The following is a 57,671-nucleotide window of genomic DNA, read 5'->3' as shown; positions in this document are numbered from 1 at the left end:
TTTCTTATCCCTAAGATACATATATCTCCTCTCATAAAAATGCCGGCAACCAATCATAAGCGCCGGCATTTTAATACACTATCATCTGCTTTACTGCCTAATGAATAAGAAAAAGCTACAAATTCACAATAGACTTTTCAGGTAATTTCCAATCATATTTTTGAGCAGCAATAACACCACTTCGTTGTAATAATCTTGGAATAGCATAGTAGTAACCTTCAGCATGTGCCCCCATGCTAATACTCATACCAAATACTAAATCACCATAGAGGTTAATTTCTCGGAAATTGGTATAAACAGCGTTTACTAAAGCCGCGCACTCAGGATCTTTCGCCAGTAAACCTTCCGCTTCAACTTTCAACTGCATTAATATCTCATCAATATCATCCTGACGATGAGAACGATCTAATATAAATTGTGTACTAGCAATATAACCTGCCGTTAAATTCATCGGTTTTCGTGCGGCAAACTCTTCTGTCCCATATTCAAAAAGTGTTCCATAACTATCTAGATAGACTGTTTCTGGCGTTTGGCGAACAATTTTTGCATAAATTGAATCGATTAGTACCGTATCACCGGCAATGGTCGGATAATACGCCTCATCATGCGGAACATCTCTTGAGACCATATTTTCTAAGCAATCGATCGTTAAACGAATACGACCATTATCTAAAAGTGGATTCAATAGAAAAACAGAATAAAGATTAATATGCTCAATCTCCCAAGGAATCCCTTGATAGATAACTCTCTCTCCCTCTCTTGCTAGCCCCATATTTAAAAAGGTGCGTAAACGTTTAAAATAAGCTGGAATAGAGTTTCTTAAGCCTATCGCCATTGCCAAAATCAATAAAATGGCAAAACCAAAGAGCACCATATCGCCAGATGAATGAAGAATTACTAAGAGCGAGGCAAAAGCAATCGCATAAGAGAAAAGCTCATAGACTAATAAAATAACTCGCCAAATAAGCGTCGTCTTTTTCACATTAGGGTGAGTTTTCACCTTCTTTTCATGATTTGCTACAATACGGCGCAATACCCATGAAAAAATATAGAGCAACCCAAAAAATGTCCCTAAACTAATTAACAACACCTTTCCTTCATTGGTAATGAAGCTCCAAATACCATGAATAACACGCTCAGTTAAAGTCCCCTCCCTCTCAATCTCACGATATTGCAAATTAACTAATTCCAGCTGATTTTCATAATAAGCACGTTTAATCTCCCAACTACTATGAATTTTATTAAGCTGCTTTAAAGATGCCTGACTCAATTGCGAGCGGTCAATCTCATCAAGATGCGCTAAAGCATCATCAATAGCTAATACGTTTTGCTCTAACTCCGCACGCGTTGTACGGATAAAATCACGCTTTCGCTGAGATTCTGTTAAATTTTGCAATGAGCTAAAAACAGGCTGAACAATCTTAATCAGCTCCTTTTGCCAATCATATTGCTCAATCTCTTCCTCTTCATTCCCGGCAACGTTATACAACTCAACCTCTAACCCCCCAAGCGCTGTTTTTTCAAACATTTTTTCAAAATTACGCTTTTGCTGATTAAGCTGCGCTAAAGTGATCTCTAAACTTTCACGATGATCAGGATCTTCAGTAACTTCTAATTCTTGCAAAACCTTCGCTCTACGAGCATTAACACTATCAAGATTACCTCGTATCTGATTTAAAGATAATGTACTCTCTAAGGCCATATTTTTGGGCTCTTGAGCTATTCCAACACTCAAAGATATAGAACTCACCAGTAAAACTAAAATTAAGGGTAATAAATAATATCTAATACTTCTTTTAATCAAAATTCCTCTACTTTGCATCTTTTTGCGATTTATAAGTCGTCTACCGACCACTAAAATGTAAATATTCTTCAAATATCATTTTACAGGTCTCTCTTATAAATACAATTTTGCCCCAAATCACTATCTATTGAGCACTTAGAAAGTGGATTTGTTATACAAAACACATATTAAATTCACAAATACAGACAATTAAAATCTAAAAAGTAATTCCTATATTCACCTTTATGCTTTATATTTAAAACAATAACCCATTGATTTTAAACGCAAGGAGATATGATGATGAATACTTATGATTATATTATTGTTGGCGGCGGGTCTGCAGGATGCGTCATCACCCATAAACTCATTAAAGAAACAGATGCTACCGTATTATTATTGGAAATAGGCCCTGATGATAAAGACCCTTTTATCCATATGCCGGCAGGTATTCCCTTTGCTCTTAAAAAAAATACTTTCCAATATGAAACAGAACCCGAGCCAGGCTTAAATAATCGCAAAGCCCTAGTACCTCAAGGTCGCGTTATAGGCGGAGGAAGTAGCGTTAATGCGATGTTACACGTCAGAGGCAACCCTCAAGATTATGATGATTGGGAAAATCTATACAACTGTCCTGGCTGGAGCTATAAAGATGTCCTGCCATACTTTATTCGCGCTGAAAACAACGAAAGCTTATCTAGCCCATATCATGGTACTCATGGGCATATTTATGCGAGTGAGGCTCGATTAAGACATCCTATTAGCTTAGCTTACATTAAAGCTGCCCAAGAGATGGGATTTAAATATGTTAATGACTTTAACGGCCCCTCACAAGAAGGAATAGGATTTTATCAAACCACTACCCATAAAGGTCGCCGTGCTAGCGCCGCATATGGCTACTTAAACGAAGTAAGAGATAATGAACGCCTATCCATTATTACTGGTGCGGATGTTCGAAAAATCATCTTTGAGAATACAAAAGCCGTTGGCGTTGAATACCTTCACAAAGGGAAATCAATAACCTGCAAAACAAACAAAGAGATCATTGTCACGTCAGGATCCATTGGTAGCGCTAAACTACTCTTACTTTCTGGAGTAGGTCCGCAAGAACACCTCAAAGAGATGGGAATTGATCTAATCGCCAATAACCCTCAGGTCGGAAAAAATTTACATGACCATCTATTTGCACCTGTTTGCGCTAAAACCCCCTCTCTTACCCCAAGCCTCATTAAATACATGAAAGGCATCAAAATGCTAGAAGTAGGCTTAGAGTGGATAGAAAATAAAGATGGTATTGTTGCATCAAATATCGTTGAAGCCGGTGGATTCTTAGATTTAGATAAAGATGGGCGTCCTGAAACCCAAATCCATGTTAACCCTATTCTCGCGACCAGCCTATTAAATAAAAAAGCCGCAACAAGTGATGAAGAGTCTCACGGTATTACTTTAGAAATGGCCAATGTAAGACCTAAATCTCGTGGTGAAGTATTATTAAGAAGCGCCAATCCAGAAGATCAAGCAAAAATTACTTTCAACTACCTAAAAGAACAGGAAGATGTTGATGGATTATTAGCAGCTGTTAAATTTGGTTTATCGCTATTAAAAGCCCCTTCTTTAAAAGAAGTCGTTACAGAAGTCGTCACCCCATCCCCTGAATTAACTACAGATGAGGAATTAATTGATTATATCCGTAATACTGTCTCTACTATTTATCATCCTGTAGGAACTTGCAGAATGGGAGATGATCCCAATAATTCAGCTGTAGATATGAACTTAAAAGTAAGAGGTACAGAAGGTCTACGAGTAGCAGACGGCTCAGTTATCCCACAAATTCCAAGCGGAAATACTAATATCCCCATAATTATGATTGCCGAACGCGCTTCAGATATGATTATCAAGGATTATAAAAAATAGTAGATACAAACTTACTTTATAGTGAAAAAGCAAAAAGCCCCTGAAACAGGGGCTTTTGACACTTTAAATGGAGGAGGAGGAGGAGGCTATCGGACACCTATTACTATCTTAGTGTGATGCTTTCTCCTGTTCGTTCAATTGTGCTATCTTAGCCTCATTGCTAGATTATTATAGCGCTCTGTATTCTATTAACTTCCGACATTAATGAGTACTTATCCTCAATTCGCCAATCTCCCAAGGGGGTTCTATCACCCGGATCAAATACTTCTAACATCCTAGAATTATTTAGGAAATATTATCGTGAGTAGTGTTCTTCAACTTAACTACGCCCTTATCTGATCCTGACCTCCTTTTTAAAATACTTGGTGCCCCAGAAAAAATAAAAGATATCGCATCCAGCATTGTAGTCTTCCCAACTCCATTTTCCCCACAAATGATATTCATGTGAGGATCTAAGTTTTCTAATTTGAGATATCGGATTCCACCAATATCAGCAATTTCAATTTCTTGTATTTTCATAGGGCTACCATCGAGGTTATTTTTATCTACCTGATAGCATAGTAAGTTTACTTGCCCCTTTCCAATATTTTTATAAATATTAATCATAAATCGCCTTTATTTAATTAATAAAAAAACCTCACTTAAGAGGCCTTGTCTATTGCGCCCTAATGTCGCATCGCTTTTCATTAAGCAACAAAAGTAGCCCTTAAATCAGGGCTATCCATACTATTTACTGTTAATACTTAAATCAGACTTTTAATATCCAATAGTATTTTAGATGCTTCGTTACTCTTTGGATACTTTAGCTTTCTGCTCTTCTACCCAAGCAAGTGTTGGGTATTTCATAAAATCTGGCAGGATAAACCATGTAGGGTGATCATGCGAAGTAGGGTTTCCTAATGGCATACCTTCAAAGCCATTCCATCTCATACCTAATCCTTCATTCCCATCCCAGGTGCATTTGATAACAGAAGTTCCGCCTGCTCCTCCATCCCATAATACTTCTACAATCTCTAAACGCCCTTTAGGAGCTGTTACTGTTTTAGGCTTTCTATAAATTGAATCTGTCATAAGCACCTCTTAAGTTTATGTTTACAATAGTAATTATACCCTTTCTAATCTAGAGATACGAAAAAAGCCCTTTATTGTGCTTTCAATCAAGACTATCTGTTTTTTATACCCAACAGAACCATTTCATCAACCTCTCCTAAGCATTGACCAAGTTGCGGTAGTTCAGCGCCAAATGCATTCTTAGCAGTAAAAGATACTTCGACATAAGGACCCTCAACAATATGCCCAGCAACCTCTGATTTGAATTTATAAGTGGAAGGAAAGTTTAGCTGTTCTTTTATAAGTGTTTCACATGCTTGATATCTTTTCTTATTTAAAAGATAGGCCTTTTTTTGCTCTTCTTTATAAGCAAGTTCAGCATCGCTTGGCTGCAAGTACTCATATATAAATATCCCACCACCCACAATAACTACAAAAAATATCACGCCCAAGTAAGTAAATAGTTTTTTGATAAACTTCTTATCCTTTTCTGAGTCTTCTCTTCTTCTCTCCTGCTCTTCAACCTGCTCAATAATACTTTTACGCCTCATCACTATCTCCTAAATTCATCATCCATCAATTCTACCCCAGATAAATTTAGGGAACAAAAAAGCCCACTAGGGGCTTATCCTTGCTTACTCTTTTTTGAGTAACTATCACTAATAACTATTTCTTTCTCTAACGATTTTACTGATCTCTACCATTTCCTTAGTTCTATACGAAATTCCAAATCTAAATGTTTTCTCATCACTTACTGAAGAGCTAGGACCTCGATAAGGGGAGCGGTAACTAAGTAATGATTCAGCAACTGGCACTCTGCCTTTAAATGTCATGTTCGTTACATCTTCATCTATCGTTTGAACATCAATCGGCTCTCCGAACTCTTCAATATGTCCATTTATAACTTGATTTAACTGATCCTCACTTATATCTATGTAATTAATCAAATCAACCATATGAACAACATCGTTGAGCGTTCCAATATAGATAAACTGGAATATTTCTCCCTCTACTTCTTTTTGGTAAATAATGAGATTTTCTTCAAAATCACTATATTGGTATTCTTCTGGGATCGTATACTCATTAAGATTAGCGACATCACTCACAGAGCAACCTATTTTAATACCCGCAACCTCCTCATAAGGCCGATCACAAGCAAAAGATAGTCCAAACATCAACACTGGCAATAAAATCAATCTTTTCATATCAACCCTTTAATATATTAATTAAAGCATTATTACCCATCGGCATAACTTTTCAAGCTTGGTTTGTTGGGGCGTTAAAAAAGCTCGCCAGAGCGAGCTTCTTATTACAAAAAATACTGATCATTGGTTAATCATTGATCCCAATCGATTCCACGATTGCAATCACAGGGCAAATTACCGCCTTCACAGTGGACAGGACAATTATCAACTCTGTCCCCCTCACAATGATCACAGGTAAAGTCTTCCCCCTTATCTACACAATAAGAGCAGGCAACATGCCCTTTTCCCTCGCATGTTTCGCACACCGTATAACCCATATCTAGGCACTTCTCACAATCTATACGCTGTTCCTCAATATCTCTAACCATTACAAAACCCTTTAAATAATTTATTAAAAAATAACTTGATCACAAGTCAGACCAAGCATTAGTATGCACTCTAAATTCGCACCTGCAACTGCAGTCGATTAACGACTAATAAATTAATAAAGGTTCGTCATCGCTATTTTCACCGATATTACATCGGTAGCGACCACTGAATATTTTTTTGTTAAGAATAGCATCAAGCAATATTCTTTTTTGAGATATGTAAGCACGATAATTTTGTAGTTTCTTGCTGTCGCTAGCAATAAAACTACCCAGAAAACGAAGCGCACGATCTCTCAGCCAACAAATACCGCAAAGTAGAGGTCTAAACAATCTTCTTACGATTGCTACTCTTTTCGCCTCAAACATGGCAAATGGGCGCATTTTAATTTTATTTAAATCAATCATTTACACCTCCTATGTTGAGTAATTTTGTAAGAAGTGAACTGTAACCATACATTGCATTTATTCAATTTTTGCAAATGATTGTTTTATAATCAAAAAAACCTCCATTTAGGAGGCTTTATGCTTATGTGCTTTGAGTGATTATTTAACTATAGTTAATGTAGGCTTCTTATGACTACTCTTAACTACTGTTCCTTTATTGTGAACAACACTTAACTCATAATCTTTCATGAAATCTATATCAAATAGAAATGAGGAAATATCGTTAACAGATGTTGCTCCGATTTCCTTAGTTATCATTTTAAGTGAAATCTTATCTTCTTTTAAGATTTCTGCTATTTGAGTTAATACAGTAGAAGTTTCCATTGGAATGCCTTCTGGCTCTTCAGTTCTATATCCTCTCTTAGACATTTCGGGGGATAGCACCCTTGAATATACCCACTCTGAAACAAGCCCTAAACTTTGCATTCGATATGCAAGAGCTGCAACAGAAACTTTCCAATTTTTTTTCAAAGTAATCAAATCATCTACAGTAATAAACTCTGGTGTTCTTTGTTGCACTGTATCTTTTGGCATTAAGAATGCTGAAGCAAATTCATTCATTGCTTTTTCAGTTTCACGGTGTGTTTTGCCTTTTGCAAAACCATTGACATCCATGACTAAATGTCCTAGTTCGTGAGCAGCATCAAATCGAACTCTTTCAGCACTCTTCCCCAAGTTTAAGAAAACAAAAGGAGTATCATTACGCCAAGTACAACAAGCATCTAAAGCTAAGTCAGGAATATTTAAAGAAAATACTCTAATACCGTGCTTTTCAAGCAAGGCAATCATATCCCCAATCGGCCTATTTGATAATCCCCACTGTTCACGCAACTCTATTGCTGCAGCTTGAGGCTCATAAAGTGAAAGGTCTGGTAAGTCTGCTTTAATTAGATCAAACTTACTCTCAAGCCAATCATTAAATTCAATTGCTGTCTCTAAATTCCTATTAACTTGCCGCTCTACCCTCTGAGTCATTTTAGATAGAGCTCTAAAGCTTACTTTTTGTGAAGATATTTCTTCAAATGAGTTTCCATAAAAAAACTCTTTTTCAATACTTAACGTTTCAGATAATTTTTCAATATCTGGTATGTATTCACCGTTTTCATAATGGTGAATAGTTCTTGAGGATACCTCTAATTTATCTGCTAACTGTTTTTGAGAATATCCTCGTAGTTCTCTCGCAAAAACTAACTTATCTGGATTAAAACGCATTTTAGTGTCCTATATTCTACAGTTAAAAAATCAGTATATTCTATAGCTTTTTGTAATTTTAGCTATAAAAACAGAGGAGATTTAAACTACCTCCTCTGCATTCATTGTCTAATACTTCGCAGTATTATATCTTTCTTTTTACTTCAATCTCTTCTACAATAGGCTCTTGTTCTCCAATAGTAGAGCGTTCGTTCTTCGTGATTCGTCCGCCGAGATCAATAGTGTAACACTCCCTGTTACTTAATGATTTTATGGTCTCACCATCTAACTCATTAATCGTTGAGATTTCTATACGCATCTCATCTTTATCACAACGGTACAGCAGAATTTGCAGCTCAGTCCCACCTGTTAAAGCAAGTTCTGACTGTCCGTCGTGAATGGCTCGAGCCGTTTTGGAGATCTTTCTATTATTAGTACTAACCTGGTCAGCCGAAGCATTAGGGTTCCCTGTATACTTGTTGCCAGATCTAATAATTAAAGCCTTCTCCTTTTCAGGACTAATGCTAATTGATGCTCCACGAGAATTCTTACTCGTCCAGCCGTGCTCTTCAGAGAGTTTATGCCTCACTTCTGTTATTAAATTTACTGAGCGCAACACTCCCGATGCATTAGGCGGAGAATGCTCTTCCTTAACAGCATAGCGAATCCCCTCCTCAATTAATCTTGCAACCTCTTCTACCGCCTGCTTAATAACATTTGCATCACCATGCTTAACGCCAACAGCTTTTGCTGTTTTATTTTTTTTCATACACACCTCAGGTATTAAATTTATAATTAATGTGCGTAACTTTACGCATCAACCTTCTGGATTATCAACCTCAGTATGAGGTGTCAAAACCAGAAGTTGAATTATAACACAGAATAAATATATGAGCGTTAATTCAGAAATGCAAAACTAAACCACCCCCTTAATCTCCGCCAATACCAGCGAAGCCTCATGGGATTTTTAGGCTCTATATTTTTTTACTCCCCACTTTCCTTTGTCATCTTGGGGAGGAATCAACTTACTATTTCGTTTTGCCTTTATAGGGGTCAGTAACATATCGCCTCGCAGGGTCGGCCCTTTACTAGATCTTTTTCTGATTACAGTCTCCCCATGATTTGTATAAGCTATTATTTTGGAAATATATTTCTCATGATTATAGAGGTACCGAATATCTAAAAAATGATTTTCCTCGTTCACAGCCCCCGTACAGCAATATACTTGCGCCAAATTCAATTCATACTCTTTTTTACTATAGGGGCTTATCTTTAACCCTTTATCTGCATCTTTTTGTGCTTGCATTAATGAAACTCTTATATCCAGATTTCCCGCTTCAAGCAATAACTCATAAATAGTTACCTCTCTGTCTTTTAAGTTAAAAAAAGAAACATTTAGGTGGTCAGTAGTTTTGCTATTTATTTCATACTCAAGACTAACACCTGACTTTCTCTTATAGTTTAAAAATGCAATAACAAATCCATACAACGCAACAAACCAAACCAAGATCCCCATTATTCCAGTAACAATCTCAAAGTTACCCTCTTTTTGAATCAAATCATCCCAAACTAAAACCATTAATAGAGAGAAAATCATAATTAACGCAAAACCAACAACTCTCTCTATTCTCCACTCAATCCCTTTGGGGATATCGGCAATAAGTTGATACACAGAAAATATAGAGCACATTACAGCAGCTGTAATTAATGCTAATTTAACGCTACCTAGCTTTACCACATCAACAAAAAGAGACAAAGTGCAATAAACCACTAAAACATAAACTATAGTTCCAATAAAAACTAACCACTGTTGACACTTTGATAGCGTTTTACTTCTACTCATACCCACCTCTCACATAATCAATGAAAAGCATTATTACCCATCGGCATAACTTTTCAAGTTTAGGTTTGCTGGGGCGTTAAAAAAGCCCGTTAAGGGCTTCATATACAATCCTGTTATATTCTAATTATTGCCCAAAATTATGGTAATTAGGATGAGCTTTGTACGCTCTCCTACACATCTCAAAATCCTCCATTTGGCCATTTGTGATCTTTCCTGATTTACATATTGCTGTCATTTCTTCTCTTAGCTCTGGATTCTCTTTATAGTCATCCACAGTTAGCTTTCTAAATTTTGAGTACTCATCACCACAGGCAGTTAGCACTAGAGCTAAAGCTGATAAAAAAACTATTTTTTTCATATATATATAACCAATTATTCAACACAAAAAGTAACTCCAAAGAATACTTATAACCTTTAATATTATCAATATAATAATATTCAAATAGTTTATATCTTGATTGGCATCATGAAATAATAAGTCCTATTAGATCTGGAGAATCTTTATAAGTTAAAAGTGTGTATAAAAACACACAGAAACTTTGACTATACCAATTTAATGTGTAATAATACACACAAGATAAACAGAAAGAGGAGATCATGAATAGCAAAGATTTAATAAAGATGATTGAAAAAGATGGATGGTATCTAGTAGCAACAAGAGGTTCACATCATCAATTCAAACATCCGACCAAATCGGGAAGAGTCACAATCCCTCACCCCAAGAAAGACCTACCGAAAGGAACAGTCAAAAACATAATGAAGCAAGCGGGCATCTAGCCCGCCCTTCAACTGCTAGACATGATCTTAAAAAGGAGAAAACTATGTTATTTCACTTAGTGATTCATAAAGATGAAGATAGTACCTATGGAGTAACTATCCCATCCTTAGAGGGGGCTTTTTCTCATGGTGACACATTAGAAGAAGCTGTATTAAACTCAAAAGAAGCAATCCAATTCCATCTTGAAGGAATTCTTGAAGATGGGATCGAGCCTGATTTTAAACATCTCACATTAGATGAGATCAAGACTAATCCTGACTATCAAGGAGCTGATCTGATCTCCGTTGATATTGATACATCTGCTTATACACTTAAACCTGAACGATTTAATGTTAGCTGGCCAAGGTATCTCATCAAAGAAGTAGACCAATATACAACTCAGCATCCTGATACTCGCTCAAGCTTTCTTGCTAAAGCAGCTAAAAAATATATTGAGCAGAATCCTTAATAGAGAGCCCCGTCAGACGATGAGTATATGTGGGTCTTGGATTATGCTGGAGGTGGGCCTACGCAATGCTTTTATCGCAAAATCCACATCCCAACAGGCAACACCGTGGGAGGAACCGCAATGTACGCTCCCGATGGTAAAAACTGTCCAGACCTTAATTAACTAATTACGCCCCTTGCTTTTAGCAGGGGGTAACTTTCCAAATAAAAACCTATTTTAGCTCACTCATGCTCTTTCCTCTTCTGCACCGTATCAACAATCCCTTTGGTAATCGTTGTACCTGCCCCTGTTGGAATACTTGAAGCAGAAGAGAAGGCCGCCATTTCACCGATCTTAAGGATAGGAGATCTTGCAGGAAAGAGCGAAAGATTGAAATCAAAATCAGAAGCTCAAAAGAAAGCTGATTACGTTTACAAGAACGCATTAAAGATCATTAGTAATAAATTGGGATTAAAGGAGGTAGCATGAGCAGAATATCAGTCATGCAGGAACTTTTAAAAGCTGAACAGCTAAAACGAGAAGAGGATTTATTAAACACAGGGAATATTGTTCAGCTTATTAAAAACTTAGAATTAAAGCTTGATCAGAAGTTTGATGAAATTAACCCTAAAAGCCAGTATAGACTCTTAAATATTCATGATGTGATGGATTTAGTAGATCAAGGGGATAAATGGATCACAGAGCATATAGCGGCTGGAACATTCCCACCGGCAAAAGTATTTGGAGGTAAAAGAAAATGGTATCAAAAAGATATTGAGAGATGGATTAGAGATATGATGGAATCTACTGAGCATTAAGTGATCAAAATCATCTTACACTAAAACATTAATGAGTACACTAATGAGTACCGCTCTAACTCACATAAGCAAAAATCCCCTTAAACAGGGGCTTTTGACACTTTAGATGGCGGAAAAGGAGGGATTCGAACCCTCGATACGCTATTAACGTATACACCCTTAGCAGGGGTGCGCCTTCAGCCGCTCGGCCACTTTTCCTAATCTTTTATTCTGCTACCTCAGTAGTGAATAGACGTACTATTATAGTAATTCTTTCCAAGATGTAAAGCCTAAAATTAACTCAATATGCACTTATTATTTAAAAGAGTAATAACTATACATAAAAGACTCGCAAATCCTCTCAAAATAATCCTTTTGAGCTCTAAAATAATTAAAGCTTTTCTACATGCCTCTTAAGTAACTTACTCCCAATAATGCCCTTTAATCATATATTTAAAGCTAATTCTCAAATGCTAAAGCTCTTTTTTCCATCAGTTTTGCAATGACAATCAAAATAGCATTGATTACTAAATAAATAACGCCTGCCATCGCATAATAAGTGATCGAATCATAAGTTTGCCCTGAAAGTTCTCTTGCTCTTCCCATAATATCTAAAAGCGTAATTCCTTGCACAAGGGATGTACTTTTAAAAATTAATACTATCTCATTAGAATAACTTGGTAAGGCTCTTCTTAATGCTAAAGGGATCAAGATCTTCATCGCTTCAAAACGGCTCATTCCTAATGCTAAACAAGCTTCCCATTGATTTTTGGAGATATTCTTTACCGCACCATAAAAGAGCTGTGCTGTATAGGCTGCTGAGTTTAATGACAACGCTAATACCGCACAAAACCATGCTTGAGAAAATAGACTCCATAAAAAGCTGTTTTTAATAAACTCAAACTGCCCAGGGCCTGTATAAAAGAGGAAGATTTGAACTAAAAGTGGCGTTCCTGTGAAGAAGATAATAAATCCTCGCATAAACTTCGCCGGCAGTTTTCCTTCCCAGAGCGTTAAAACACCAGTATAAAGAATCGCTAAGATAAACCCAAAAAAGAGTGCCGCAATCGTTAAAGCTAAACTGAGCGGTACACCTTCTAAAATAAAAATAAACTGATCTAACATTGTACGCTCCTATTTCGCTGGCTCTTGATCGTATTTAGTAATACGGTTGTAGAGTAAATCTTGTAATTTTTGACTCACAAGCGAAATAACAAGATAAATCAGCGCTGCCATAGCGTACCAAGTAAAGCCATCAGCGGTTGCACTATAGATATAATCTGTCTCTTTCATTAATTCATGAACTCCTATTAATGAAACAAGCGCAGTATCTTTAAGTAATACCAACCATTGATTACTTAATCCTGGAAAAGCGTGGCGCCACATTTGCGGCATGACAATATAGAAAAATGTCGCAGGTTTTGATAACCCTAAAACAGCTCCTGAATTCCACTGATCTCTAGGGACAGCAAGAAGCGCTCCACGAATTGTTTGTGATGCGTAAGATGCATAGATCAAAGAGAGCGCGAAAGCCCCCAAACCAAAGAAAAGAAACTCACCATAGGTATCTAGCAGATTAAAGTAGGCATCAACAACACTTTCCGGCAAAACATCTTCAAACTCTAAAAAGAGATATGGTAAACCAAGGCCAATTAAAAAAATCACAATCAGCTCAGGAAGCGAGCGAATAATAGAGACAAAGAATGTGACAGGCCACCTAATAATACGCCATCGGCTTAACTCCAATAACGCTAAGATATTTGCCCATAAAAAACCTAAAACCAATGCAACAATCGCCAATGAAATGGTCGTCTTTGCTGCTACGAGCATTGCCTGAAAATAGCTACTCGTAAAAATATCAAAAAAACTGGTTATACCACTCACACTACTTCCTCTATCTACAAACAAAAAGCGATGAGTTTGCCATCGCTTTTTGTTCAATCACCACTTAAATATAATTATTGATCAAACCATTTTTTGTAGATTTCATCATATTTACCATTTTCTTTAATGGTTTTAAGTGCGCCATTAATCTCTTCTACAAGCGCTTTATTACGAAGACCAACACCAATTCCTAAGCCTTGACCAAAATATTTAGGATCCGTAACTTTCTCGCCAACAACAACTAACTTGTCATTCTCTTTAATATAATCACGAACCACTTCACCATCCCCAAACACCACATCAACACGGCCTAATGCTAAATCGCTCATTGCTGATGGATATTGAGGATAAACAGAAACCTTAGCATCTTTATAAGTATCTCTAATATATTGCTGATGCGTTGAACCTGAAAGAACACCAATCTTCATCTCTTCAACATTCTTAATAGAATCTGCTTTATCAGCAGTAGAGACATAAATTGAGTAGTTAAGGTAGTATGGTTCACTAAATGCTAACTGTTTTGCACGCTCTTCTGTGATATCCATTCCTGAAATGACCGCATCATAACGGCGAAGACGAAGGTTTGGAATCAGTGCATCAAATTCTTGCTCTGAGTATACACACTCTTTTTGTAATACATTACAAACTTCATTCATTAAGTCGATATCAAAACCTAACAACTCATTATTCTCCCCTTTATATTCAAAAGGAGGATATGCAGGGTTTGTACCAATTGTTAATTTTTCTTGTGCCAGTGAAACAGTGCCACTTAAAAGTCCTGCGGCAACAAGCAACAATCCTAATTTTTTTTTCATAACTCTACTCCATCTAATTTTATTTTTTAATCTCTTTACATGCTTAGATAAAACTTATCAACACACATTGAGCAGTATAGCTCGAATTAATGGGAAAGATACTGTTTAAATTCAACCGTCTTAGGCTCTGTAAACATCGAGGCATCCCCCTCTTCAACCACTTTGCCATTTTCCATATAGACGACATATGTGGCAATTCGTTTAGCAAAATCAACATCGTGTGTTACGACGATTTGTGTAATCCCTGTTTTAGCAAGCTCTTCAATAATTGTCGCTACTTGAGAGGTTATTTCAGGATCAAGCGCTGCCGTTGGTTCATCAAAGAGTAAAACATCAGGATCCATCATCAAGGCTCGTGCAATTGCAACACGTTGTTGCTGACCACCTGAGAGTTTAAGAGGAAATCTAGTTTCTAATCCTTCAAGCTTTAAAGAGCTTAGCGCTTCAAGTCCGCGCTTATTTGCTTCTGCTTGATTCATCTTCCCTAATTTTACTGGCGCATACGTTAAATTTTGTAATACGGTTCGATGCGGCCATAAATGGTATTGCTGAAAGATCATCCCCACTTTCTGACGCAGATCTCGTATTGTTTTCTCTGAGATACTTTGTGTGAAATCAAAATTAAAACCCGCAATTTCTAAAGAGCCCTCTTTAGGACGTTCTAGAATATTTAAAATTCGTAATAAAGAGCTTTTACCAGCGCCACTTGGGCCCAATAATACAACGATCTCGCCCTCTTTTGCCTTAATCGATACATCAAAAAGGACTTGTGTATCACCATAAAAATAGTTTAAGTGCTTCAGCTCAATCATCTTTTTTCCATCTCTATCTTGCAAGACCTGCATCTTTCACTCAATTTTGAAAGATACTATCCACGCTAATTCTTTACAAAACGCATTATAAAATCATTTTTTAAACCTGCCTATTCTACGGTATTTTTTTCACTTTTGCTGAACCTTTTCTGGAAAAGTATTAAAAGTACGTAAAATCCTTAAAAGGTAAAATTCTCCTTAATCCCAGGTTTAACTAATAAGGCTTTAATTGCCAACAGTTATAAGATACTACTATCAACTTCAATAATCTTTGGTAAGATGAATCGCTAGTGATTTTTAGCAATAAAATTGACTTACTTCCTTTCACTTTGACGAATGACGACTTATGAAAAAAGCTCTTGTTGAAAAATTTCTCGATACTCCAAACAAAAAGATCTCTCTAATGGGAATGAGCGGTGTTGGCAAAACCCATCTATCTAAAAAACTTCCTAAAACAGATTGGTTTCATTACTCTGTTGATTATCGCATTGGGGATCGTCATTTAAGTGAAGAGATACATGATTTTTTAACACTAGAAGCGATGCAGCAACCCGTTTTAGCAAAATTAATCAGAGAAGGTGCGATCTCCGTTCAATCTCAACTAACCGTTGATAATCTAGCCCCTTTGTCTGCCTATCTTGGTATGATGGGATCGGAAAGCAAAGGTGGCGTTAGTCTTGAGCTTTTTTTAGAACGATTAGAAAAACACCGTCTTGCTGAAATTAATGCTGTTAAAGATATTCCCTACTTTATGGAAAAAGCGGAGAAGATCTTGGGTTTTTCCAATTTCATTATCGATACAAGTGGAAGCTTTTGTGAAATTCAAGATGAAGCTAGCTGGGAACTTATAGGGACAAATTCGCTCTTGGTTTATATCAAAGCCTCAGAAGCTGCAAAAAACTATGTGATAGAACGCGCACAAACACATCCAAAACCGCTCTATTATCAGAAAGATTTCTTACTACCACAAATTGAACTTTATCTTGAAGAAACAGGATTAACATCTAGTCATGAAATTACGCCATCGGACTTTACAAGATGGATATTCCCAAGACTCATTGAACATCGTTTAGGTCTCTATGAGATGATTGCCGATAAATATGGGATAACCATTGATGCGGAAAGGCTCTATCATGTTAAAAACCAAGAGGAATTCTTTGAATTAATTAAGGAGGTTGCTCATGCATAAAAACCCACCGCCAGGCTCTGGCTCAACGATCCAACGGGAAACAACAGATAATTTACATATCAAAAGTTATGCTCCCCACTATTTTAGACTCAATGATGAAACAGAGTGGGAAAATACAGCCATTTTATTACAAAATAAAGAGGTCATTACCGATCCACAAATTATCCCTAGCACCTTTGAAGAGCTAACAGAAGCCCACTTTGAAGCTTGGGCCGAGCGTAAGCCAACTGTAATTTTAATTGGTACCGGCAATCAAATGCAGTTTCTTGAACCCAAATGGCGTGCTTACTTTTACCAAAGAGGGATTGGGATTGAAACCATGGCAACCGAATCTTTATGCAGAACCTTTGCAATCTTAGCAACCGAGGATCGTAATGCTCTAGGGATCTTCTTCCCCATAAAAGCTTAACTATAGTTGATCCGGTTTAAGAAATATTATTTTAAAAGTAAAACCCTATAGTGTATGGATCAAACTAACTTGCACGATGCCAGATAAAACCTATTTCACTATAAAATCTTTTCAACAGCAAAATCTTCATAAAAAAACCGCCTAGCTTTAAAACTAGGCGGTTTCCTCTTATCATCCATGATAAAAATTCATCCTTGATTTAACCAATCCTGGTTAAACATCTTCTCATTCTGATTCCATCCTCCCTTCATCCTTGAAGGGTAAACTTCCATAAACTGTTATCCCTAACAGGTATTTCTGAATGTTTCATCCTGAAAGCGAAGCCGAATCCATTCTTTTCATCCTTGAAATAACGTCTTCCTTGACGTTATAGAGACATCATACCCGTTATCGATAACTAAATCTAATTTAAATTTTCAATAACTTACAAATAAAACCATATAAATATATTTTAAAACATTTTGAGCGGTTGGAATATCCTATCTTCATAAAAAACCGCCTAGTCAATAGACTAAGCGGTTCCTCTTATCATCCTTTATAAAGGCTCATCCCTGATCTAATCTTCCTGATTAAACATCTTCTCATCCCAGTTGCATCTCTTCATCCGTAAAGAGATCTCCATCAATGATTATCCCTAACTATTAACCGTGAATGTTTCATCTTGAAAACGAAGCAAATCCTCTGTTCATCCTTGAAATAACATCTTCCTTTACGTTATGAGGTTATTTAAGCCTTTCAAAACAATTAAATCTAATTTAAATTTTCAATAACTTACAATTAAAACCATAAATATACACTAAACACCTTCTTTAAAAAAAACCACTTAGTCCGAAAACTAAATGGTTTTTTGATGCCGCTAATATTTTAGATTTTTACAATTCTCGCTGGAATCCCCTGCCTTACAGCAGCTCCTGTTACCCAATCAAGCCAAGGTGCAGGAATAGGCCTTGAAGGATCTGAGATTGCTAAATCATTTAGGTTCAATCCGCTACCAACATGCGCACTAAACTCCATCTCTTTACCATCAATGATATGAGCTCTTGCACCTACATCTCTTCGACCATAACCATGCTCGATGGCTAATACTCCTGGTTTTACCCCATCTAACACCATAATTTGTGCTTCTTGAGCCCCATTTGGAGATTCAATACGAACCATGTCTCCATTTTCAATATTAAACTTCTTGGCATCAACGTCACTAATTGCCACAAAGTTTGTTGGTTTAATCATTCGTAATCTTAAGGTTGAACCTGAAGTACTACTGACAATATTTGATTTAAATGATGTTAATGATAATGGCCACTCCTCTTTCGGGAATCGCTCAAATACGGAGCTGCCATCTGCAAATCTTGGGGGATGATATGTAGGAGTTCCGCTATAGCGCTCCCCATTTGCAAAGTGACGATGAACGCCGACATTTTCATTCCAAAGCTGTAATGTTGGTGCCCATTTACGAACCATCTCATCACCATCCCAGCCTGTGTCATAATCTGCAAAGCGCCCACCACGAGCAAAGATATAAGCAACACGCATCTGCTCTTCTGGCTTTAATACAGACTCAAGTGCGCCCTTAATACGTTTTACACCCGTTAACTCCAACTCTTCACGAGTAGATTCAGGAACAGGAGCGCCATCAAATGCCATATTTGCAGCAGCTTTAAGATAGAAATCTTCAGCTTTGTGAATAGGGAAGTTTTTACCCTCAAAGTCCTTAATCGCATTATCACCAAATCCAGGAAGCCCCATTTTTTTAGACACTGCAATAAAGAAACTCTCCATTGAGATCGGCTGACCTTGTGCATCTTTATCAACTCTTGGTTCTACAATCGGCCATCTTGCAGTAGATGTTTTAAAAGGAACCCCTGCCCAAGCACCGCCAAACCCCCAGCTCTCAAAGTTATGCGTATCTGGCACAATATAATCAGCCATCGCCGTTGTTTCATTAATAAAGGCATCAATCGCCACAAAAAGCGGTAATACTTTTGGATCAGCAAGCTTATCTAACAATAATTGCCTAAACCCTGTAATCCCATAGACCGGGTTTGTCATATTACTAATCCACGCTTTAAGCGGATAAGGATCGGCATTTAATGCTGAAATCAACATCTCTGTAGCCTGACCACCGGCAAATGGATACCAAGGGCGGCTCGCAGGATAAGGATTTTCACCGCGTGCTTTCTTCTCTTTATACTCAGTAGAGGATTCATAAGGGCGTTTTGCACGGCCAATCATGATCCCTTTAGGCTGAACCATACCATCAAATTTTGTAAAATCATAACGAGGTCCTGGCCCAAATTCTGCATATTTTCCACCATTAACATGCATTCCGCCAGTATAGTTCATATTGCCGATTAAGACGTTTAAGGCAAGTAATGACCATGTATTGTAAAAACCATTTCCACTCATCATGCCGCCATGCGTAATAATTGCCGCCTTATGACCATGACTTGTAAACTTACGTGCAAGCCCTTCAATAGTCTCAACTGGAACACCACAAACTTTACTATACTCTTCGATCGAATAACGATCTGCTGAGCGTTTAAGCATGGTGAAACTTGTCGCTACTCCAACGCTTGAACCATCTGCTAAAGTTACTCTTCCTTCATGCAATAACTCACCACGAAGTGCCGTATCCACGTCAGAAAGTTCTCCTGTTGCCGCATTTAGCGTAAGAATAGGACTCTCAGCACGCTCACCACCTTCAATATCTGCTAAACGAAGAAATTGTCCATAAAGTGGGCTCTCTTCTTCAATAATTACAAGATGCGTTGCATTAGAATGACTCACCGCTTTTGCCGCCGCCATTCCCGCTTTTCCCGGTACCGTTAAATAATTATCGTTATAGCGTTTATTGTCAATAATATAGCGAATCATCGCCATCGACATGGCGGAGTCTGTTCCTGGAAGAATGGAGATCCATGTATTATTTTGTGTCGCTAAAGTGTTGGTCATCGGTAAATTTGGCGCCACAACAGCATAACTAAAGTCTGCCGCATCTTTTGTTCTTGCTTTTGCCAGTAATCGGCCTTGACGCTTAAATGGGTTACCAGATTGTGCCGGTGATGTTCCCATAAAGACGGCAAACTCAATATTCTCTAGATCAGGTTTTGCATGTGCGTTACTGTTCATATCGTTCATCACAGCACCTGATCCTAAACGATACGCAAGCCCGCAATAAGCACCATGTGCTGTAAAGTTACGCGAACCAAAGGCATTATTAGTAAATCGACGAACAAGTGGTTCACGTCCTTCATTACCGGCATTTGAAACAAGAAGCTGATTTGCTTTTACCCCAAATTCTGGATTTTTAGGATCAATTAAGGTATCGAGATCACGAATATCTTTTAACCCATCAACATGACCTTCACCAAAAAGGTTCCCACCATTAACAACTTCCTCAATGAGTTGCTCAAAGCTAATGCGCTTCCATTTTCCTTCTCCACGTTTACCAACACGCTTTAAAGGAGAGAGAACACGATAAGGGCTCGCAACCGACTCCCCCATTTGAGAGCCTCGGGCACAAGCCGTTGAGCGATCATAAAGTCCACCATCGCCCCCTAATTTAGTCCAAGCTTCAGAAATTGGCATATCATAACGATACTGCTCTTCACTTGAAAGAGGATGATAAGGATTTCCGGCAACGCGGATAACTTCATTTTTCTCTTTATCTACACGAACGCGGATACCACAAACAGTCCAGCAACCAAAACACTGAGTATTTGACATCGCTTGCGCACTATTTTGGACCCATTGACCATTTTCAATCTGGCCTTCTACGGCTAAGGCATTTCCAAAAATTGCATTTTCAGTGGGTTTATCCGAGGTTCCTTTGATTAAACCTGTCACCATATTTTTAGCAGTATTACTATACCCTACCGCAAATGCAGCAAGTCCACCTGCTGCTGCGACCCCTTTAACGACATTACGGCGCTTACGACGTGCGGTTTCTTCAGCCGTCTCATTTACTTCATTTTGCTCTACATTATTTTCAGTAGCTTGAAGATTACTATTTTTTAATTTTTCATCACTCATATGATTCTCCCTCTTATCATCACTAGCATTTTTAAGATTGTTCGGTAATTCACTCTTTGAATTATGATCCATATTGAACTCCCTTAAAGGTTAACCAGCGATCTTGTAATAGACTCCAAACAATAATGACAAGCGTGAGCCAGAGACCAAAAGTTGCAAGAATTCCTAAAAAGCCACTAAATCCCCAATCAAGATGATATGGGTTAATAACAACGTTATATTTAGGAAGTGTTTGAGATTGCATAAGGATTGCCCAGCGAACTGTCCATGCTAGCGATAATGATCCTAATGCTAAAAGTAGATCAATAAAACGGCAGTTAATACGGCGATGATTAAAATTCACAATGCTATAGATCATCAATACCAACCAATAGATCAACAGACTTAAACCAATGGTCCACCATACAGAGCCTTTATTAGGTAAATCTCTAAAAGCAGCACCTGCTGGAGTATTACTCATAGCCCATCCTATAAGCGTAATAGCAACACCGATTAATCCTATTAATTGAAAACGGCTTAAGATAGCGGTTTCATCTTGACGGCGAGACCATCTTGAAGAGAGTGAGTTCCATGCTTTAACACACATCGGTACCGCTTGAAATGCTGTAAAGAAGAGTACCCAAGGAAGCCATGGAGTAAACCAAATAGGCTGAGATTTAAGGACATTCACCTCTTTTCCTGTATAAAGAAGAATCATAAATGCCGTTACTAAAAGACCAATAGAGGTCCATTCAAGCCATCTACTGGCATTTAAATCTGTCCAATGAAGCGCCCTAAACCATTTATAAGTACCTTCCTTCGTCGTATTTTCCCGTAATAAAAGTAAAAACTGTACGATAATAAAGACCACAAAAAGAGGTACAAAAATTGCCCCAATCCACATCCATGACCAAGGTGCCATCTGAATATAGAAGTTAAAGAATCGCCCTGGTTGATGTAAATCTGCTAAGAGCGCAATCGGCCCTACAATCCCAGCAGTTATCCCAAAACCGACAACGAGTAATTCAAGCCCTTTATACTCCCCATGTTTCCACCATCTTAAGATTACAGCAATCAAAGATGCGGATGCCGCTAATCCGATAAAGAAGAAATATTGCACAGCCCACGGAAGCCAAGCAATCTCTTGTGGTAATGTTAATAATTCACGAATCATAAGTTGATCTCCTGCCATAACATTGCTTGTCCTTGAACTTGCGATTGGAACGCATCATCAAGACCAATATAAAACACCTGTGGCGTTGTTCCTTGCTCAGGTTTTAACACCTTAATTTCATCAGCAAATTCAACGAGCATCTTGCTAATGACGCTATTAGGATCTTTCATATCTCCAATAATACGAGCGCCACCCACACAAGATTCAACGCAAGCAGGTAATAATCCCGCCTCTAAGCGATGAGCACAGAAGGTGCATTTATCAGCTGTTCCTGTCTCTTCATTAATAAAACGTGCTTCGTAAGGACAAGCTTGAACACAATAAGCACAACCCACACAAATTTTACTATCCACAACCACAATCCCATCTTCTCTTTGGAAGGTTGCTTGCGTTGGACAAACAGGAACACAAGGGGGATTATCACAGTGATTACAAAGACGTGGTAAAACAACGTTTGTCGCCTTATCTTTCTCATAACTAAAGACTTGATACTGTCTTACCGTTGTTCTAAATTGCCCCGCTGGCATCTGGTTTTCCACCGTACAACTAACAGTACAAGCCTGACAACCAATACAACGGCGAAGATCAACGATCATACCGTAACGTTTACTCGGATCTCCCTCTCTTCGCGGGGGAACATGTTTCTCTTGCGCTCTTGCTTGCTGAAGACTAATGACAGCAGCTCCCGCTGTTAATGTGCCTAGCTGCTTCAATAGATCTCGGCGTGTAATATCCATGACTTCTCCTTTTTTAGTTTATAAGCTCGTTTCTGCTTCGACTCATAAACTCAACCATGATAATTTTCTGATACTCTTATCATTCAATTTTTAAGCAATACTCTCTATTGTGGTAAACCACATAAGCTGACAAAAACTGACCTAGAGCAATAAATAAACCCTCAATAAAGCCCAGATCACTTAAAAAGCGTGACTTTTTCAAAGCCTCATCACAAAATGAAGGCGTTATCTTGGCAATAATCCCCAAAAAATCTTGATAAGGCGTTGATCGAGATTACAAATAATGAGAGCAATAAAAAGAGATCACTATGCTAAAAAAGTATCTATCACAGCATGATGAATTATCAGCCTTACTAAAAGGCATGAAGATCATTCTGCTTCAAATTAGTAAAATGAGGCATATATGGCTTTTAATCATGGTGGTGATAAGTACGCTCAATCCTTCATTAGCACAGGTTTCTAAAAATGCGCTAGATCTTCTACAGCAACAAACACTGCAACAAACCTCTAATCTTCAAACCCAATGTTCACCTTCCCATAAATCAGAAGACACAACGCGCATCACTATTGGCGTTTTAGCACCTTATGGCGATGCAACGGCAGAAAGGGAGTGGTGCGCTTGGATTCAAGCACTCAATAGTGCTTTGCCGGAGCTACACTTTATTTTAAAGCCGCTTCAAATTAATAATATAGAAGCAGAAGTCAATAGCGGAGCCATTGATCTTCTTCTCTCTCATCAAGGCGTTTTTGTGAATTTACAAACCAACGTTCCCGTTCGTTGGGTTGCAAGTTTAGAGGAAAATATCCATTTAGAAGACACTAACGCTAAAATCGGCAGTAGTATTTGGGTCAATGAAGAGAGCCCTATCGAAACTTTAAGTGATCTTTATGGCAAAAATATTGGCGCCGTCAGTACTAAAGCATTAGGAGGATTTTTACTGGCTTATCATGAGATGATGCAAAATGTGCCAGAACTTCGAAAAAATATCTATTTTCAATATCATGGCTTTCCTATTGAGACGCTCTTTAACAAACTTGCTGATCATCAAAATGATGCCATTATCGTGCCGGCGTGCCTTTATGAGCGTTTAGAAAGACAAGATATTTTGCCTAAAGGAAATTTTCGCTTAATTAACCCTAAACAGATTGAAGGGTTTGATTGCCAAACAAGTACGAACCTCCTCCCTAGCTGGTCACTGGCCGCTCTAGATTCTTTAGATAGCGATATTGCAAAAAGTATTCAAGCAGAGCTCTTTAGAGCAGCAGATCCAACACTTCCCACATGGCAGCTCCCATATACTTTAGCAGAAATTAGCCAACTTACTTATGATGTGAAGTTTTATGAAGGGCAAGAAACCCTGTTTGAAACGCTCTTTCGCTTAGCCGTTACTAATAAAATTTGGCTTCTTTTCTTTGCACTCTTTTTATTAATTTTGCTTATTAACCATCTCTGGCTTAGTTACGCGGCAACAAAAAGGCGAAAACAACTCGACTTAGCTTATAAAATGATGCACGACTATGAAGCGATGCTCTCTAAAGCAGATCGGATGAATATCTTAGGGGAGATGGCAAGTGGCATTGGGCATGAGTTAAATCAACCACTTTCAACGATTCGTAACTATGCCGAGGGCAGTATAATGATTCTTAAAAAAGAGCGTGAAAATCATCCGCTCTTAATGCCTATGCAAAAAATCAATGAACAGGTCAGCCAATGCCATAATATTATTAAAAATTTACGATCATGGGCCAAGCCTAAAGAGAGCTCCATTCGAGAAGCGGTTAATCTTAAACTGTTTCTCGAACGCATTATTGAGATTACTCGCTTGAGAATTCGTAATGATATTAATATTAGCGTCAATATCCCCGATGACTTTACCATAATTCTAACGCCTTCAATCTTAGAACAAGTGATCGCAAACTGTCTTATGAACTCCGCACAAGCCGGCGCAACATTGATAGAAATTCGTAGTAAAATCTACCCCAAATATATCAAGCTTTTTATCTTTGATAATGGACCTGGATTTGATGAAGCAGAACTTAATGCTCCATTTGTCCCTTTTAGAACCTCTAAAGAAGATGGTTTAGGATTAGGATTAGTCATCTGTCAAAGACTCATTGAAAGTATCGATGGAAAACTTAGAATCGATAATCGCAAAGATGGAAAGCAAGGAGCTGCTGTGAGATTAATTCTCTCACGGGAGCTAACGCTTGATAAATAAAAAAACAAATAAGTGCCAATAAAAACAAAGAGATGAAGTTTTAAAAAGATAGGTTATGATAGCCAATATCTATTTTTATAAGGGATTCCATGATGCATCAACCTATCTCACCTTTTTTTGCCTCATTCCCATTAAGTATCTCCTTTTTGCCAATCTATCTTTACGCAAACTTTACCTCTTTAATAGGAATTGTTTTTTTAATAACCGCCTATATCTTTAGTTATATCTCCCTTATTGCACTACTCTATATTATTGCGATCTACCTTCAGCAAAAGATGGCGCATGTCTCGCAGCCTTATCGCATGATATTAGTCTCGATCATCTATCTCTTTTTGATAATAGCGATCCTTTTTACCATTTATCTCATTGATCCTGCGTCTTTATCGCTAATAACCAATGGCGCTTTACCGCTATTAATAGTGGCTCTTATCAGCTACGTTATCTTAATAAAGCTCCAGAAAAAAAACCACCTTCGCTTTAAGCATCTAATATGGCTAAGCCTAACAGCGCTTACTGGAATAATGATTGGAATCATTACAGGTGCTTTCCTTGTGATCTTTCAAAGTGATGATCCCGGCATTATTATCACCTTTACATTAATGTTTGGAGCTATAGGCCTTATAGCCTCATTACTCTCTTGCGCTACTCTTTTTACCTCCGTAAAAATTATTACATCTGTTTTACCTAATACGATGAAAATTTTCTAAACTCAGACAATAGAAATGATTATCCCTTTTAAATATTAATAATATCCCTCTTTATAATGCAAAAAAACACTCCACAACGATCTTCTAAGTCACCTATTATCCTTCCATTAATGCCATTTTTAGTGATATTTTTTCTAAGCCCCTCATTCATTCCTCTTCCGCTATATTTTGGTGTTGAAATCAACCTTGGTTTAGGAATATTAGCTGCTTTCCTCATCCTTATTGGGGGATTAATACTCTATCTAACGAGCATTTTCATCAATAAAATCATTTCCACAAAAGCACCTTACATCTCAGATCCCTTGCAATTTTCCGTACATATCTTTCTCTCTGCTGTAATAATCGTCAGCCTTCTATTACTCACTCCAGATTCCATGAGTATATTTGCGCTATTATTTAGTGGTCCTCCCGCTCTTATTACAGCAGCTTATAGCTATCAATATCTTAAAAATAGGCTATATAGAGTCCCTCTCTCCCTAAAACTTATTTGGCGTTGGTTGAGTTTTACCATTATTCTTGGCGCTACTATCTCCTTTTTTCTCTCCTTAATCCCTATATTACTGATCGCTCGTCAAGGCCAAGGGTTTCTGCCTGCATTATCTATCGGCTTAATCGGAGCTATTTGCGCATTACTATCCTGTTTACTGCTACTTTTTTACATCAAAATAGATCAATGCCTTAAAACACATTGCATTATTAACTACAGTTCATGATCAAAAAAGATAATTCCTTTGTAATAATTTATAATAAAACCTCTTTCCAATTCCATTAATTAGCCAAAAGGATGACTCATGAAAACATTAACCGTCCATATTGTTGATGATGAACCTGATGTTCGTGAATCTTGTGAGTTTTTAGTCTCAACACTAAACTACCCCACAACTCTTTGGGAAGATGGAAAAGCCTTTATTGAAGGGGTTGATTTAAGTTTGCCGGCAATTGCTATTGTCGATTTAAGAATGCCAAGACTCTCTGGTGATGCGGTTATTACAATGCTCAAAAACCACCAAAGCCCCATTGGAGCGATTATCTTAACCGGTCATGGTGAAGTCTCTACTGCCGTTAAAACACTTCAAGAAGGGGCTGTTGATTTTTTAGAGAAGCCAATTGATTTAACAACCTTAATAGCCGCCCTTGAGCGTGCAGAAAAGACGACCTTAGCACGCGCGAATCAAAACAAGATCATTACACAATTTAATACCTTAACAGAGAGAGAAAAGCAGATCGCAAGCCTTGTTTATGAGGGGTTGACGAATAAAGAGATTGCCGAGAAAGAATCTATCTCTGTGCGCACCGTTGAAGTCCAGCGTGCTAGCGCAATGAAAAAGCTTGAAACAGACTCTCTCGCAGAATTTATCGCAACACTCAATGAAGTGGATAATCTCCTCACCAAATAATGGCTTCTTACTTTTTAGATTGCTTAAGTAAATTGAGAAACACTATACTTTAAAGGGCATTTCTGCTACTGTTTAAAGCGTTTTCTAAAAGGGAGTGATTCAATTGAAAGCACATCAAGCGTTGCAAAAATATTTTGGCTATAGCGAATTTCGCGATGGTCAAGAGACGCTGATCAATGCAATCTTAGAAGGCAAAGATGCGCTTGGCATCATGCCAACAGGTGGCGGAAAATCTCTCTGCTATCAAATCCCAGCGCTACTCCTTCCCCATATCACACTTGTAATCTCCCCACTGATCTCACTTATGAAAGATCAGGTCGATTCCCTCTCTGAAATTGGTATTTCTGCAACCTTTATTAATAGTACTTTAGATGAAGAGACGCTACGAGAGCGCTTAATCGGCATTCGAGAAAACCGTTTTAAGATTATCTATATTGCCCCCGAGCGCCTAAATACCTATTCTATTCGTAATCTCTTCTCCGCAGTTCCTATTAGTTTTATTGCCGTAGATGAGGCGCACTGTATCTCTAAATGGGGTCATGATTTTCGCCCCGCTTATGGGGAGATTGTTGATTTTGTCTATCAACTTCCTTATCGCCCACCTATTGGAGCTTATACAGCCACTGCAACGCTCGATGTTATTGATGAGATCAAACAACTACTCCATCTACAAGCACCGATAGAATCGATTATTAGCTTTGATCGTAAGAATCTTACCTTTGAGGTTCTTAAAGTATCAGATAAACGCCAATATATCGTTGATTTTATCAAGCGATTTTACCCCAAAGATGCCGGTATTATCTACTGCGCTACTCGTAAAAGTGTGGAGACATTAACAGAGTTTCTCCAAAAGTCAGGCTTTAATGCATTAAGTTACCACGGGGGAATGCTAAGCGATGATCGAGAAGCGAATCAAAATGCCTTTATCTTTGATAAAACACAAATTATTGTCGCAACCAATGCTTTTGGAATGGGAATCGATAAATCTAATGTCCGCTTTGTCATCCATTACAATATGCCGCAAAACATGGAAGCTTACTACCAAGAAGCGGGACGCGCCGGAAGAGATGGGGATCCTGCACATTGCCTTTTAATGTATTCTCCAAGAGATATCTCCAATCAGAAATATTTAATTGAAAATAATGAATTCTTAGTGGATCCTGAGCGCAAAACAATCCTCTATCAAAATCTGCAATCCCTCATTGATTATTGCCATTCAGAAGAGTGCCTTCGCGCGGATATTTTGCGTTACTTCTCAGAAGTTCCAAGCTTTGAAAGCTGTGATAACTGCGGAAATTGTACTAATACAACGCCGAAAATTAATATTACAATTGAAGCGCAAAAAATACTCTCTTGTGTCTATCGAGTGGAACAAAACTATGGGTTAACCACCGTTATTCAAGTATTACGAGGCTCTAAAAACCAACAAATTTTAGAGCGAAATCTCGATAAAGTTTCAACTTACGGCATTATGAGTAACTACTCTGATCGCGCTATTCGGGAGATGATTATGACGCTTATTGCTCGTGGATATCTCTACCAAACGCCTGATGCTCGCCCCATTTTAAAACTTAAAAATGAAGCAAAAGCGATTCTTAAAGGTGAAAAGCAACTCTTCCATCGTCAAGACTTAATTGTTCATAGAGAAGTCTCTAATCCTGAAAGCCATTATCGCGCACCTTTTTATGAGCCACTTCGTGAACTACGCTTAGAGCTTGCCCGTGAACGAGATGTGCCGGCATATGCAATTTTTACAGATGCAACATTAAGAGAGATCGCAGAGCTTAAACCCAAAACGCCAGGTGCATTCCTTAATATCAAAGGCGTTGGAATGAAAAAGCTTGATCAATATGGCGCTATTTTTATCGATAAAATCAAAGAACTAGAAGCAATAATGGGCTAATTGCTACTCCAAGTCATTATATAGTGAAGTAGGTTCAAAACAGGCTGATTTAAATGCCGGCACATCATCTATTAACAATAAGAAATACGTTCTACCCAGCAGCTTGTAAGTACTGTTTAATACGAGCCTTTATAGATTTATGCACGGCTGAAGGGAATATTTCGTGTTCTTTCTAAAATCCCGTACCAGCTATTTATAGTGATGTATAGTGAAATCGGTTTAAAAGTGACTGAATCAGATTGCCGGGGCATCGCTTATGAAAAACGAAAAAGCCGTTCTATCCGGCATTATGCAAGCTAGTTTAATGCACGCACTGTACTATTTTACTTTTAAGAAAGTACTTCTTAAATCGACTATAAAATCCCTTGAGGTAAAAAAGAGATCCTTAATGGATCTCTCTTTCTATCACTTATATAAGCTGATGCTATTTCAGATAATTTCCGGCACAACTATAGATGATGGGCATAATCATGTAATTCAAATCCTTGTAGAGCATGATCAAAGTTTTTCCCAACCGCTAAGACTTTAAAACGCTCCCCCATCTCTTCAGGATGAATCAAATGCTGAACTCGCTTTGATAATTCAAACCATGCAAGTTCTCCCTCTTGTGTGTCTGGCAGCTCAGCTTTATCTATCGCAACTAACTCTTGTAACTTATTGCCTAATAAGAAATAAGATTGCGAAGTATAGCCTAAGAACTCTAACCCCATATCCACTAAAACAGTTGCTGCTTGCGTAAAATTGACGTTTGCGGTTAAATCTTGCAATCCGGGATAGAGATAGAAATCTTCATGGGCTCGATGCTTATAATGAGCAATTAACGTTCCGGTCATTCGCTCTGGACGATAATACTCTTTCTCATCATAACCATAATCAATAAAGAGTGCGGTGCCTTGTGTTAAAAATTCAAAAAGTGGCGGTAACCAACTCTCTAAATGGGGACAATACTCTGTTTCGTAGCCTTCAGGAAGCTCAATTCCCCGAGTTTTTAATGTTTCATAAAAATCCTCTAGCGCAGTATCTGCTTCTCTTAAAACCGGCGTAAACACCACTGTTTTATCAGAATCATTGATAGTTAATCCCACATCTACGTATTGCGGCTTTCCCTCAACCATTTTAAAACGTTCAACACTTAAAGCATCTAATACTTCATTAGCAACGATCACCCCTTTCCAAGCAGATGTTGGCGGTGAATCAATCCATACAACTTGATCTATATAATCTGGTAAAGCCTCAGCAATTAATGTTTTTTGTCGCTCAATAAGATTTGGTGAAACTTCTAAAATGAGATATTTATCGGGGAGTTTTCCCGCTTTTTTAAGATGCAGCAAAATATCACGAGCCATTGTGCCATTGCCGGCACCGATCTCTAGAATCTGGTACGCATCATCGATAAGATCACCAATCTCAATAATCTGATTGGCCAATGATCGAGAAAAAAGATCCGAAATTAAAGGTGCTGTAATAAAGTCTCCCTCCCGCCCAAAAACTGCCTGAGGACCCGTATAGTATCCAAGTGTGGGATGATAGAGCGCTTGATCAAAAAAACGAGAAAAAGGCATCGCCCCTGTCGCTTTTATTTCAGAGACTAACTCAAAAGCAAGCTTCGCTGAGAGCGCATATTCATCATAGGAAGGTTCAGGTAAACGTTCTTCATTATTCACTTCACTCTCAATTTGCATCATTCTTTTCCTTTTATAAAACCTAACGCCTTGATATCAAAAATAGATACCTTTTTCATCACTTATAAAATCTATCTATCCAAAAAGATTTTATCCTTCAAAAGAAGAAGCTGCTAAAAATAGCAGCTTACTAAATGTCACTCAATATCATAAGTGAAATGCATGATTAATCAATCCCTATTATAGTGCTGTAATCGACCCTAAACCACGGCTATTGCGTTGGACCTTAACATTTTGCCCTGGAAAAATATCGATTTCCCCTTTTACCACAACAGGAACATGTCCTCTATCTGTTGTTTCAACACCGACTTCACTATTGCCCTCTTCATTGACCACAATAGAGACGACGCGCCCTTTTCCTGAATAACTTCCTTTACCATCTTCAACGCCGGTTGCACAACCTGCTAATAATGCTAATGAAGCCATGAGTAATCCTAACTTTTTCATATAATCCTTTGTATTTATTGACTCATAACTAAAACAATAAATCTCTCTAATGTATTACCAAAAGAGAGACTCATGAGTAAAACCTAAAAAGCGCTAGCCTTATGATTCTTGCGGCGCTTCTGAATTTTGACGACGTCTATTTTGATTAGGACGACGGTTTCTACGAACGCCTCGGCGAGCCGGACGGCGATTTTGATTATCTTGTGATTGATTCTCGCCCCCTTGTGCTACTTCTGGTGCTTCGCTTTCTCTATTGGGGGTTGCGACATTTTCAGCAACTGGTGCATTTTCATTGCCTTCCCCTTCTTGACGACGACGCGGTTGACGACGATTACCACGTTGAGCTCCTTCCGGACCTCGGTGCTGATTATTACGCGGGTTATTGCGTGTTCTACGTTGACGATTATCTCGACGCTCAGCTGGTGGCGGCGTAACTTCAGGCGTGATCAATAACTCTTCTGTAATTGATTCAACAGGAATCTCTTCTTTGATGTAATCTTGGATATCCATTAATGAATAGACATACTCTTCACAAGCAAAGGTAATTGCAGTTCCTTCAGCACCAGCGCGCGCGGTACGACCAATTCGGTGAACGTAATCTTCCACATCTTGCGGTAAATCGTAGTTAAATACATGAGTAACATCAGGAATATGCAGACCACGCGCAGCAACATCTGTTGCCACCATAATAGAAAGCTCACCATTTTTAAACTCTTCTAAAAGTTTTTCACGACGATTTTGGGGAATATCTCCCGAAAGAACCGCCGCTTTATAACCATTCGCATTGAGCGTATTAAATACTTCATCCGCTGAGCGTTTAGTATTTACAAACACAATTGAACGCTCTGCTTTCTCTTTCTTTAAAAGACCAAAGAGTAACTTTAACTTTTCATCTGAAGAGACATGGTATAAACGCTGTGTAATACGTGAACCTGTCACTTGCTCGGCTTCAACTTTAACAAGCTCAGCATCATTCATATGCTCATAAGCGAGCTCAAAAATACGCTGTGAAAATGTTGCTGAAAACAGCATATTTTGACGTTTTTCTACTTTAGGCATCTGTCTTAAAAGGAAGCGAATATCACTAATGAAGCCTAGATCAAACATTCTATCTGCTTCATCTAATACAAATACTTCCACATTACGAAGATTGAGTTTCTTCTGCTTAAAGTAATCTAAAATACGTCCAACAGTTCCAATAACGATATCAGGATCGGCTTCTAATGCTTCATTTTGCGTACCATATGCAGCGCCTCCGTAGAGAAGTGCATATTTTAATCCCGTATAACGCCCAAGCATTTTGGCATCTTCATGAATCTGCACCGCAAGTTCACGTGTTGGCGCCATAATAATCGCATAAGGGCCTTTTTTTCCCTCTTCTACAGGAACTGTCATTAAGTGATTGAGCGTTGCTAATAAGAATGTCGCCGTCTTACCTGTTCCTGTTTGAGCTTGCCCCGTAACATCCTGCCCCTTTAATAGCACAGGTAAAGCTTTCTCCTGAATTTCCGTACAAAATTCATAGCCATTATCGACTAAGCTCTCTTTCAGTGAATCATGTAAATTTAAATCTGTAAACTTCATAGAAGTTAAATGTGGTTTTCCCATAGATGACGACCTAAACCCTCAATTAAATGTGCTTGGTAATAAATTTTTTTAATAACCTTGTTTGAAAAAATTATACAGTTCAAACCTTGTTATTTACCCTGTTTTCAGTTGTAATATCTCAGGTATTATCATATTTTATATAGAAAAATCCAAATCTAATTTTGGATATCTTGATCAACTTCTTTAAGGAGAGAGTACGATGAGCAATTTAGTCAATGCGACGGACGCAACTTTTGAAGCTGAAGTTTTAAACGCAGAACTTCCTGTATTAGTGGATTTTTGGGCAGATTGGTGCGCCCCTTGCCGTATGATCACTCCGATTGTTGAAGCAGCATCTGATGAGTATTCAGGCAAATTAAAGGTTGTTAAATTAGATGTACAAAACAACCAAGATACTGCAGTTAAATTCCAAATCCGTGGAATTCCTGCATTAATGATCTTCAAAAATGGTGAAATTGTTGCACAGCACGTAGGTGCACTTAACAAAGCACAATTAACACAATTTATCGATAACAATCTTTAATTAGTCATTTTTTTGATAAAATTATTCACAAGAACCGAAGATATATATGATCTTCGGTTTTTTTATGTAGAACTGGAATTATATGATGGAATGTTTTTTAAACAAAAAAGCTAAAATACCCTTTTTCAAAATTGAATATGCTGAAAAAATTATATACCTCTTCTTTTTTTTAATGCCGTATATTTTTCTTTATTCATATTTAAAAAAAAATAGGCTGGCTATCTATCTACTACGAAGCAATTATGACTTCCTCCAACCTAATATTTTTAGCCGTATTCTCAATATTCATTTTCACTGCTTTCCTTATAGTTTCTTGGGCACCATCAATATTACTTTTAATAATACAAAAAAATAATCTAAGTAATAAAGTAATATCCCTAATAGCATCTATCTTTCTATCTGCAATTATCTACGTATCAATTCTATTAAATATCCAAAAGAACCTCATAAATACTTATATTTTGTTTCTTATCCTGATTCTTTTACCTTTTGTAATAGGCATTTTTATCTTAAAATTTGTAAAAAAGCCAAAACAGCAAGGTAAAAAAACTATTGCAATGATACTAGTAATAACAGCCTCGGCATTCGTAACTACAGCTCCGGTCTCATTATTTTTTGATCTAATCCCTATAAATTCGAGTAAGGAGCTCCCTTATATTCTTAAAGTTACAAGTATCGCTTTAATTATGGGCTATATCCCAGGTTTAATACTAATAATGAAAGACTTAGCTATTTCAAAGCAAAAAAAATTAAGTCCATGTGTCACAGAGCCTAAACGTGCCTTAATGACTGACGGTATCTTCTATTTTATAATTATCTACATATCAACAACCCTATTCTTTTCATTTCAAAACAACTTTCAAAATAAAGTTTTAATAAACCTGGGGATTATTTCTGAAACAGAAAGCTACTACCAACTTTTAAATAAAAACTTAATTGAAGCTATATATCATACGGGTCTCCATAACTCAGATATAGATCTTTTTGAAAAGGACTTAATATTTAGCGCCTATACTCGCTTTAAATTGGGTGACAAACATTTGTTATGCTCATCGTCCACTCAAGACTTTAGTGATAAAGGATGTATTCCATTTAATAAAGGGGACATACAACAGCTATGTTTGAGGGTTCACGAAGAGAATAACACTGATAAGTTTCATCATAAAAAATGTAAAAGGCTCGATTGAGCAAATATAAAACTTATTCATAACTTCACGTATAATAACCGCTTCAAATAAAAGGTGGATGAAAAACTTTATCCTTCATTCACTTTAATATATATTTCTTTTACTAAAAAACATAACTATGAGGGTGATCCATGGAATTAATTAACACACTCAATCACACCATTGAAGATCTTGCTGAAAGAGCCGCTGACCTTCGGAGGTATCTTTGACTTCGATACAAAGCAAGAACGCTTAACCGAAGTCTTAATGGAATTGGAAGATCCCAATATCTGGACTAATAATCCAGAAAAAGCGCAAAAACTGGGACAAGAACGCGCTGTTTTAGATGATTTCGTCAATGGCATGATTCGCCTTGAATCAAGCCTTAATGATGCGAAAGATCTTGTAGAGCTTGCGAAAATGGAAAATGATGAAGAGACGCTTGAGATGGTTCAAGAGGATCTTGCAGGCTTTACTAAAACCATTGAAGAATTTGAATTTAAAAGAATGTTCAGTGGCGAAATGGATGGTAGTAATGCTTATCTAGATATCCAGGCAGGTGCAGGTGGTACTGAAGCGCAAGATTGGGCATCAATGGTTTTAAGAATGTATCTACGCTGGGGTGAAGATCATGGCTTTAAAACAGAGCTATTAGAAGCCTCTCCTGGCGATGTTGCCGGCATTAAATCAGCGAGTATTCGCTTTGAAGGCGATCATGCTTACGGCTGGCTTCGCACCGAAACGGGCGTTCATCGTTTAGTACGAAAATCACCGTTTGACTCAAATAATAAGCGTCATACCTCTTTTTGCTCAGTCTTTGTCTCTCCTGAAATTGATGACAATATCGAAATTGATATCGATCCATCGGATCTTCGTATTGATGTTTATAGAGCATCAGGCGCAGGTGGACAGCACGTTAACGTGACAGAATCAGCGGTTCGTATTACCCACGTTCCCACCGGCGTTGTGGCGCAATGTCAAAATGAGCGCTCACAACATCGCAACAAAGATGTCGCAATGCAGCAACTTCGTTCTAAACTTTATGAACTTGAGCTGCAGAAGAAAAAAGATGCCGCAGAAGCACTACAAGATTCTAAAGCAGATGTGGGCTGGGGAAGCCAAATTCGCTCTTATGTTCTAGACCAAGCACGTATTCGCGATATTCGTACAGGTTATGAAGTGGGAAATCCTCAACCGGTTCTTGATGGAGATCTAGATGATTTCATTGAGGCTAGCTTAAAAATGGGCTTATAGTGAAATCGGTTTAAAAGTCACCGAATCGGCGATATCGAGCCTCTTTTTAAACTAAGAGTAATGCTGCAACCAACAAATAAAAGAGAGCAAATTCCCAAGCTCTCTCTTTTTTACTCAATCAATATTTAATTTTATAATATATTTATTAAAAAAATGAGAATAATATCTATTTACGAAAGCCATCTGAAAGCGTAAGATTATTTTATATAATCACATACCCATTCTATACACTTTCAACTTTTATTTATTCGAGTCTCTTAAAATGTCAGAAAATCAGATCAATATCCCCCATAAGGGTTGGTATTATGGCTGGACGATCGTTCTCTCAGCGGCCCTACTTACAATGATTACCGTAGGAATGCGCATGAGTATCGGCCCTTTTGTTATTCCGATGAGCGAAGGTTTAGGAATTTCTCGTAGCGCCCTATCTACGGTTATTGCATTTGGTATGCTCATTTATGGGGTTGGCATGCCTGTTGCCGGTTTTTGTGTCAATCGTTTAGGCACACGAAAAACGCTTATTATCGGCGCTATTATTGTGGCAATCTCCTTAGTTATTACTGTCTATACCACAAACCAATGGCTCTTTGCATTAAGCTATGGCGGGCTTCTCTCTTTTGGTTTAGCGTTTACAAGCCCTGTTGCTTTCACACAGCTTATCAGTAGTTGGTTTATTGCTAAAAGAACCATGGCACTACTCTTTTTATCAACAGGCTCAATGGCCGGAATCGCCGTAATGACACCTGTTTTTAATACATTAATTCAATCTTTTAGCTGGGAAATAACACTCCTAGGATATGCCGGTATTTTTGCAATTTTAACTTTAATCGTCGCTTTTGCTGTTGTTCGTGGCACGCCTCCTGAAAATGGAGATCTTAAAACAGATAATGAAATTAAAATCTATCAAGAGAAATTAGCGCTTCGTAAAGCAAAAATGAAAGGAAAAAATTACACATTACGACAAGTTTTCTCAACTCGTCCATTTTGGCTACTTTGCATCGGAATTTTTGCTTGTGGCTTTAGTATGAATTTGCTAGGAACCCATGCAGTCCCCATGTTAGTAGATCATGGCTTCCCCAAAAATATTAGTGCCTTTGGTGTTAGCCTCATAGGCTTAACGGCCGTATTTAGTACAATGATGCTAGGACGTTTAAGCACTAAAATTGAACATCGCTTACTATTAATGGCGATCTATTTTGTTCGAGGTATCGCATTTTTTATCCTTGTGATCGTAATCTCTCCTTGGGAGCTCTATACTATTGCCATTATTGGGGGGCTTGTTTGGGCTGGAAATATGGGAATATCGTCCGGAATGCTTGCAGATATCTATGGCGTAAAACTTGTGGGAATGCTCTATGGTTTTGCCTTTATTGGCCATCAAATTGGCGGTACCTTAAGCACATGGCTCGGCGGCTTTGCGTATGAAACTTATGGCACCCACTACATCTCTTTTTGGATGGCGGGTATTCTCCTTTTAATTGGGGCTATCGCTTCATACTATCTGCCTAGTAGAGAAAATTATGAAGCCTCTATTGCTAAGATCTCTTAACAACCTTTTTACTAAAATTAAAAAGCTTCTCAAGCTTTAAGAAAATAGCCGATCGCAAAACCCCTTTTATCTCCTAAAAGAGGTAAAATAGATGCCGAGATTATTGAAGTCTCGGCATTTTTATCACCTGTATATATAAAACGTGCTTTAAAGGATCATCATCATGAGTAAAGAGAAAAAACAATTTGTCTGCCGTGATTGCGGCGCTGTCGCACAAAAGTGGGCTGGACAATGTTTAGATTGTAAAGCTTGGAACTCTATTGAAGAGATGATCGTTGAAAAAACACCGACACGCCTTTCCGGATACTCAGGAACAGCCGGCACCGATGGCGTACAGATTCTTACCGATGTCCAAAAAGAGGAGCTATCTCGCTTTTCTACAGGTCTTAATGAACTAGACCGCGTATTAGGCGGTGGCTTAGTCTTTGGATCTGTTGTTTTAATCGGGGGAGATCCTGGCATTGGAAAATCTACCATTTTGCTTCAAACATTAATTCACCTAAGTCATTCAGGTAAAAATGTCCTTTATGTCACAGGGGAAGAATCCCCAAGCCAAGTGGCACTTCGCGCTGAACGGTTACAACTTGATGGCTCTAAACTACAATTACTATCAGAAACTAATGTCGAAAAAATTCTACGGGTTGCAGAGCCGATGGATCTTGATGTCATCGTCATTGACTCTATTCAGACAATTTTTACAGAGCTCCTTAATTCAGCCCCAGGAAATGTAGGGCAAGTACGTGAAAGTACTGCGCTTTTAACACGATTTGCTAAACGCACCGGCACCTCCATTTTCTTAGCAGGTCACGTGACAAAAGAAGGTGCTATAGCAGGACCTCGCGTCTTAGAACATATGGTCGATTGCGTACTCTACTTTGAAGGCGAAGTCGATTCTCGCTTTAGAATCATGCGCTCTTATAAAAACCGCTTTGGGCCCCTTCATGAAATTGGTGTTTTTGCCATGACCGGAACCGGTTTAAGACCAATTAGTAATCCTTCTGCAATTTTCCTCTCAAGACAACCCGAAAGAAGCTCTGGCAGTGTCATTATGGTTACAAGAGAAGGAACACGCCCGCTTCTAATCGAGATTCAATCCTTAGTTGATGATTCTCTTGGCGGACAGCCTCGCCGCGTGACTTTAGGATTAGAGCAAAACAGGTTAACCATGTTGCTTGCCGTTCTCCACCGGCATGCGGGCATTGCGATGATGGATCAAGATGTCTATGTTAATGCCGTGGGCGGTGTTAAAGTTACCGAAACAGCCTCAGATCTCGCCGTTATCGCAGCCGCCTTCTCTAGTTTTAGAGATACGATATTGCCGGCAGATTTGGTGATTTTTGGAGAGATAGGCTTAGCCGGAGAAGTTCGCCCTGTACCACACGGGGAGGAGCGCCTAAAGGAAGCTGCAAAACATGGCTTTACAAGAGCCATTATTCCGATTGCCAATAAACCTAAAAATGATATTCCTGGCATGGAAATTATTGGGGTTGCCAAAATTAACGAACTGATGGATCACCTATAAACATTGCTAAAATACGGGTTAAATCTCAAGAAGCACCTCATTATGATGCTTTTAAGGTCATCTTTTCCCTAAAAATAGATACTATTGATTCAAAACTCGCAATCAACTACTAAGGCAACTGCAATCATTGATTATTTCTCATATATTAATAACTACCACTTAAATTCAGATAAAGAAGATGTGATGGCCGCTCTTACTTGTGCTTTACTTGAAAATAGGAATCTTATAGATGCAAACCTCCCAAGATAACCAACAATTTAATCTCGCTTGGCTTCGTGTTATTGTCCTTGCCATTGCTGGTTTTGTCTTTAATACCACCGAGTTTATTCCTATTGCACTCTTAACCGATATTGGTGCAAGCTTTGAGCTTTCAGCTGCAAAGGTTGGGATAATGATTACGATCTATGCTTGGGTTGTCGCGCTTGCCTCTCTTCCATTAATGCTTCTTGTGAGTAGTTTTGAGCGAAAATCTCTACTCACAATTGTCTTTATCATTTTTATTGTCAGCCATATTGCAACGTTCTTTGCCAATAGCTTTTCGATGTTAATTGTAGGCAGAATTGGTGTCGCACTCTCTCATGCAATATTTTGGTCGATCACAGCAGCCCTAGCGATACGCGTTGCCCCATTAGGGAAAAAATCACAAGCTTTAGGGATATTAGCAACAGGTACAGCGCTAGCGACAGTGCTAGGAATCCCCTTAGGAAGAATTATTGGTCAACTCGTTGGCTGGCGTTATACCTTTCTCCTAATTGGTCTTGTCGCATTGATAACCCTCATCGTGCTCTATCTGATTCTTCCTCGCCTTCCAAGTCAAAATGCCGGCAATGCTAAAAGTATTCCCCTAATCTTAAAGCGCCCAGCGCTTCTTGGCATCTTCTTCATTACCATGCTTGTCGTGACCGCCCATTTTACTGCCTATAGCTATATCGAGCCTTTTAGTGAAACTATCGCCCAACTCTCCCCAAATAAAACAACCGTTTTACTCTTAATATTTGGGGGCGCGGGAATCTTAGGTAGTTATATTTTTAGCAAAAAGAACAATCAATACCCATTAGCATTTCTTCCGGTAATGATTGTTCTTCTCTCACTATCGTTATTATTGATCTTTCCAAGTACCTATCTTCATAATGGGCTACTCTTTCTCGCCATCTTATGGGGCGTTTCAATGACAGGGATTGCACTTGCGCTACAGCTTAAAGTCTTAGAGCTTGCCCCAGATGCAACAGATATTGCGATGGCAATTTTTTCTGGCATATTTAACATTGGCATCGGGGGTGGCGCTTTAGTGGGAACCATTATTATTGAAAAAATAGGTCTTCACTACATCTCTTTTGCAGCTTTCTTTATTGCACTGCTTGCACTTTTACTAACAAGCTTTTGCTTTATCCGCTATCGATTAACCTTTTTAAAAGCCACTCATTCCACCCAAGAGATGACACACCATTAATCCTATAATAATCACAGATTATTGTAAGCATTATTTTTTATATATTTAATGCTAAAATTATTGATGGCAAGTTGATTATTATTGATAATATTTTAGCTTCAATCAGAGTAATTTACAGTCATATTCGCTATGCTATAGCACACAGATCTCCTAGATCTTTTCCTCTCTATTTGTCATGAAGAAGATTTAAAAAACATGAATAAATCAAAAAATTGGGCTTTTATCCCGCTCGCTATCATTGTCATTATTGTCGGCTTTATTATAGCGGGTTATTACAATACGATTCAGTCCTTAGATGAATCTCAAGAAGCAGCTGCGGCAGAAGTGATTAACCAATATAAACGTAGAACAGATCTCATCACAAATCTTGCCAATACTGTGAAAGGTTACTCAGATCATGAAGAGTCTATCTTTACAGAAATTGCCGCATCTCGCGCTAAACTCAATGAGATGCAGATTAATCCTGAAGATTTCCAAGATGCTGCTAAATTTGAAGCCTATGAGCAGATGCAAAAATCGATGAAAGGCCAGCTCTCTCGTCTGTTAATGATTGTTGAAAACTATCCAGATTTAAAAGCAAGCTCACTTTATCAAAACTTAATGGTGCAATTAGAAGGAACTGAAAACCGTATTGCCGTTGCTCGCAATCGCTATATTGAGGCTATTCGAGAGTATAATACGACCATTCGTCGAGTTCCCCATGTCTTTATCGCTAAAATCTTTGGCTATAACCCCTTACAGCAATTTAGTGTCGATGATCCGCAGATTGAGCAAGCACCCGTGATCTCCTTCTAAATATTAGAATTTGTATAATTCCATTCTCTGATCCCCTAACTAATCGTAATTTAAGAGAGACCTATTAACTTACGATTTTTGGAAATCATTATGATAACGCCCAAAAATACACCATCCTTACAGCAGAGGTTTTCTAACTTAAGACGCTTCTCACAGAAAATCCTCACACTATTAATGCTCAGCTTTTTGCTATTTGTGCAATTAGGTTACACACAATCCTTAGATTTTAGTACCACAAAAACAGGGATCCCGGCATTAACAGGTGGCGTGATGGATCATGCCGGCATTCTCACTAACTCAGAAAAGCAAATCTTACACGACAAAATCATGCAGCTTGAAAATAGTGCAGGATCACAGATTGCTGTGCTTATTATTCCTGAGCTTAAGCAAGAAGATATCGAGTATTATGCGGTTAGAGTCATGGAAAAATGGCAGCTAGGTCGTACAGGTGTCGATGATAGCGTACTACTTATTATCGCCTTTAATGATCGAGCGATACGTATTGAAGTTGGGTATGGGCTAGAGGGCGCTATTCCTGACTTATCAGCAAAAATGATTATTGACCAATATCTCACGCCTGAGTTTCGGGCGGGAAATTTTTATTTAGGAATCTCACAAGCTGTTGATGCAATCATCGCTAAAATCAATAATGAACCTCTTCCAACTCTAGCAGAAAATCCCCTGCAAATCCCAATCTCACCTACTAATTTTGGCTTTTTAGATATCTTATTTGCCTACCTCATTGGCACCTCTTTCCTAATGTGGGGATTTGGGATATTAAGGGGTTTACAACATTATCCTACAATCACAGCGCTTACCTGTGCGCTCTTTTTTGGATTAATCTTCTATTTTGGAGGATTCAATTTCTCAACTCCTAATGGTCTTGAATTTGGTGAACCATTTTTAAAGCAGAATCTCCCTTACTGGGTACAGATGCTTTTAAGACAATATCTACCGGTTGTACTGTCAGTCATTATGATCTTTAGTATCTTTATTGTGGCAGTGTTAAGCATTGTATTTCTTGTCTTTATTCTTCCCTTTATTTTATTTAGCAAAGAGAGAAAACCTCGAGCTAAATCCACAAAAACGCATACTGCTACAAAAGGAAGTTATAACAGCTGGGAAGAACATCGAAAACAGCGTCGAGCATTAATGGCGCCAAAAAGCGCCCCCACTCAAGTCCCTTTAGAGTTACGCCAAGAACTACAAGCACAATATACTGAAAAAGCTGTGAATGACATTGATCAGCTTATCAAAGGGGGAAAAAAACAATCTTCTTCCCCGTCGGAATTAAAAACATATAAAGCTGCGCCAAAGAGTTATCACGCAGGAGAACCTAAGGTTGTCGATACAGCAGATGGCGGGATTATAGGAACGCTTAAAAACTTTGAGAAAAGCTTAAAATCAGTGGAAAACTCTCCCAATAAATTAAAAGCAGGTTTTATCTTAGCGCTTATCATGGGAACATTAAGTGGTATCTTTGCCTATGCCTTTCTCGGAAGTGCATTAGCGGGTGCGATCGTTGGGGTTCTTGTGGTCATTTATCAAACCCTCTATCAAGGGACTAATCTTAAAAAAATTGTTCTATTTTCGGCGCTATTTCAAGCCCTTCCCTCCTCTGCAATCATTGGGGTTTTCGCCTTCTTCTTTGCGGGAATGAAAATTGGTATTTTAGTAGGGGTTGGCCTTACTATTTTCCAAACTATTGCGCTTGCAACAGGGTTAATGAAAGCGCCAATTAAGGTCAATGTCAGTAGCTCTGGCGGAAGCTCAAGAGGGGGATCAAGAGGCGGTTCATCTGGTAGAAGTAGTGGTAGATCTAGCGGCGGCTCTAGTGGAGGGCGTAGCGGTGGCGGTGGTAGAAGTGGTGGTGGTGGCGCTTCTGGTGGCTGGTAGTAGTCCATAAAAACATTAAAATCCCCTATTAAGCAAAATAATAGGGGATTTTATTGATACTTAATGAAACAGTATAGTCGATTCAGTTTAAGAAACGCTATTTCAAAAATTAAACCGTATAGCGTATGGATCAAACAAGCCTGCATAATGCCGGATAGAAAGACTCTAGTTCTTCTCATAACTAATGCCCCGGCAATCTGATTCAGTAACTTTTAAACCAATTTTACGATACTAATAGTAGAGCCCTAAGAAAAATCCTACCGCTAAAATATAGAGGCTAAAGAGCCATATCCAACCAAAAGAGTAACGAAGATGTCTTCCCATATCAATCCCTGCAAGTCCCATAGCAAGCCAAGTTGCCGGAGAAAATGGACTGACAAAAGTACCAGCATTATTGCCTATTGCCATCGCATAGACTACTGAGTCTGCAGATACCCCTGCAGTAGCGGCCACTTCTTGGATAATCGGCAATAATGCAAAATAGTAAGCATCTGTACTTGTAAAGATATCAAGTGGTACCCCTAAAATTCCCACAGCTACATGAATATTAGCAACCCATGAATTAGGCAAAATATTGATAAGATCAAGCGCAATAGACTCTAACATACCCGACTCTGATAAAACACCTAAAAATGCCCCTGCGGCAAAGATAATTGCAACCATCGATAATGCTTGGGGTGCATGGCGATTAATCATCTCCATTTGATCTTTAGGATTAGGGAAATTCACTAATAACAGTAATGATAAAGCTAACATAAAAACATAAGGTGCTGAAAAGAGCCCAAATGCTAAACAGATAATCGCACCAATAACAAGGGCAATATTAAACCAGAAAAACTTAGATTTAGGGGCATCGCTTAAAACTTCTGGCCCAAAATCTTCTCCCATATAATCTTGCTCAAAGGGCGTTGTTCCTAATATTGCTGCTTTTGCGATACGATTCTTCTCTCTCATGCCCATCATCACAGCAAAGAGTGCCATTCCGATCACACCAAAAATTTGTACAGGAATAATATGTTGCCAAAGTGTCGCCGCATCAATCCCCGTTACCGCAGAAGCTCTTCCTAATGGCCCGCCCCAAGGCACCATATTCATCACCCCCATACTTCCCACCATCAATAGGAGCATTAGATAAGGGCTCATTCCTAATTGACGATAGAGCGGTAAAAATGCCGGAATAATAATTAAAAAAGTCGCCGCGCCGGAACCATCTAAATGGACTAATGCCGCGACTATTGCCGTAATAACGGCTACGATAATGACATTTCCTCGAGTTACGCTAATCATGGCTTTAATCAGCGGATCAAACGTTCTAAGTTCTTTTAAAATACTAAAAAAGAGAATCGCAAAAAGAAACATCACCCCCACTTTTGTCACTTTTAAAATCCCTGCTTCAAAAAAGCCCGAGATCTCACTAAAAGAAAACCCTGCAATTAAAGCACCCATCAATGGAATGCAAGACATTGCTAAAATTGGGCTTGTTTTCCCCATCATGAGTAATGTGACGATTGTCACTATAATTAAAATACCGATAATTGTTAGCATCTCTCTCCCCCTAACAGTCATATGTTTTAGATCATTTTTCTAATGATTTTTAGTTTTATTGAAAATCAATCGCCACACATAAATGCCACTTCATTATTCATATTATTTGTGGCTAGGACCTTACCAATCTACCTATTTTCCAAGATAAAAGACAACACAATGTCTTTTAATCAAACATTGACATTCTCATACAAATTTAATGTTAATAAAAATTAATCAAATATGTAGATTGTTACTACAAAAAACCACTACCGAATAAACGATAGTGGTTTTAATTAGATGCTTTGATTAAAAGGGGGCTACTAACCCACTAGATGCTCAATCAAAGATTTTATCGATAATCTTTACGGTGCCTTCGCAGCACCTTCTTCTGGAAGGCTAACAAATCCAATATTGGCAAGACCGACCTTACTTAAGACTGTGACAATTTTTGCCACATCTTGATAAGGAACCGCTGCATCAATATGCAATTGAATCATCGGCGGTTTTTCACCAGCAGCAACTTTAATCTCAGAGAGTTTGATAAAGGCTGTTTCGTGATCGACTTTCTCTTCATTAATAAAGATTTCTGAATCTTCATTAATCGCAATTAATACTGGTTTATCAATTTCCTGCTGAGTTTGCTCTTCTTTAAGATCCACAGCCTCAGGAAGTTTTAACTTCACCGATTGTGTAACAAGTGGCGCAGTTAAGATGAAAATCACCAATAATACAAGCATGATATCAATCAGTGGAATCATATTGATTTCCGCTCTTGATTCACCTCCACCTTGGCGTAAACGTCCAAATGACATATCTCCTCCTAAGCGTTCGGATTAGCTTGTGATTTTGTAGCAGGCGCTCGATCTAACACAGCCAATAACTCAAATGCGAAAGAATCTAAATATCCCATCTGTAAACGATTACGGCGAACCAACCAACTGTGCGCCATTACTGCAGGAATCGCAACCGCTAAACCAAGACCTGTCATGATCAGCGCTTCCCCTACAGGTCCGGCGACTTTATCAATCGTTCCTGCACCTGTTGAGCCAATTTCGATTAAAGCATGGTAAATCCCCCAAACAGTTCCAAATAGACCTACAAATGGTGCTGTAGCGGCGATCGTTGCTAAAATTGTTACGCCATTTTCAATCGTTAATTGAATTTTATCTAAAGTGACACGAAGAACACTTGTTAAATACTCTTCACGAGTACCATTTCCTTGAATATTTGAAATGCCCGATTGATATTTTTGTAATGCTTGAAATCCTTCTTTTGCTAAGGACTCTTGAGCTGTATGAGGTTTTGCTGAGACTAATTTTGCAGCATCAGTTAAATTCTTCGCCGCCCAAAAATCAGCACAGAATTTTTTTCCTTTAATCTTATCAACAATGCCTTGGAAAAATTTCAGAAAAATCACTAACCACGATAATACTGACATCACAATTAAGATTACAAAAAGAGCCTTTGTGACAAAGTCCCCTTGATCAATAAAACTCATAAATCCTAAATTTTGTACAACCGGTTCCATCTTGTTCCCTTATTTACTTGATTCGCTGTTGTTTTGTTTAAAAATATCTTGCCATTATATCTCTAAATAGAAACAGGGACGCCTGAATCTATCTTGAAGATGATAATGATTCCCCAATACTACATCTTAAAGACATATTGAATCTTTACTTGAATCGATGTTGCAACACCATTGACTTTATATGGTTTCAAACGAATACCATGTGCTGCTTTTGCCGCTGCCTTATCTAAAATATCATGTCCTGATGAACGCGCAATTTTTACAGAATATGCAGAACCACTCTCATTAATGCCTACTAAAAGATCTACTGTTCCTTGCATACGGCGCTGTCTTGCTGCTCTTGGATACCCCGGTGTTGGTTTACTAAGCACGCTAACTTCGCTTTCACTATAAACTGCTTTAGCTGTTTGTACCGCACGAGCATTTGAATCTGAGGCTTGCTTACGAGGTTGCTGACGCTGTTGACGGCGTTCTGGTTTTGGCTCAGGTTTCGCTTCTTGACGCTGAACTTTATTTTCTGATGGCGCCTTTGTCGTTACCACCTCTTCTTTAGGAGGCTCTGGCTTAGGCTCAGGTTTTGGTTCAGGCTCTGGCTCAGGTTTTGGTGGCTCAGGCTCCGGCTCTGGCGGGGTTTCTTCTTTTGGCGGCTCCTCTACTTGCGGTTCAGGAGCTTCTTCGCTATCCATTGCTGAATCTTCTGCATTTCCCTCTGTCTGTTCTGTAACCCCTGCTAATTGAAACTCATGCATCGTCATGCTTACAGCATTACCCTCTTGCATCATACTCATTTCAGGATCACTTACAGCAGTGAGGCCCATATATGCCCCTGCGTGAACTAAGCTCACGCAGAGGATGGCCATTATTGCAGTAACTCTATTGCCATTATTCATCATTATCTCTTTAAGATTTTATATTAGAACTCGTAATTTAGTTTTAACCAAAGTTTGCGACCTTCTTCAATACGCGCATAACCATTTTGATAATCAGCTCCCGGCTTAGGCGCGGCTGTTCCTGTTTCTGGCATGTGGTAATCTAAGAAGTTTTTATCAAAGAGGTTATCTACCCCAAAGTTAATTGTCATTTCACGGGACGGTTTATAACTCGCACCAAGATTTACTAACGCATAATTACGGTAATAAACTTTCTCTTTATGCCAGTTCAAATCGTTATACTCTTTTGCACGATATTCCCCTTCAGCCCATACATTCCACTGACCTGTAATCTGCCAGTCAGCCTTTATATTGATCATATGCTGAGGTGTTTTACTAAATGGGATTTTTTGCCCATTGTTATTTTTGTAACTACTATGGGTATAAGTATAGTTTGCGGTTAAGCCAATATCGTCACGAATTTGATAACGTGATCCAAGCTCTAGACCATAAAGCTTTGCATCATCAACGTTAAATTGCTTACTAAAGGTTGCCGAACCTCTATCATCACCATTAATGGTGATACAGCCAGCAACGTTGTTTACATTACAGTTATCTAATGAAACACTTTCAATCTTATCTTTAAAGCTTGTATAAAATCCTGTTGCGCTAAATCTAAAATTATCAAGATTATCATAAGAGAACCCTAACTCTGCAGATGTTGCCGTTTCTGGTTTCAAATTGGGGTTTCCTAATAAAGGAAGCGCACCTTGTCGCCCTAAACCAATTACTCCATCTGTCATCTTCTGTAAGTCTGGGGCTTTAAATGCTCGGCTTACACCCCCTTTGACTTGCCAGTTATCATCTATATTCCAAACTAAGTAAGCTCTTGGGCTAAAATGACTACCAAAGTCTTCATTCTTGTCATAGCGAAGACCAAATGTCGCGATGACATTATCGGTAATCATCCACTCATCTTCAGCAAAGAGTGCCCATTGCCACTGTTTTGTATCTAATTCAGCGCCTTCAAGCGTATCTTTAAATTTCTGGCTCTTATATTGAAGCCCTGCACTAATAAAGTGATCGCCTAAACCAAACATCCATTTATGATCAAAAATGATATTGCTATATTTAATATCGCGATCCATCCCTTGTCTAGGAGATGGCGTTCTATTAATAGGGTTTAAACGCCCGATGGTTTTTGTTTGATCCCAAAGCAATGCGGATTCTACCGTTGCAAAATCTAATTCTGCTTTATGGGTCACACCAATTCGCTCACGAGTAAAACGTAAATGATCCGCATAACCACCCCCTGTTTTTCCAGGAGCTAAGGAGCTATTTTGTGTTCCTAACTGATTATCACCATTTTCATAACGCTGAACGCCACGATCATAACTCACTACAAACTCTTGGTTTTCAGGAGTAAATGTTAAGCGTGCACCGTAGTTAAAATTCTTACGCTCACCTAAACCACTAAAGTTAGCGATTTTACCCAATTCTCCCGCCGGGTTTTTAACATATGTTCCCTTTGCGTTTCGCTTAGTTTGGAAGCTTCCCATTAAGGCAAGTCCTACTAAATCTGTTTGAATCGGACCTCCTAAGTAAAATGCAGTGGTATTTCCCCCTGAAAATTTACTATTAGTTGGCTCTTCAATAGAGAAGGTCACCTGTCCGCCCCATTCATCTGGTACTTTTTTCGTGATCACGTTCACAACCCCACCTAAAGCATCTGAGCCATAAAGTGTAGACATTGGACCACGTACTACTTCAATTCTTTCAATCGCAGAACTTGGTGGAATAAAACTGGAATCCACATCCCCAAAACCATTGGGGCGCGCACCTGAGCTATTTTGGCTAACTCTTTGACCATCGACCATTAATAAGGTGTAATCAGAGCCCATTCCGCGAATGCCGATATTTGCGCCACCGGATTTTCCACCACGACTAACATTCACCCCTTCGACATCTTTTAAAACATCCCCAATATCATTGAAAGGTTTCTGACTGATCGTCTCTTGCCCAATGACAGAAATTGATGCTGGAGCATCTTTTACTTCCTGTGCAAAGCCAGAAGCGGTAACGACCATTGATCCGAGGTCTGCAGCTTTTGTGACCTCTTCTTCTGTTGCCTTCTCCAATAAAACATCATCAGCATTTGCTGATACAAAAAGAGAGGTAGCAGCTGACAATAAGAGTGCTACTTTAATCTGTTGTGACAAAATATTACGATGCATTCAAACTAAACCCTTTATCAAATCCAATATGAGATAACATCCGTGTTAAAAACTCCTAAGTAAGTGCTAACCTTTAGCTAATAGGAATTATTGTCATTAATGAAAGCAAAGTCAATGGCAATGATAACTATTTTCAACTAATTATTACCAAGCAGACCTAAAAAGCCTTTCTTTTTTATCTTTAAGTAACTTTGCGCTATCATATCCTCACGATATTTTTGATAACTCTTTATTACTCAAAAAGTAGACCTATTTAATATGCGTACAATCACAACCTTTTCTTCGCTCTATCTCGCGACACTTTTTATGCTCTTTGCAAATGGGTTATTAACCACATTTGTCGCTTTAGAGCTTGAAAGCCAAGGCGTCAGCGATCTTTTAATTAGTAGCTTAACTTCAGCGTACTATACTGGGCTTGTCATTGGCGCTAAGCTTGGGCATAGACTAATTGCAAGAGTTGGGCACATTAGAAGCTATGTAACAGGTGCCGGTATTACTGCTGCGACGGTTATTATGATGGGGCTTGTAGACCTTTTTGAGTTTTGGCTAGTCGCTCGCTTTATTATGGGGCTCATGATGATGTGTCAATATATGGTGATAGAAAGCTGGCTTAATGACCAAGCAGAACCCTCACAAAGAGGAATCGTCTTTGGAATCTATATGGCAGTTAGCTCATTAGGGGTCTTAATTGGACAATTAGCGCTTACAGCGATCGATCCTATTGATGTTCGTGTTTTAATGATTGTATCGATGTTTTTCTCGCTCTGCTTAGTACCTTTAGCCGTCACAAGAGCAATTCACCCGATTCCTCTTAAAGCAGCCCCCTTAAATGTTGGTTACTTTCTTAAAACATTGCCACAAGTACTACTTATTACTCTCTTTGCCGGCATGATGGTCGGATCTTTCTATGGTTTAGGTCCTATCTTTGCCACTCGTTTAGGATTAGATACTCAAGAAGCGGGAATCTATATGGCGATTGCGATCGGCGCTTCACTGATTATTCAGTGGCCTTTAGGTTTACTATCAGATCGCATGAATCGACTCTTATTAGTCACGCTTGTGGCACTTTGCTTATTAGTCTGCTCGATCTTTATTAATATGCCATTTGCCACAAATATCTATATTGCGATCGCAAGCTTCTTTGCAATTGCACTACAATTTACGCTCTATCCTCTTTCAGTGGCGATTGCCAATGACAATATTGATGAAGATAAACGTGTCTCTTTAAGTGCCATCTTACTGATGCTCTTTGGAGTGGGTGCGGCTATTGGCCCACTTATCTCTGGCTACTTTATGGAATACTTTGGCGCCAAAGGGCTCTATCTTTTCACCATCGCGATTGCGCTCTCTATTATTGCGATGAATTTCTCTAAAGCGAGCAAAAAGCTCCATACCGATGTGGAAGATGCACTCCCGCACGTTCTTATGCCTGATGGACATGTCTCACCTATTGCAGCTGCAACACTTGACCCACGTATTGATGAAGATGCCATTATCGAAGCGATGGCAAACGAAGAGGCAAATGAGATTAAAGAAGCGCTCAATGAAGAGATTGAAGCTGATAAAGTGGAAAAGAGTAAGTCAAAGATTGAACGCTACACATTAATTCCTTATGGAGAGTATAGCTACCGCGCTTTTGTTAATAAATATGGTGCTCCAAAAACTGAGGAAAATGCCGCATAGTTTAAAGTGAATGCAATGTTAGAAAAGGGATAATCATAAAAAGCTTAAATATGATTTGAGTAAAGCTTTAAACTCTTAGATAGTGATACTATAAACAATTGATTTAAACCATAATCAACAATATCTATTACTAGATAATATGGATCATGATGGTATCTAAGGAGCTCTATGAAACGCCTTCCTCACTATATTCTTTTAATTTCAGCATTAACACTTCCCTTTTTTGCCAGCGGCAATACGATAGCGAAAACGCAACCCGTTCACTTAACAGATGCCACGATTTACCTTAAGGGCGCTGAGTTAAGAAGCCAAACTACCGTGAGCGTTCCTAAAGGTGAGAGCGATATTATACTTAGTAATATTGCCGGCAATGTTAATCCTGAGACCTTATCGGTCTTTGCTGACCAAGATGTTCTTATTCTTTCATCACAATTTACTAAAGATTACCGAGAGAAAGAGATCCCTACAGGCGAAATCCAAAATATTCAAGACCAAATAGATCTACTAAAAGATCAGAAAACAACGGATGTTATTCGCCTTAAAACCAATAAGGCAGCGCTTACGATCATTGATAATAGTAAAAACTTAGAGCGCACTAAAGAAAATGCCCTATCTGTCAATGAGATTAATGACCTCATTAATCTTGTTGAAAAGAAAACAGAGCAGCTATTAACAGATAATGCCCAAATAGAAAGTCGACTCACCAAGATCAACGATGATATTAATCATTTAGAGCAGCTTCTAGAAAAGACCAAACAAAAAGGTGTTGAGCCCGGCGCTCGTATTAAAATCAGACTCTATGCGCCTAAAGCCACTAGCACGAAACTTGATATTACCTACGTAGTCAATAAGGCGGGCTGGATTCCGACTTACGATATTCATACGACCTCAGTTAATCAACCTATCGAGCTGACTTACAAAGCAAAGCTCTATCAAAACTCTGGAATTGCTTGGGATAATATCAACATCATTCTCTCTTCTGGCAATCCCTCACAAAACACAACGATTCCAACGCTAACCCCATGGTATCTCAGCGAAGCTAGCCCCCTTGACAATAAAGTACTATATGGCGAAATTCGATATGATTATGAATCTGAATCACCAAAAAGGAATGCTAAAGCTTCTTTTGAAGACTTTAACGGTGCTCCCCAAAGACAGAGAACACTAGAAGAATACGTTATCACAGATAATGGCGGTATTAATACGCAATACCTCATTAATATCCCCTACACGATCCCATCGGATGGTAAAGAACATACCATTTTTATTCAGCGCGCTGAACTTGCGACGGAGTATCAATATATTGCGATTCCTAAACTCAGCCCTAATGCTTACTTACAAGCGACCATTAAAGATTGGCAAAGCTTAAATCTTCTCCCAGGCGTGACAAGTCTCTACTTTGAAAACCATTATATCGGTCAAGGCGTACTCAAACTTAATGATCTTCAACAGGGGTTAACTCTCTCTTTAGGAATTGAAAAAAGAATCATTGTTGAGCGAGAAGAAGTAAAGACCCAAGGCTCTTCTGGTATTTTTAGCGGCAATAATATTGAGCGAAAACTTGGATACACTATCAAAGCGACAAACTCTCGCCCAGATAACATTAAGCTCACCGTTATAGATCAGCTTCCTGTCAGCCAAAATGAGCAGATTAAAATTCAAGACTTACAACTAGGCTCTGGCATCCATAATATCATCACAGGAAATCTCTCTTGGGGGCTTAACCTCAAAGAAAATGAGAGTAAAGCAATTGAATATAGCTATAAAATCCGTTATCCAAAAGAGATGAATATTGAAGGCTTACAATCTTTAGAGTAAGTTTCTTGTTATAAAGTCTAAATAACGAACCATCAATAGGTGCTTGCATCACGGCTAGCGCCTATTTTTACATAAAAACCCCGTATTCATCCTAAAAACACTCATACTTATCATCAATGTCCTGAAAAATTAAAATGATAATGAAATCGGTTTAAAAGTGACTAAATCAGATTACCGGCGCATCAATTATGAGATGCACAAAAATCGTTCTACCCAGCATCGTGCAAGCGTATTTGATTGATAAGTTATCTTATTTTATTTTTAAAACAGTTTTTCTTAAACCGAATCAACGATAACAGTTTTACCAGCTAGTTATTAATGAAAGTAAATATTAAAATTAAAGAATATCACCATGCAATCCCATAAAACCGCCGCAACCATTCTTGCCTCGCTTACCGTAATATTTTATTACCTTTTTAGTATTGGGCAGCAAAAGCTCTACATTATCTTTATCTATGCAAAAAGTTATGAAGGATTTACCGATATTCCCATCAACTATTTAGGGTTGTTATATCCCTTTATTATCAATGGGGCATTTCTCTTTATCCTCTATAGGTTCTTTCTCTCTCAATTTGGGGTGCCGGTTTTATCATTAAAAAATATCTTATTTGCCATCTTGCTTCCCCTCTTTTATCTCATCAGTAGCGAGATCATTAACCTTCTCTTATCTTTACTGGCATTTTATTTTATACAGGATAGCTTTACTCAAATTGGCCTACTAAGCCAAGCAATCTACACATTTCAGGCATACTTTGGCTCATTACTTGCGATTATTTTTTTCTTAATATTGGTAAACCTTGTGGTTCCCTACTTTTTAAACACTAAATCAGCTCATTACATTAATAAGGCTGATAACCATGGTAATGGTCATAGGCCCTCTAAAATTTTAATGACCTCTTTATTGCTAGCGCTCATGATAATCATTACTGGGCATCTCTCGCCGTATCTTCTAATTCCCTTTGTGCTGCTTCCTTCGTATGAAGAAGCACCTTACTTTAGTACATTATTTTCAATACTCTACGCTATGATTTTTATTGGTTACTTTACAGCTTGGAGCAAAAATAGACTCTTAAAATCCCTACCACTATCTCTAGATGCTGTTATCAATATTAGTTTTAAAATCTGCTTTTTACTCTCTATACTCTGGTTCTTATGGGATTATCTCGCTGAGATTATTAACACGTTTGGAGATAAAAACTTTATTCCAGACTTAAATGGAATTCGCCCCATAAGAGAGCTCTCCTATAGCACAAGTGCCGGCATCTCTACTATATTACTGATACTCGCTATTACCCTTATTGTATTGATTGCTCAAAGATTAGTGACTAAGCGCCAACAAATTTTACATTATGGTGCGATGCTCTTACTCTTTGTGATTATACTTTATGATGCCATAGCATGGGGGTTATCACTGCGCTTAATACTATTTCAAAGTGGTTTATTTCTCTTTAGCACAAGCCTAATTATTCTAATACTTTCATTCATCTACCCTATTATCTGGCAGATATCTACCCGAAAACTCTCTAAAAAATGCTCAAGTTTCCCAAACATTAATGAATAAACTTAGATAACCACTCAATCCCAAAAATACCAGGAGATAATACTAACAATGACCAGCAAGTAGCAGATGCCCCGCTCACAAGCAAATAACGATATTTAGGAATCGAGAAAATTCCACAAATCATCGGCACCGTGACTCGAAGAGGCTCTAAGAAACTACAAAAAAATAGTGTCCACAATCCCCATTTATGGAAAAATGCTTGGGTTTTAGGCAACAGCTTTGGCTTTTTAGAAAATGGCCAAAGCCGATCAATCCCACTTTTATGAATCTTTCCAAAACTATAAGAACACCACATCCCCAAAAAAGCTCCTAACGCACAAGCAAGCCACATCCATTCAAAGGGATAATGAATCGTTCCGACGACAACACTCAATGATACGATTAAGATAGTGCCCGGAAAGAAAAGCCCTATAATCACTAAAGATTCAATGAAAGCGATAACAAGCGTTAATAAGAATATCCATGATTCATGTTGCTGCGCAAAATCGGTAATTGATTGCGTAAAATGATGCAATGACATCTGCCCTCCTTCCTTGAAGCTATTCATCAAAATATATCGATAAAATCATTACCGATATATTTTTGTCATCATACTTTCACTCTTTTTTAAAGCTATGACTCATTTTCTAAAAAGAAGTGTATTAAGGTTCTTTATAAAAATTATCACGCGCATGCTTAGCTCTTGCAAAAACCTTACTGAGCGTTTCACGCTCTTGATCTTCTAAAGCGTGTTTTAAAAGGTCGATTTTCTTTTGATAAGCCACTAAAACTTCTAAAATCGACTCACGATTTTGTAAGCAGATATCTGTCCATAACTCAGGATCTGAGGCTGAAATACGGGTAAAGTCCCTAAATCCTCCAGCGGCAAAACGAAAGATCTCCGCACGATCATCAAGGTTTGCCAAAGTATCTACTGTGGCATACGCTAAAAGATGCGGAATATGGGAGGTTGCAGCTAATACTTGGTCATGGTGTTTTACGCCCATCTCTTCTGTTTCTGAACCCGTAGCTTTCCACATCTCATGAATCGTTCTCACAGCATCATGGCTATTTTCTAGATGAGGGATTACCAATGTTCTTCGATTATCAAATAGAGAGTCAAATGAGTTTTCAACACCATGCTTTTCAGTTCCTGCAATCGGATGCGCAGGCACAAAACGCTCTGGTAGATAACCAACTTCTGCTTTAATGCTCTCTAATACAGAGCCTTTCGTAGAGCCGACATCGCTCATGACTGCATCTTCCTTGAGATAAGGGATAATCTCTTTGACTATTTTTCCCATCGCCGTAATCGGCGTTGCAAGAATAATAATATCAGCATTTTCTGCCGCTTTAATAGGATCTGTATAGATCTCATCAGCAACCCCTAATTCATAAGCTTTTTGTAATGCTTCTTCGCTTTGATCATAAGCAATGATCTTTCCGACAGAATTATTACGTTTTAATGCACGAGCAAGTGAGCCACCAATAAGCCCAATTCCCATAATTGCAATGCGCTCTTTAAAAAATGGTTGAGAGAGTTCTATCTTCATCTTTTCCTACTTTAATTCGATCCTATTTTATCATTCATACTAAATGGTTATTGAGCGATCAGCCTTTTTTCATTAACTTATTTTCATTAATAATAACCATCGCCTAACATACTATAAAACGTCCAATATTACTAAGCATCCTTTGTAATATTCATGCTTTTTACACCACCATCATCAAACGAGTCATTTTATAAGCAAAAACGGATAGCTACTGACCCAATAATCTTTATCAAAAATTCGGTTTAAAAGCTACTAAACCAGATTGCCGGCGCATTAGTTATAGTGACTTCCAAATATAGGGTGATGAGCAGCTGGGTCGAATGCTTGCATGTTTCTTTAAAATTACGTGCCAGCAGTTTTAAGCCTTTTTCAGCTCGTATCGGAATTTAATGCGTAATAGCTATATGATGGCATAAGAGCCTTTCTATCCGATATAGAAAGGCTGATTTGATACACTCATTATGCAATTTCACTTTTATAGTAAAGTCTCAGTTTAAAAATGACTTGATAAGATTGCCGGCACATCGGCTAGGGGAAGCACAAGGATCGTTCTATCCGGCATCATGCAAGCAAGTTTGCTTCATACCCTGTACTGTTTCACTTTTAAAATAGTGCTTCTTAAACTAAATTTGCCATAATCTGACGAACTGCCTCAAACGGTGATGATCTTCTTTGAACATATAAAAAATCCTCTCAAAAGAGAGGATTCTTCAAATATCTTAATTATTCAATAACAACTGATCGATTAATGTCTTGCTTTCTCAATTGTTGATAATAAAGAATCAAAAGCCATCACAAACTGCTCCACTCCAGCAGTTTCTAAATCTTCACAAACCGCATTTAAATCAATACCCAACTCTTTTAAGGTTTTTAATCGGGTTTTAGATGCTTCAATCTCTGTCAGGATTTCTGGTGTTGGTACTGTCTTATCTTCTAAGAAAGCATAATAAGTCTTAGGCGGAATCGTATTGACTGTATCAGCCCCCATCAATTGATATACATAAAGAGTCTCTGAATAACTAGGATCTTTCACACCCGTTGATGCCCAGAGCAACCGTTGAGGCTGCATCCCTTCTTTTAAAAGGGCTTTTGCACGATCTCTTGTCATGACAAATTGATAATGCTCATAAGCCATTTTGGCATTATCTATAGCAATATGTCCTTTTAACTCAGGGGCAATATCACTGACTTTTGCATCAATGACGCTATCAATTCTGGAGATAAAGAAGCTTGCAACAGATGCAATTTTAGAGATAGGAAGACCTTGTTTTACTCTGGCTTCTAATCCTTTTAAAAAGGCATCTAAAACCTTCTCATAACGAGATACTGAAAAAATCAACGTTACATTGACATTAATACCTTCTGCAATCAAGGCTTCAATAGCGATGATCCCAGCTTTAGTCGCCGGCACTTTAATCATTAAATTAGGGCGATCAACCTCTTCCCAAAGCGCTTTTGCTTCGATGATCGTCCCATTAGCATCATGTGCTAGATCCGGTGAGACTTCTAAACTCACATATCCATCACGGTAATCTGTCGCTTCATACGTATCTGCAAAAAGATCACAAGCTGTTTGGATATCATCGATTGCTAATTTAAAGAAAAGCTCTCTTGCACTTAACTCTTGATTAGCTTCATCTTTCATTACAGAAAGATATTCAACACCGCCCGCTATTGCTTTTTCAAAGATGGCAGGATTAGAAGTAATCCCTAAAAGCCCCTCTTTAACGATCATTTGCGCGAGCTTGCCTTCATTACCAAGCATATTGCGCTCAATATTATCAAACCAGATACTCTGACCAAGCGCTTGTGCTTTACGAATATTTCCCATAACTTATCCTTCAATTTCCATAGAAAGATAACGTTTTCAAAACGCTATCCCATCTGCATACAACGATGCTAAAAGTTCTTTACGGCGAGCATTGTGACCCTTGAAAACAATCTTATCAAGGTTTTTTTCATATTTGATCCAT

Annotated in this window: 50 protein-coding genes and 1 tRNA gene; 22 read left to right on the top strand and 29 right to left on the bottom strand. The window is 38.3% G+C overall.

The genetic code is table 11. From position 1 onward, the window contains the following. Positions 1-115: 115 nt before the first annotated feature. On the bottom strand, positions 116-1,735 hold the full coding sequence (locus MMG00_RS02010) for a hypothetical protein (RefSeq protein WP_242150666.1): 1,620 nt from the start codon (positions 1,733-1,735) through the stop codon (positions 116-118). 342 nt (positions 1,736-2,077) lie between these two features. On the opposite strand from MMG00_RS02010, the gene MMG00_RS02005 reads away from it, so the two are divergent. Continuing rightward, entirely contained in the window at positions 2,078-3,694 is a 1,617-nt protein-coding gene (locus tag MMG00_RS02005; RefSeq protein WP_242150664.1) for a GMC family oxidoreductase, read from the top strand. Between the two features lie 285 nt (positions 3,695-3,979). Here MMG00_RS02005 and MMG00_RS02000 read toward each other — a convergent pair whose 3' ends face one another. The 9 genes from MMG00_RS02000 to MMG00_RS01960 form a co-directional block, all read right to left on the bottom strand. After that, a complete protein-coding gene (locus tag MMG00_RS02000) occupies positions 3,980-4,300 on the bottom strand; it encodes an ATP-binding protein (RefSeq protein WP_242150662.1) in 321 nt (106 codons plus the stop codon). A 180-nt stretch (positions 4,301-4,480) separates the two neighbouring features. Continuing rightward, on the bottom strand, positions 4,481-4,765 hold the full coding sequence (locus MMG00_RS01995; protein ID WP_242150658.1) for a hypothetical protein: 285 nt from the start codon (positions 4,763-4,765) through the stop codon (positions 4,481-4,483). A 92-nt stretch (positions 4,766-4,857) separates the two neighbouring features. Beyond that, entirely contained in the window at positions 4,858-5,295 is a 438-nt protein-coding gene (locus tag MMG00_RS01990) for a hypothetical protein (RefSeq protein WP_242150655.1), read from the bottom strand. A 108-nt stretch (positions 5,296-5,403) separates the two neighbouring features. Continuing rightward, entirely contained in the window at positions 5,404-5,949 is a 546-nt protein-coding gene (locus MMG00_RS01985) for a hypothetical protein (protein ID WP_242150650.1), read from the bottom strand. 473 nt (positions 5,950-6,422) lie between these two features. Then, a complete protein-coding gene (locus MMG00_RS01980; RefSeq protein WP_242150647.1) occupies positions 6,423-6,722 on the bottom strand; it encodes a hypothetical protein in 300 nt (99 codons plus the stop codon). Positions 6,723-6,860: 138 nt separating this feature from the next. Then, positions 6,861-7,973: an XRE family transcriptional regulator gene (locus MMG00_RS01975; protein WP_242150644.1), complete on the bottom strand. Its 1,113-nt coding sequence runs from the start codon at positions 7,971-7,973 to the stop codon at positions 6,861-6,863. A gap of 124 nt (positions 7,974-8,097) precedes the next feature. After that, on the bottom strand, positions 8,098-8,721 hold the full coding sequence (locus MMG00_RS01970) for a hypothetical protein (protein WP_242150641.1): 624 nt from the start codon (positions 8,719-8,721) through the stop codon (positions 8,098-8,100). A 198-nt stretch (positions 8,722-8,919) separates the two neighbouring features. Further along, complete coding sequence (locus tag MMG00_RS01965; RefSeq protein ID WP_242150638.1) at positions 8,920-9,795, bottom strand: hypothetical protein; 876 nt, start codon at positions 9,793-9,795, stop codon at positions 8,920-8,922. 124 nt (positions 9,796-9,919) lie between these two features. Continuing rightward, the gene (locus tag MMG00_RS01960) at positions 9,920-10,153 is read right to left on the bottom strand and encodes an EexN family lipoprotein (protein WP_242150635.1); all 234 of its coding nucleotides are present in this window, start codon (positions 10,151-10,153) and stop codon (positions 9,920-9,922) included. A 239-nt stretch (positions 10,154-10,392) separates the two neighbouring features. Here MMG00_RS01960 and MMG00_RS01955 point away from each other — a divergent pair, with 239 nt between their 5' ends. The 3 genes from MMG00_RS01955 (at position 10,393) to MMG00_RS01945 (ending at position 11,818) form a co-directional block, all read left to right on the top strand. Further along, the gene (locus tag MMG00_RS01955) at positions 10,393-10,572 is read left to right on the top strand and encodes a type II toxin-antitoxin system HicA family toxin (RefSeq protein ID WP_242150632.1); all 180 of its coding nucleotides are present in this window, start codon (positions 10,393-10,395) and stop codon (positions 10,570-10,572) included. A gap of 44 nt (positions 10,573-10,616) precedes the next feature. Next, the gene (locus MMG00_RS01950; RefSeq protein WP_242150629.1) at positions 10,617-11,021 is read left to right on the top strand and encodes a type II toxin-antitoxin system HicB family antitoxin; all 405 of its coding nucleotides are present in this window, start codon (positions 10,617-10,619) and stop codon (positions 11,019-11,021) included. 464 nt (positions 11,022-11,485) lie between these two features. Beyond that, on the top strand, positions 11,486-11,818 hold the full coding sequence (locus MMG00_RS01945) for a helix-turn-helix transcriptional regulator (protein ID WP_242150627.1): 333 nt from the start codon (positions 11,486-11,488) through the stop codon (positions 11,816-11,818). Between the two features lie 107 nt (positions 11,819-11,925). Here MMG00_RS01945 and MMG00_RS01940 read toward each other — a convergent pair. The 5 genes from MMG00_RS01940 to artP all read right to left on the bottom strand — a co-directional run bounded on the left by MMG00_RS01940 (position 11,926) and on the right by artP (position 15,308). After that, positions 11,926-12,016: transfer RNA gene (locus MMG00_RS01940), tRNA-Ser, on the bottom strand. A 240-nt stretch (positions 12,017-12,256) separates the two neighbouring features. Then, on the bottom strand, positions 12,257-12,922 hold the full coding sequence (gene artM / locus MMG00_RS01935) for an arginine ABC transporter permease ArtM (RefSeq protein WP_242150624.1): 666 nt from the start codon (positions 12,920-12,922) through the stop codon (positions 12,257-12,259). A gap of 9 nt (positions 12,923-12,931) precedes the next feature. Then, positions 12,932-13,627: an ABC transporter permease subunit gene (locus MMG00_RS01930; protein ID WP_242153231.1), complete on the bottom strand. Its 696-nt coding sequence runs from the start codon at positions 13,625-13,627 to the stop codon at positions 12,932-12,934. A 128-nt stretch (positions 13,628-13,755) separates the two neighbouring features. Further along, complete coding sequence (locus MMG00_RS01925; RefSeq protein WP_242150621.1) at positions 13,756-14,496, bottom strand: transporter substrate-binding domain-containing protein; 741 nt, start codon at positions 14,494-14,496, stop codon at positions 13,756-13,758. An 86-nt stretch (positions 14,497-14,582) separates the two neighbouring features. Continuing rightward, positions 14,583-15,308: an arginine ABC transporter ATP-binding protein ArtP gene (gene artP, locus MMG00_RS01920; RefSeq protein ID WP_242150618.1), complete on the bottom strand. Its 726-nt coding sequence runs from the start codon at positions 15,306-15,308 to the stop codon at positions 14,583-14,585. A 346-nt stretch (positions 15,309-15,654) separates the two neighbouring features. On the opposite strand from artP, the gene MMG00_RS01915 reads away from it, so the two are divergent. Beyond that, entirely contained in the window at positions 15,655-16,497 is an 843-nt protein-coding gene (locus MMG00_RS01915; RefSeq protein WP_242150615.1) for a hypothetical protein, read from the top strand. Beyond that, entirely contained in the window at positions 16,490-16,906 is a 417-nt protein-coding gene (locus MMG00_RS01910; RefSeq protein WP_242150612.1) for an Mth938-like domain-containing protein, read from the top strand. Before MMG00_RS01915 ends, MMG00_RS01910 begins: the two co-directional genes overlap by 8 nt. Before the next feature lie 864 nt (positions 16,907-17,770). Here MMG00_RS01910 and MMG00_RS01905 read toward each other — a convergent pair. Genes MMG00_RS01905 through ttrB form a run of 3 tightly spaced genes read right to left on the bottom strand, consistent with a single transcriptional unit; the run spans position 17,771 to position 22,828 of the window. Next, the gene (locus MMG00_RS01905) at positions 17,771-21,010 is read right to left on the bottom strand and encodes a molybdopterin dinucleotide binding domain-containing protein (protein WP_242150609.1); all 3,240 of its coding nucleotides are present in this window, start codon (positions 21,008-21,010) and stop codon (positions 17,771-17,773) included. Then, the gene (gene nrfD, locus MMG00_RS01900) at positions 21,000-22,091 is read right to left on the bottom strand and encodes an NrfD/PsrC family molybdoenzyme membrane anchor subunit (RefSeq protein ID WP_242150607.1); all 1,092 of its coding nucleotides are present in this window, start codon (positions 22,089-22,091) and stop codon (positions 21,000-21,002) included. Before nrfD ends, MMG00_RS01905 begins: the two co-directional genes overlap by 11 nt. Beyond that, a complete protein-coding gene (ttrB, locus tag MMG00_RS01895; protein WP_242150604.1) occupies positions 22,088-22,828 on the bottom strand; it encodes a tetrathionate reductase subunit TtrB in 741 nt (246 codons plus the stop codon). Before ttrB ends, nrfD begins: the two co-directional genes overlap by 4 nt. 308 nt (positions 22,829-23,136) lie before the next feature. On the opposite strand from ttrB, the gene MMG00_RS01890 reads away from it, so the two are divergent. The 5 genes from MMG00_RS01890 to recQ all read left to right on the top strand — a co-directional run bounded on the left by MMG00_RS01890 (position 23,137) and on the right by recQ (position 29,054). Further along, on the top strand, positions 23,137-25,047 hold the full coding sequence (locus tag MMG00_RS01890) for a PhnD/SsuA/transferrin family substrate-binding protein (protein WP_242150601.1): 1,911 nt from the start codon (positions 23,137-23,139) through the stop codon (positions 25,045-25,047). An 89-nt stretch (positions 25,048-25,136) separates the two neighbouring features. Continuing rightward, positions 25,137-25,754: a hypothetical protein gene (locus tag MMG00_RS01885; RefSeq protein WP_242150598.1), complete on the top strand. Its 618-nt coding sequence runs from the start codon at positions 25,137-25,139 to the stop codon at positions 25,752-25,754. A 56-nt stretch (positions 25,755-25,810) separates the two neighbouring features. Further along, positions 25,811-26,467, top strand: a complete 657-nt coding sequence (locus MMG00_RS01880) for a hypothetical protein (RefSeq protein WP_242150596.1) — start codon at positions 25,811-25,813, stop codon at positions 26,465-26,467. Positions 26,468-26,545: 78 nt separating this feature from the next. Then, complete coding sequence (locus MMG00_RS01875; protein ID WP_242150593.1) at positions 26,546-27,151, top strand: sigma-70 family RNA polymerase sigma factor; 606 nt, start codon at positions 26,546-26,548, stop codon at positions 27,149-27,151. 94 nt (positions 27,152-27,245) lie between these two features. Then, on the top strand, positions 27,246-29,054 hold the full coding sequence (gene recQ / locus MMG00_RS01870) for a DNA helicase RecQ (protein WP_432805925.1): 1,809 nt from the start codon (positions 27,246-27,248) through the stop codon (positions 29,052-29,054). A gap of 449 nt (positions 29,055-29,503) precedes the next feature. On the opposite strand, the gene MMG00_RS01865 is transcribed toward recQ, so the two are convergent. The 3 genes from MMG00_RS01865 to MMG00_RS01855 all read right to left on the bottom strand — a co-directional run bounded on the left by MMG00_RS01865 (position 29,504) and on the right by MMG00_RS01855 (position 32,791). Beyond that, on the bottom strand, positions 29,504-30,739 hold the full coding sequence (locus MMG00_RS01865; RefSeq protein WP_242150587.1) for a class I SAM-dependent methyltransferase: 1,236 nt from the start codon (positions 30,737-30,739) through the stop codon (positions 29,504-29,506). 177 nt (positions 30,740-30,916) lie between these two features. Further along, positions 30,917-31,183 carry a hypothetical protein gene (locus MMG00_RS01860; RefSeq protein ID WP_242150586.1) on the bottom strand — a complete coding sequence of 89 codons (267 nt, stop codon included), beginning with the start codon at positions 31,181-31,183 and terminating at the stop codon, positions 30,917-30,919. Between the two features lie 99 nt (positions 31,184-31,282). Further along, complete coding sequence (locus tag MMG00_RS01855) at positions 31,283-32,791, bottom strand: DEAD/DEAH box helicase (protein WP_242150583.1); 1,509 nt, start codon at positions 32,789-32,791, stop codon at positions 31,283-31,285. A 199-nt stretch (positions 32,792-32,990) separates the two neighbouring features. On the opposite strand from MMG00_RS01855, the gene trxA reads away from it, so the two are divergent. The 8 genes from trxA (at position 32,991) to MMG00_RS01815 (ending at position 42,946) form a co-directional block, all read left to right on the top strand. Beyond that, the gene (gene trxA, locus MMG00_RS01850) at positions 32,991-33,314 is read left to right on the top strand and encodes a thioredoxin (RefSeq protein ID WP_242150580.1); all 324 of its coding nucleotides are present in this window, start codon (positions 32,991-32,993) and stop codon (positions 33,312-33,314) included. A gap of 242 nt (positions 33,315-33,556) precedes the next feature. Next, positions 33,557-34,501: a hypothetical protein gene (locus tag MMG00_RS01845; RefSeq protein WP_242150577.1), complete on the top strand. Its 945-nt coding sequence runs from the start codon at positions 33,557-33,559 to the stop codon at positions 34,499-34,501. Between the two features lie 131 nt (positions 34,502-34,632). Then, a protein-coding gene (gene prfB / locus MMG00_RS01840; protein WP_242150575.1) for a peptide chain release factor 2 occupies positions 34,633-35,734 on the top strand; the annotation gives its coding sequence in 2 pieces (ribosomal slippage) (positions 34,633-34,707 and positions 34,709-35,734; 1,101 coding nt in all). Positions 35,735-35,996: 262 nt separating this feature from the next. Then, a complete protein-coding gene (locus tag MMG00_RS01835) occupies positions 35,997-37,283 on the top strand; it encodes an MFS transporter (protein WP_242150572.1) in 1,287 nt (428 codons plus the stop codon). A gap of 163 nt (positions 37,284-37,446) precedes the next feature. After that, complete coding sequence (gene radA / locus MMG00_RS01830; RefSeq protein WP_242150569.1) at positions 37,447-38,805, top strand: DNA repair protein RadA; 1,359 nt, start codon at positions 37,447-37,449, stop codon at positions 38,803-38,805. 229 nt (positions 38,806-39,034) lie between these two features. Further along, a complete protein-coding gene (locus MMG00_RS01825; RefSeq protein ID WP_242150566.1) occupies positions 39,035-40,255 on the top strand; it encodes a sugar transporter in 1,221 nt (406 codons plus the stop codon). Between the two features lie 195 nt (positions 40,256-40,450). Then, positions 40,451-41,050: a LemA family protein gene (locus MMG00_RS01820; RefSeq protein WP_242150564.1), complete on the top strand. Its 600-nt coding sequence runs from the start codon at positions 40,451-40,453 to the stop codon at positions 41,048-41,050. Between the two features lie 90 nt (positions 41,051-41,140). Next, positions 41,141-42,946 (top strand): TPM domain-containing protein, encoded by a 1,806-nt coding sequence (locus tag MMG00_RS01815; RefSeq protein ID WP_242150561.1) that lies wholly within the window; start codon positions 41,141-41,143, stop codon positions 42,944-42,946. Positions 42,947-43,177: 231 nt separating this feature from the next. Here MMG00_RS01815 and MMG00_RS01810 read toward each other — a convergent pair whose 3' ends face one another. The 5 genes from MMG00_RS01810 to MMG00_RS01790 all read right to left on the bottom strand — a co-directional run bounded on the left by MMG00_RS01810 (position 43,178) and on the right by MMG00_RS01790 (position 49,104). After that, on the bottom strand, positions 43,178-44,491 hold the full coding sequence (locus tag MMG00_RS01810; protein ID WP_242150558.1) for a CitMHS family transporter: 1,314 nt from the start codon (positions 44,489-44,491) through the stop codon (positions 43,178-43,180). Positions 44,492-44,835: 344 nt separating this feature from the next. After that, entirely contained in the window at positions 44,836-45,285 is a 450-nt protein-coding gene (locus tag MMG00_RS01805) for an ExbD/TolR family protein (RefSeq protein ID WP_242150555.1), read from the bottom strand. Positions 45,286-45,293: 8 nt separating this feature from the next. Further along, the gene (locus MMG00_RS01800) at positions 45,294-46,001 is read right to left on the bottom strand and encodes a MotA/TolQ/ExbB proton channel family protein (protein ID WP_242150552.1); all 708 of its coding nucleotides are present in this window, start codon (positions 45,999-46,001) and stop codon (positions 45,294-45,296) included. A gap of 119 nt (positions 46,002-46,120) precedes the next feature. Then, entirely contained in the window at positions 46,121-46,894 is a 774-nt protein-coding gene (locus tag MMG00_RS01795; RefSeq protein ID WP_242150549.1) for an energy transducer TonB, read from the bottom strand. A gap of 20 nt (positions 46,895-46,914) precedes the next feature. Then, positions 46,915-49,104: a TonB-dependent receptor domain-containing protein gene (locus MMG00_RS01790; RefSeq protein WP_242150546.1), complete on the bottom strand. Its 2,190-nt coding sequence runs from the start codon at positions 49,102-49,104 to the stop codon at positions 46,915-46,917. 258 nt (positions 49,105-49,362) lie between these two features. Between MMG00_RS01790 and MMG00_RS01785 the strand changes: the two genes are divergently transcribed. From MMG00_RS01785 to MMG00_RS01775, 3 genes are all read left to right on the top strand, one after another. Continuing rightward, complete coding sequence (locus MMG00_RS01785) at positions 49,363-50,787, top strand: MFS transporter (protein ID WP_242150543.1); 1,425 nt, start codon at positions 49,363-49,365, stop codon at positions 50,785-50,787. Positions 50,788-50,955: 168 nt separating this feature from the next. Continuing rightward, complete coding sequence (locus tag MMG00_RS01780; protein ID WP_242150540.1) at positions 50,956-52,605, top strand: DUF4139 domain-containing protein; 1,650 nt, start codon at positions 50,956-50,958, stop codon at positions 52,603-52,605. Between the two features lie 352 nt (positions 52,606-52,957). After that, entirely contained in the window at positions 52,958-54,166 is a 1,209-nt protein-coding gene (locus tag MMG00_RS01775) for a hypothetical protein (RefSeq protein WP_242150537.1), read from the top strand. On the opposite strand, the gene MMG00_RS01770 is transcribed toward MMG00_RS01775, so the two are convergent. The 3 genes from MMG00_RS01770 to tal all read right to left on the bottom strand — a co-directional run bounded on the left by MMG00_RS01770 (position 54,156) and on the right by tal (position 57,529). Then, positions 54,156-54,686 (bottom strand): DedA family protein, encoded by a 531-nt coding sequence (locus tag MMG00_RS01770; RefSeq protein WP_242150534.1) that lies wholly within the window; start codon positions 54,684-54,686, stop codon positions 54,156-54,158. The two genes, MMG00_RS01775 and MMG00_RS01770, sit on opposite strands and share 11 nt — an antisense overlap. A 121-nt stretch (positions 54,687-54,807) precedes the next feature. Further along, positions 54,808-55,698, bottom strand: a complete 891-nt coding sequence (locus tag MMG00_RS01765; RefSeq protein WP_242150531.1) for a prephenate dehydrogenase — start codon at positions 55,696-55,698, stop codon at positions 54,808-54,810. A gap of 745 nt (positions 55,699-56,443) precedes the next feature. Next, positions 56,444-57,529 (bottom strand): transaldolase, encoded by a 1,086-nt coding sequence (gene tal, locus MMG00_RS01760; RefSeq protein WP_242150528.1) that lies wholly within the window; start codon positions 57,527-57,529, stop codon positions 56,444-56,446. Between the last annotated feature and the right edge of the window lie 142 nt (positions 57,530-57,671).

The sequence above is a fragment of the Ignatzschineria rhizosphaerae genome, assembly GCF_022655595.1.
In the GTDB taxonomy this organism is placed as follows: domain Bacteria; phylum Pseudomonadota; class Gammaproteobacteria; order Cardiobacteriales; family Wohlfahrtiimonadaceae; genus Ignatzschineria; species Ignatzschineria rhizosphaerae.
This window is presented reverse-complemented; position numbering and strand designations above follow the sequence as displayed.

Excerpts from the sequence above, each read along its gene's own strand:
- MMG00_RS01890 (WP_242150601.1), top strand. The coding sequence starts at position 23,137 with ATGCTAAAAAAGTATCTATCACAGCATGATGAATTATCAGCCTTACTA.
- MMG00_RS01885 (WP_242150598.1), top strand. The coding sequence starts at position 25,137 with ATGATGCATCAACCTATCTCACCTTTTTTTGCCTCATTCCCATTAAGT.
- MMG00_RS01985 (WP_242150650.1), bottom strand. The coding sequence starts at position 5,949 with ATGAAAAGATTGATTTTATTGCCAGTGTTGATGTTTGGACTATCTTTT.
- MMG00_RS01990 (WP_242150655.1), bottom strand. The coding sequence starts at position 5,295 with ATGAGGCGTAAAAGTATTATTGAGCAGGTTGAAGAGCAGGAGAGAAGA.
- MMG00_RS01970 (WP_242150641.1), bottom strand. The coding sequence starts at position 8,721 with ATGAAAAAAAATAAAACAGCAAAAGCTGTTGGCGTTAAGCATGGTGAT.
- artP (WP_242150618.1), bottom strand. The coding sequence starts at position 15,308 with ATGATTGAGCTGAAGCACTTAAACTATTTTTATGGTGATACACAAGTC.
- MMG00_RS01835 (WP_242150572.1), top strand. The coding sequence starts at position 35,997 with ATGTCAGAAAATCAGATCAATATCCCCCATAAGGGTTGGTATTATGGC.
- radA (WP_242150569.1), top strand. The coding sequence starts at position 37,447 with ATGAGTAAAGAGAAAAAACAATTTGTCTGCCGTGATTGCGGCGCTGTC.
- MMG00_RS01790 (WP_242150546.1), bottom strand. The coding sequence starts at position 49,104 with ATGCATCGTAATATTTTGTCACAACAGATTAAAGTAGCACTCTTATTG.
- MMG00_RS01905 (WP_242150609.1), bottom strand. The coding sequence starts at position 21,010 with ATGGATCATAATTCAAAGAGTGAATTACCGAACAATCTTAAAAATGCT.
- MMG00_RS01945 (WP_242150627.1), top strand. The coding sequence starts at position 11,486 with ATGAGCAGAATATCAGTCATGCAGGAACTTTTAAAAGCTGAACAGCTA.
- MMG00_RS01775 (WP_242150537.1), top strand. The coding sequence starts at position 52,958 with ATGCAATCCCATAAAACCGCCGCAACCATTCTTGCCTCGCTTACCGTA.
- MMG00_RS01980 (WP_242150647.1), bottom strand. The coding sequence starts at position 6,722 with ATGATTGATTTAAATAAAATTAAAATGCGCCCATTTGCCATGTTTGAG.
- tal (WP_242150528.1), bottom strand. The coding sequence starts at position 57,529 with ATGGGAAATATTCGTAAAGCACAAGCGCTTGGTCAGAGTATCTGGTTT.
- MMG00_RS01770 (WP_242150534.1), bottom strand. The coding sequence starts at position 54,686 with ATGTCATTGCATCATTTTACGCAATCAATTACCGATTTTGCGCAGCAA.
- MMG00_RS02005 (WP_242150664.1), top strand. The coding sequence starts at position 2,078 with ATGATGATGAATACTTATGATTATATTATTGTTGGCGGCGGGTCTGCA.
- MMG00_RS01880 (WP_242150596.1), top strand. The coding sequence starts at position 25,811 with ATGCAAAAAAACACTCCACAACGATCTTCTAAGTCACCTATTATCCTT.
- MMG00_RS01875 (WP_242150593.1), top strand. The coding sequence starts at position 26,546 with ATGAAAACATTAACCGTCCATATTGTTGATGATGAACCTGATGTTCGT.
- MMG00_RS01995 (WP_242150658.1), bottom strand. The coding sequence starts at position 4,765 with ATGACAGATTCAATTTATAGAAAGCCTAAAACAGTAACAGCTCCTAAA.
- MMG00_RS01815 (WP_242150561.1), top strand. The coding sequence starts at position 41,141 with ATGATAACGCCCAAAAATACACCATCCTTACAGCAGAGGTTTTCTAAC.
- nrfD (WP_242150607.1), bottom strand. The coding sequence starts at position 22,091 with ATGATTCGTGAATTATTAACATTACCACAAGAGATTGCTTGGCTTCCG.
- MMG00_RS01855 (WP_242150583.1), bottom strand. The coding sequence starts at position 32,791 with ATGGGAAAACCACATTTAACTTCTATGAAGTTTACAGATTTAAATTTA.
- MMG00_RS01975 (WP_242150644.1), bottom strand. The coding sequence starts at position 7,973 with ATGCGTTTTAATCCAGATAAGTTAGTTTTTGCGAGAGAACTACGAGGA.
- MMG00_RS01860 (WP_242150586.1), bottom strand. The coding sequence starts at position 31,183 with ATGAAAAAGTTAGGATTACTCATGGCTTCATTAGCATTATTAGCAGGT.
- trxA (WP_242150580.1), top strand. The coding sequence starts at position 32,991 with ATGAGCAATTTAGTCAATGCGACGGACGCAACTTTTGAAGCTGAAGTT.
- MMG00_RS01820 (WP_242150564.1), top strand. The coding sequence starts at position 40,451 with ATGAATAAATCAAAAAATTGGGCTTTTATCCCGCTCGCTATCATTGTC.
- MMG00_RS01825 (WP_242150566.1), top strand. The coding sequence starts at position 39,035 with ATGCAAACCTCCCAAGATAACCAACAATTTAATCTCGCTTGGCTTCGT.
- MMG00_RS01780 (WP_242150540.1), top strand. The coding sequence starts at position 50,956 with ATGAAACGCCTTCCTCACTATATTCTTTTAATTTCAGCATTAACACTT.
- MMG00_RS01800 (WP_242150552.1), bottom strand. The coding sequence starts at position 46,001 with ATGGAACCGGTTGTACAAAATTTAGGATTTATGAGTTTTATTGATCAA.
- MMG00_RS01950 (WP_242150629.1), top strand. The coding sequence starts at position 10,617 with ATGTTATTTCACTTAGTGATTCATAAAGATGAAGATAGTACCTATGGA.
- MMG00_RS01785 (WP_242150543.1), top strand. The coding sequence starts at position 49,363 with ATGCGTACAATCACAACCTTTTCTTCGCTCTATCTCGCGACACTTTTT.
- MMG00_RS01845 (WP_242150577.1), top strand. The coding sequence starts at position 33,557 with ATGACTTCCTCCAACCTAATATTTTTAGCCGTATTCTCAATATTCATT.
- MMG00_RS01965 (WP_242150638.1), bottom strand. The coding sequence starts at position 9,795 with ATGAGTAGAAGTAAAACGCTATCAAAGTGTCAACAGTGGTTAGTTTTT.
- MMG00_RS01795 (WP_242150549.1), bottom strand. The coding sequence starts at position 46,894 with ATGATGAATAATGGCAATAGAGTTACTGCAATAATGGCCATCCTCTGC.
- MMG00_RS01765 (WP_242150531.1), bottom strand. The coding sequence starts at position 55,698 with ATGAAGATAGAACTCTCTCAACCATTTTTTAAAGAGCGCATTGCAATT.
- MMG00_RS01915 (WP_242150615.1), top strand. The coding sequence starts at position 15,655 with ATGAAAAAAGCTCTTGTTGAAAAATTTCTCGATACTCCAAACAAAAAG.
- MMG00_RS01955 (WP_242150632.1), top strand. The coding sequence starts at position 10,393 with ATGAATAGCAAAGATTTAATAAAGATGATTGAAAAAGATGGATGGTAT.
- MMG00_RS01910 (WP_242150612.1), top strand. The coding sequence starts at position 16,490 with ATGCATAAAAACCCACCGCCAGGCTCTGGCTCAACGATCCAACGGGAA.
- MMG00_RS01805 (WP_242150555.1), bottom strand. The coding sequence starts at position 45,285 with ATGTCATTTGGACGTTTACGCCAAGGTGGAGGTGAATCAAGAGCGGAA.
- MMG00_RS02000 (WP_242150662.1), bottom strand. The coding sequence starts at position 4,300 with ATGATTAATATTTATAAAAATATTGGAAAGGGGCAAGTAAACTTACTA.
- MMG00_RS01960 (WP_242150635.1), bottom strand. The coding sequence starts at position 10,153 with ATGAAAAAAATAGTTTTTTTATCAGCTTTAGCTCTAGTGCTAACTGCC.
- MMG00_RS01865 (WP_242150587.1), bottom strand. The coding sequence starts at position 30,739 with ATGATGCAAATTGAGAGTGAAGTGAATAATGAAGAACGTTTACCTGAA.
- MMG00_RS01810 (WP_242150558.1), bottom strand. The coding sequence starts at position 44,491 with ATGCTAACAATTATCGGTATTTTAATTATAGTGACAATCGTCACATTA.
- MMG00_RS01930 (WP_242153231.1), bottom strand. The coding sequence starts at position 13,627 with ATGCTCGTAGCAGCAAAGACGACCATTTCATTGGCGATTGTTGCATTG.
- ttrB (WP_242150604.1), bottom strand. The coding sequence starts at position 22,828 with ATGGATATTACACGCCGAGATCTATTGAAGCAGCTAGGCACATTAACA.
- artM (WP_242150624.1), bottom strand. The coding sequence starts at position 12,922 with ATGTTAGATCAGTTTATTTTTATTTTAGAAGGTGTACCGCTCAGTTTA.
- MMG00_RS01925 (WP_242150621.1), bottom strand. The coding sequence starts at position 14,496 with ATGAAAAAAAAATTAGGATTGTTGCTTGTTGCCGCAGGACTTTTAAGT.